Here is a 57671-nt window from a genome sequence, read left to right on the forward strand (position 1 = left end):
TCACACCCGTTCCCATACCGAACACGGAAGTTAAGCTCTTTAGCGCCGATGGTAGTTGGGGGCTTCCCCCTGTGAGAGTAGGACGTCGCTAGGCAATCTAAAGTCTGAGAATTTATTCTCAGACTTTTTTATTTTTTAGGCTGTCTTATACAACAAATGTATAGGACAGCCTTTTATTTTCAATCAACAAATGTTTTCTGTGCGAAAGCGAAGCGACAGCAACAAATGTTTTCTGTGCGAAAGCGAAGCGACAGCCACAACAACAATTACGCAAGGCAAAATCTAAAATTCAAGGGCGATTCGAAGATTATTTAAATAAGATTGGCTAACGGGTAATTCACTGCCATCCTTTAAAGTGACAATAAAATTAGAAGTAAGATCACGAGCCATTTTTTTTATGAAATGAATATTAACAATATAAGACCTGTGAATGCGAATAAAAGATGACGGTAGACGCATTTGAAGTTCTTTAAGAGTAATACTTGTTTTAAATTGTTCCCCCTCCACATAAAACCACGTTTTTTTCTGCAGGCTTTCAATATGAGAGATTTTTTCAATTGCAACAGGATTCCATTCCTCTTCTTGCTTTCCAGTTAAAAATTGAAAGGGCTCCAATTTCTTTTCGGTAAAGGTTGAAGGTAATACTACAACAAGTGCTGCAGGCACATCTAATATGTTTATAGGATAACCTATCCCATAATACGGTGTTTCGAATAAGGAATTATCTAAAACGGCATCTGTTCGTTTCCCCGTGCGTAGTACTTGCTCGGCAATGCTACCAGACTGTACTTGTTGACCAATTTCTAAGTTAATGTTTTGATGTCCAGAATGAAAATAGATATAGGAGTTTTCAGCAGCAATTGCAATGGATGAATTGGCTGGAACCCAGTCTTTTAACATTGAAATAAACTGTTGTGAAATATCTTTTGGCAAAGAATTAAGCTCATTGTTCATTGTGAATATCCCCCTTGTTTGTAAACAGTTTACCAAATTTCGTCGCCAAAAAAAGCGGTTTCATCATTAAAATTTGGTATTTTATCTAAAAATAATGAAAATTCAGATGTACTGTTATATATTAATTTATAACAAATAAACCTGTTATGGAACAGCGGATTAAAAGTTTTTTAACAGAGTATATTGTATACAAAGGGGAAGGTGGAATTTCAATATGTCAACACGTCAAGAAAAAATCCAAGCATTAGAAAAACAATGGGCAGAGAACCCTCGTTGGGCTGGTATTGAACGCGCATATTCAGCTGAAGAGGTTATTAAGCTACAGGGCTCTGTTGTACTTGAACAAACTTTAGCAACTAAAGGTGCGGCTCGACTTTGGAACTCTTTACACGAAGAACCATTCATTAATGCATTAGGTGCATTGACTGGTAATCAAGCTGTACAGCAAGTAAAAGCAGGATTAAAAGCAATCTACTTATCGGGCTGGCAAGTAGCTGCTGATGCTAACCTTTCTGGTCAAATGTACCCTGACCAATCCTTATATCCAGCAAACTCTGTTCCTGCAGTAGTTAAGCGTATTAACCAAGCTTTACAACGTGCAGACCAAATCGATCATGCTGAAGGACGTGTAGATCAATTTGATTGGTTCGCTCCAATCGTAGCAGATGCTGAGGCTGGTTTCGGGGGTCCTCTAAACGTATTTGAGCTTGTAAAAGGAATGATTGAAGCTGGAGCTGCTGGTGTTCACTTAGAAGACCAATTAGCTTCTGAGAAAAAGTGTGGTCACTTAGGTGGGAAAGTGTTACTTCCAACACAAAATGCTGTTCGTAACTTAATTGCTGCTCGTCTTGCAACAGATGTAATGGGTGTTGATACAATTTTAATCGCTCGTACAGATGCTGATGCTGCTGATATGGTAACATCTGATATCGATCCACGTGATGCTGAGTTTATTACTGGTGAACGTACTCCAGAAGGCTTCTTCCGTACAAAACCAGGCATTAAACAAGCGATTGCTCGTGGTTTAGCTTACGCGCCATATGCAGATTTGATTTGGTGTGAAACTTCTAAACCATCACTTGAGGAAGCTCGTGAATTTGCGGCAGCTATTCATGCTAAATTCCCAGGTAAATTGCTAGCATACAACTGCTCACCTTCTTTCAACTGGAAAGCAAATCTATCAGAAGAAGAAATCGCAGAATACCAACGCGAGCTAGGTAAATTAGGATATAAATTCCAATTCGTAACATTAGCTGGTTTCCACGCATTAAACCACTCTATGTTTGAGCTTGCACATGATTATAAAGATAATGGTATGGCCGCATACTCTAAGCTACAACAAGCAGAGTTTGCATCAGAATCAAAAGGCTACACAGCTACACGTCACCAACGTGAAGTAGGTACTGGTTACTTTGATGATGTATCTCAAGTTATCTCTGGTGGTACTTCTTCTACAACAGCAATGGCTGGTTCTACAGAAACAGAACAATTCGTTTAAGTTTCATAAAGTACGCGTATTCCTAAATTCATAATCATAGATTAGTCTCCTCCGCTCCTCCTAAAGCGGGGGGACTACTTAAATTCGCAAAGATGGGGGAATAACTGATGGAACAAGCAACAACAGGTAAGCTTAAAATTGTTGGGGAACAAAACGAGCAAACAAAAGAAATTTTAACACCAGAAGCCCTTGAGTTTGTTCTTGCCCTGCACGAGAAATTTGATGCTCGTCGAAAAGAGCTGTTAGAGGCCCGTCAAGAACGCCAAAAGCTTCTTGATGCAGGTGAGAAACTCGACTTCTTACCAGACACGAAGCATATCCGTGAGGGAGATTGGACAATTGCACCACTTCCAGCAGATTTGCAAGACCGTCGTGTAGAAATTACAGGACCTGTTGACCGTAAAATGGTTATTAATGCATTAAACTCTGGTGCAAGAATGTTTATGGCTTGCTTTGAGGATGCATCTGCTCCGACATGGGAAAACATGATTGGCGGTCAAATTAATATGCGTGATGCTATTAATAAGACAATTGAATTTACACAAGCATCAAATGGTAAAACGTATAAATTAAACGAAAACACAGCTGTGTTATTAGTTCGTCCACGTGGTCTTCATTTACTTGAAAAGCATGTACTAGTGGATGGCGAACCGATCTCTGGTAGTTTCTTTGATTTCGGTCTGTATTTATTCCACAATGCTAAAAATGCATTGGCACAAGGTACAGGACCTTATTTCTACTTACCGAAGCTTGAAAGCCATTTGGAGGCACGCTTATGGAATGATGTCTTTGTGTTTGCACAAGATTATATCGGAATTCCACAAGGGACAATTAAGGCTACTGTATTAATCGAAACAATTTTAGCAGCATTTGAAATGGATGAAATTTTATATGAATTACGTGAACATTCAGCTGGTCTGAATTGTGGACGCTGGGATTACATTTTCAGCTATATCAAACGTCTGCGCAATCAACCTGATGTAATTTTACCGGACCGTGGGCAAGTGACAATGACTGTACCATTCATGAAGGCATATACGTCTTTATGTATTCAAACATGTCATAAACGAAATGCTCCTGCGATGGGCGGTATGGCGGCACAAATCCCTGTTAAAGGGGATGACGACGCGAATGCTGTAGCTTTTGCAAAGGTTGCAGAAGATAAACGTCGCGAGGCAACAGATGGCCACGATGGTACTTGGGTAGCGCACCCGGGTATGGTTGCAACGGCTATGGAACAGTTTGATGCGATTATGACGACACCAAACCAAATCCATAAAAAGCGTGAGGATGTAAATGTTACAGCAGAAGATCTAGTAGCTGTTCCAAAAGGTACAATTACACTTGAAGGTCTTCGTATTAACTGTAGTGTAGGCGTTCAGTACATTGCTTCTTGGCTACGAGGCAACGGAGCTGCACCTATTAACAACTTAATGGAGGATGCTGCAACTGCAGAAATCTCTCGTACACAAGTATGGCAATGGATTCGCCATCCAAAAGGTGTCTTGGATGATGGCCGTGGTATTACATTGGCATTTGTACTAGTAACCTTGGAGGAAGAGCTTGTGAAAATTAAAGAGGCTGTTGGGGAACAAGCCTATAACAGTGGCCGCTATGAAGAAGCCGCTGAGCTGTTTAAATCTTTAATTGAACAAGACGAATTTGCGGAATTCTTGACGCTTCCAGGTTACGAGAAATTAGCTTAATCACGTAATTACGCCTCGGCATAATTGATTTGAGATACGAGTCTACTAAACGAACATATCCAAACTTTCCTAAATTGTTGTGGACTAAACTCGAATGGAGTCCACCTTATTCCACTAATGTAACGGGCGGGGTCTGTTCCCCCGTTCCTTACTGAAAAATGAACACGGTTACAAAAAGGGGTCTATTAATAAAAAGAGATTTAAATGGGGTGAAGGATGTCTTACGAGCTTAGATGGGGAGCTTGTAAGGCATTTTTTTATCTTCTAAAAAATGTTCCTGGGCCGACACCGGTAGTTGATGAAATTTATATTGCATAAGCAATAGTTACGAAATAGCTATAGTTGAAAGGGGATGTCTCAAATTAATGATGAGACATCTCCTTTTTTCGATTGTTCAATTGGTCTCCTTCATTATGCATAAAGAATGATTATTTGTTATATTAGCTATATAACAATTATGGAGATGATAGTAATGTTTATTCAAATAGAGCCACAATCTGATGTACCAATCTATGAACAGGTAACACGGCAAATTATTGAAGGTATTGCAAGAGGAGAAATGAAGCCAGGAGATACTCTACCATCTGTACGTAGTTTAGCGGCTGATTTGGGCGTAAATATGCATACGGTTAATAAAAGCTATCATGAACTAGAGGAAAAGGGGATCATTACTATTAGAGCTAAATCAGGTGCTATTATTCGTTCAACAGAAGAACGAGCGTTAACTCCTGAACAATTACAACAAATTGAAAAAAACTTAAAGCCTGTTGTGGTAGAAGGAATGGTGCTCGGGGCAACAGCTGAACAAATCGAGCACATGATGAAAAAGGTATTTTCTGATTTGCAAATACCTGCAGAAGGGGTGTAGTACATGCTACTTGGCGTTTTTTCAACCGTCTACATCATAACATTAGTTCTACAAGTATTTGTTCCATATATAGTACGTGAGACAATCATTTTTGGCGTTACTATACCTGAACAAAATGTAAAACATCCCGCATTACGTAATATGAAAAAGCATTATGCTCAATTCGTTGGAATATCTGGTGTCATGTTATTACTGATGATGATTGTTAGCTATTATTACTTTGCTCAATCTGAGTTCATGCAAAGTATTTTACTGCTAGGATGCTTATTTGCAATGCTTGCAATCAGTATGACATTATATTGGATAAACCATCAAAAAGTTTTAAAGCTTAAAAAGGAAGAGCAATGGGGCTTAAATATAAAACAAGTTCGTGCAGTTGACTTAACGGCACGTAGTCGTGATGAAATGCTTCCGTGGCCATTTTATGTAATCCCTTTTGGTGTTACGGTGTTTCTAATTATCTTTACATTCCGCCATTATGACCAAATACCAGATCGCATTGCTGTACACTGGGGGCCTAACGGTGAAGCGGATTCTTGGAGAAGCAAAACATATTTTACTGCGGTTTCACTACCGCTTGTTATGCTGATGATACAATGTATGATGTGGGGAACTGTAGATTCTATAAAGCGTTCAGCAATCAAGTTAGCTGTCAATCGTAAGGAAGAATCATTGGAAGATCAGTTAAAAAGCCGAAAGTTTATGAGTTGGAGCATTATGTTATTAAGCTATGCCTTTACAGTATTATTTACAGTATTACAGCTAAGCAACATCTATCCTTCAGTGACTACAGGAAGAAGTCTACTACCGGTATTTATTATGTTCTTATTGCTTGTTCTTGGCTCAGCCCTTGTTTACGCATGGAAAAAACGCCGGCTGAGGGTGAACTATGGAGACAATGTCGTTTCGGAAGTAATGGATGTTGATGAGGATCGCTATTGGAAGGGCGGATTAATTTATGTGAATCGTCAAGATCCTTCCGTTTTTGTAGAGAAACGCTTTGGGGTCGGTTGGACGATGAATTTTGCAAATCCACGTGGTTATATCGTAATTGGTTTGCCGTTACTTATACTGCTGTTGATTTCTTTCTTTTCGTTATAATATAAATGAAAGTTGTTATAGAAAAAATTCGCTACACTTCGGCATGGACAGCAAGGAACCCAAAGCTTGCAGATCGTCCGCGGAATGAAGCGGATTTTTTGTTACAGGAAACAAGTTGGATGGAGGTTGACCTGAATGAAAATTCTCGTTGTAGATGATGATGTACATATTTTACAGCTAGTGAATATTTATCTGACAAGAGAGGGCTATCAGGTGATACAGGCGGAAAACGGACAACAGGCTCTTAAACTACTTGAAGGAAACTTACCTGATTTGGCTGTTGTAGATGTTATGATGCCGGGAATGGATGGTTTTACATTAACCGAGATATTGAGCCAGGAGTACGATATCCCCGTATTGTTATTAACAGCAAAAGGCGAGCTAGAGGACAAGGAACGAGGGTTTTTGGCAGGCTCAGACGACTATGTTGTAAAGCCTTTTGAACCTAAAGAATTGCTGTTTCGCATAGCCGCGATATTGCGTAGACTCGATAAGAAAAATCAGGTAACCATCCAGGTGGGTAGACTCGTTATTGATCGTCGAAGTTTTGAGGTTGTCATCGGGGAAGATACACTTGTTCTACCTTTAAAGGAATTTGAACTTTTAGCATTACTAGCATCTCGTCCGAATCAGGTGTTTACACGTAGCTTTATTATGGAGCAGGTGTGGGGCTATGATTACGATGGAGATGAGCAGACTTTAAATACGCATGTGAAGCGGATTCGTGAGCGTCTTTATCGTTATAAATCAGGTGTTGAGATTACAACAGTGCGTGGTGTTGGATATAAGGTTGAGGTTATTGCATGATAAAAACGTTATATAGTAGATTTGTTGTCACGACGATGCTCGTTATGATCGGCAGCTTATGTATCGGCTTTTTAGCGACAAATACGTATTATCATCAAGTTGTGAAGGAAAAAAACGATGCTAAAAATGTGGAAATTGCGCAGGATATTGCGAAATATATTGAGTCTTCAAAGCCTAACGATTTAGATAATTATTTAACGACTCTTGGTAAAATAGGTTATCAAATTTATGTAACAACTGATGGCGAAGGGCATTTCTTCGGCGGTGAGTATCGTGATAAAACATTACCATCTAATACAGTCAAGCGTGTTTTAAACGGGGAAATTTATCATGGTATGCGTGACTTTCCAAAAGAGACTTTTGTGACAGGCTTTTTTGCGAATGAGTTAATTAATACGATAGGTGTGCCATTTACTTATGAAAATAAGCAGTATGCACTGTTCATTAGACCTGACATACGCTTGTTGTTCTCTGAAGTGCATACGATACTTGGTGGACTTATGCTTACGATGACAGTACTTAGTCTATTGGCAATGCTACTTTTTGCTAAGGCTCTAATCCGCCCAATTACACAACTAACAGAGGCAACATATCAGCTTGCACATGAAAAATTCGATACGCTACTGGAGATAGATCGAGCAGATGAGATTGGACAATTAGCAGTTAGCTTTAATGTTATGACCGAAAAATTACAGGAAAATGATCGAATACGTAAAGAGTTTATAAGTAATGTATCCCATGATTTTCAGTCGCCATTGTTGAATATTCAAGGCTATGTAGATTTACTAAAGAATCCTTTGCTGACCGACAAGGAAAGACAGGAATATACAACGATTATTGAGTTAGAAACGAAGCGTATGTCGACATTAACGAAGCAATTACTTTTACTTACATCACTCGATCAATCTACAAGGTTGTTAAAGCGTGAACCTTATCGTTTAGATGAGCAATTAAAGGAAACCGTAAGAAAATATCGCTGGCAGCTTGAAGACGCTAATGTACAATTATCGTATCAGCTTGAACCAGTAACATATGATGGCGATGCAGGGCTATTACAAAATGTGTGGGATAATTTATTGACGAATGCCATTAAATACAATGTTGAAGGTGGAGAAATTCATATTCACTTACAAGAATCCTCAACCTCAGTTGAAGTGCTTATTGAGGATAGCGGCATAGGAATGACTGCCGAGCAACTACAAAAGGTATTTGATCGCTTTTATCGAGTAGATGCGTCCAGAACAAAGCAAGGTACTGGTCTTGGACTAGCCATCGTGAAGCAAATTGCTGAGTTACATGGAGGAACGGTTCATATAGAAAGTGTTATGAATTCCGGCACAAAGGTACGTGTTCACTTACCAAAATTGTAATGAGGAGTTCATGTAAAGTTCATGTTCACGAGATAAACTGCTGACTAAGTTGAAAAAGCTTAGGAGGGGTTATCGTATGGAACAAAAATGGAGTATGCGCCTTATTCGTCTTGCTGCGATTTTTGCCTTATTGGGAACGTATCTAGGCTCACATATGTCTGGTTCAGGTAGTTATGAATATAGACCGATACATGCACATATTTTGCTCGTAGGTTGGTTAAGTATGTTTGCATGGGGGATTTTCTATCGTGCCTTTAAAGTGAAATCAAAAAAATTAGTAACAGCTCATGGTTGGACTGCAATTCTCGGTGTTTTTGGCTTAACACTAGGAATGTGGTTCTACAATTTGAATCCATTTAATTTTAGCAGAACGTTTACAATGATTTTCTTTATAGTAGGTGGAACAACACTATTAATTAGCTTTGCTTTATTCATCGTTGTAACATTTATGGTAAATCAAAAAGAAGAAATGAAAATCTAAAAAACATACCGTGTCACTGTCTTTAATGAGGTGACACGGTATTTTTTATGAAGAACAGTTTTGTGTGTGAATCTTTTTTTTACTCTTTGAAAGGTGAATTTCGATAAAATTCAGAAGTTGGTTGATAAAACATGAAAGTTTATCGATAAAACTAAAAGTTGGATGACATTCTGTTAAAACGTATGTCATGTGGATAGGTTGATTGGAGCGAGCCCATAGGGGAACGAAGGCTAAAACCATCACGTCCTGTGATAACGCCTTCGTGACCAACCTCGTGCTGCTGACGCTTCGTTAGCACTACGCTTTCGCGCAAAAAACACCCTGTTGCCCTACGCGGCTCATCTGACGCCTCGAAGAAAGCGCCTAACCCCACGTTATGCTTATAATCCCTTTATTTTATATTTTCAAGAGACTTCTTAAGCCATTTTGTTGCCTCAGTATAATCCTGTGCAACACCGTGTCCTTTTTTGTAAAGCATACCAAGCTGGAATTGTGCTTTTTGATGCCCTTGATTGGCAGCCAGTCGATACAGCTGGGCGGCCTTCGCAAAATCCTTTGGTACCCCTTGCCCATGACTGTGCATTTGAGCTAATTGATATTGTGCTTTGGCATGTCCCTTAATGGCAGCTTGTTCAATCCATTTTGCAGCCTCAGTATAATCCTGTTCGACACCTTTGCCCTTATCAAATAAATTACCAAGTTGATATTGAGCACCTGAATGTCCTTGGATGGCTGCTAGTCGATAGCAGCGTCGTGCCTCTTCTAAGTCCTGTTCGATCCCCAATCCATGCTCATATAATAACCCCAATTGATATTCAGACTGAATATGGGACTGATCAGTAGCGGCCCTCCACCATTTTACTGCTTCATCATAATTCAATTCAGCTTCATATAATAATCCGAGCTCGTACTGAGCATCAGCATAACCCTTTTCAGCAGCCACTTTGAAGTAAGAGAGAGCCTTCTCTGGTTGCTGGAGGTGGTATACATAAATACGTCCAAGCTCAAAGCCAGCACTTATATGTCCGTTGTTAGCGGCTAACTGCAACCATTTTTCAGCTAAAGTTATATCGTTTTCTTTAACATAGAGCACACCGAGACAGTATTGGGCATTCAAGTGTCCTTTATGTGCTGCGAGCTTAAACCATTTTATAGCCTCTAGATGATCTTGAGGAATACCTTGTCCAGTGTTATATAGCATAGCCAATTGAAATTCTGCATTTGTATGGTCTTGAAGTGCAGCTAAATGGAACCATTGCGCAGCTTCTTCAAAATTTTGCGAGATGCCTCGACCTTTAAGGTACATATAACCAAGATTATACTGAGCACTTGCATCACCAGCCAATGCAGCCATTTCAAAATAGGTTATAGCTTCCTCATAGCTTTGCTCGACACCAGTTCCATTGTGATAAAGGAACCCAAGATTATTTTGAGCGCTTGTATTCCCTTGATTGGCTGCTAGCATGTACCATTTTGCTGCCTCGGCAAAGTTTAGTGGCATACCGAGTCCTTGATTGTATAGGACCCCTAGATTGTACTGTGCATCTGCGTTTTCTAAATCTGCAGCAGCTTTATAATAATGAGCGGCTTCCTCATAATTTTGTACAACACCGTGACCTAAATGATAGAGCACGCCTAAGCTATAAAGCGCGTTTGCATCCTTTTGCGCAGCAGCGCGTTCATACCACATTTTTGCAACTGCATAATCCTTCTTAACGCCACGCCCTTGATTATAAAGAGCGCCTAAATTATATTGAGCACTTGCATTCCCTTGTTTTGCGGCAAGCTCAAACCAGTCTGCGGCGGTTTTATAGGCCTCGGATGATTGGTCATCTTGAAGTAGCGTATTAATATCAAAAGCTGAAGTTATATCTTCAAAGCTGGAGCCTTGGCGCATTAACTTTGCCTTTAAGGTACGGTCATAGCGATCGATAAACCATTCTACAATATCACTTATATAATCAAGAACAATTTTTGCTGCCTTAGCCTCCACAACTTCACTTCTATTACTAGAAGTCATTTTGCTTACAAGATTCATTAATAAATAAATGCGACGTGGATGGATTTTTGCAACAAAGCTACGATTATTGAGTAATGATCGAATATTTTTTAGCTTCGGTTCGGTATGCATTTCCAGCTTATAAAGTTCATATAGAATTTCCTCTAGTACAAGGAGTGATTTTTGAAGAGATATAGCTGGCTTTGCAATGGCGAGCGAGCTAGCATCCTGTAAATTATTAGCCAATTTAACCAAGTATAAAGCTTTTAATTTTGTACATTGATCTTGGAGAATTTCATATTGTATGACGATAGAACTCACCACTTTCATAACATTATTCTTTTTCTACTCATCACGAAATCTGGATGTTTAATTTGTTAAAACGTATACCGTGTATATTAGTTGATTGAAGTGGAGACTGGGCGCCCCCAGGAATCTTTGCTCTGTGCGAAAGCGAAGCGACAGCAATTGTTTTATCTGTGCGAAAGCGTAGCGACAGCAACAACAAATGTTTTCTGTAGCGAAAGCAACGCGTCAGCTACAAAGCGCCCAGTCGGAACGGAAATCAACCATACGCTACGAAGATATCCTCTTTTTTCATATATCGGGAAAATACCGTTATTGTTGAATTGTCCTCGATACATGATACTATTTGTTATAAGGAGATTCGTTGAAATTCAGTAACGATTACTAGCGAGTGCATATGTCAAAGTTTCATGTTATCCGGGGGATAGAAATGATGAAAAATATTGCAGTAATTATACCAGCCTATAATCCACAACAGTCACTTATAACCTATGTCCATCAATTATTAGCCACCACCATTAGCCAAGTTATTATTGTCAATGATGGCAGCGATCAAAAATATGCAGATGTATTTGAAGCGTTACAAAAGATTGACTGCTGTCGAGTACTAGAACATGGCAATAATATTGGTAAGGGAGGCGCACTGAAAACAGCCTTTATCTATGTAATGGAGCAAAGGGGGATGTTTCAAGGTGTTATTACAGTAGGTGCTCATGGCCAACATACGTTACAAGATGTAAAGCTAGTTTTAACAATGACAAAGGTATTTTCTGAAGGAATTGTGTTAGGAGTACGTAACTTCCATTCTTCGGACAGCACGTTTTTATCATATTGGGGTAATCGAACAACAAGTTTGTTTTTTGAAATCCTTTATCATAGAAAACTAATGGATACACAAACAGGTTTACGGTTTATTTCTATAAAGGAGCTACCATGGCTAATAAAAGTAAAAGGTGAACGATATGACTACGACACAAATATGTTAGTTGCTGCACTTAAAAGAAAATGTCCAATTTTTGAAGTAGAGATAGGTCAGCTACGAATAAAGAAAAATACAGTTATACAGTATGATGAAATAACAAATGCAGGATCAATTATTTCTAAAATGCTTATGAATTATTTAAAACCAAGGAAAAAATAGTTACAGTTAGGATAAAGAATAATAATTACTCAAGAACGTAGCGAGTATAGAAAGAAGGAGCTATGATGATGGAATATTCAGATCAAGTGAAAAATCGTGTGAAACGGATGGAAGGTCAGCTACGTGGAATTTTAAAAATGATGGAAGAAGAAAAGGACTGTAAGGCAGTCATTACTCAATTATCGGCAGTACGCTCAGCAGTAGATCGTACAGTTGGTGTTATTGTTAGTACGAATCTTTTAGAATGTGTACAAAATGCTGAAGGTGATGGCGAGAAAATGAATGAAGCTATTCAAGAAGCAGTCAATTTAGTAGTGAAAAGTCGTTAAATAAAGAGAAGCCTACCCTATAAAAAAAGATCATTAATATATAGAAAACTCACTTAAAAACAAGTGAGTTTTTATTTTTTTACAAAAATATAGTTTAATTCGATACTTATATTTTATTTTAGGGAATTTATACCTATGGTTCGTGTGTTATGTATACAGTTGAAAGTCACGGATAGTGAACTTGTCCGATAGATTTATAGTTCCTTTATCTGTTATTCTGATTACAAGAATATAACAAATGGAAGGTGATTTATTGTGAAGAAATGGTTGATAAGCGGAGCAGCATTACTGATGTTAAGTCCAACAGCAGCCTATGCTCAAAATGCAGACGCTCGCTCAGTAAATACTTCCTCTGTGTTTGCTTATAATGTAGTAGCTGATACAAAAGTAACAACTTGGGATCAATTCACAACAGAAATCGTAAAGCAATTAAATAATTTCGCTCCCGAAATTAAAATTACATATAGTGGATCAATGACTGATTTCAAAAAGAATTTTATGGAGTCCTTTGAAAAAGCACAGGAGCAAGCAGTCTATGCGAGTGGTCATATGGAAAGTACTGCTATTTCTGCAGACTCAACGGGCAATGTGACATTTAAAGTGAAGTATTTGACTAACCAAACACAAGAAGCGGCCGTACAAAAAAAGGTAGATCAAATATTAAAAACGATTATTAAGCCTTCAATGAAAACAGAATTCGAAAAAGTAAAAGCGATTAATGATTATATTGTGTCAAATACAGCATATGGTACTAAAACAAAGGCTAGTCCCCATAGTGCTTATGCATTGTTAATGGAAGGACAAGCTGTATGTCAGGGCTACGCGTTAACAACTTATAAAATGTTAGAACAAGCTGGGTTCGATGTAAAATATGTTGTGGGTACTGTTAATGGTAACGAGGCACATGCATGGAATTTAGTGAAGGTTGATGGTAAATGGTATCATTTAGATACAACATGGAATGATCCATTACCAAATCGTTTCGGTGCTTCTTCGTACGATTATTTTTTAGTAACGGATGCACAGCTTAAGAAAGATCATAAATGGATAGCATCAAATTATCCTGCTGCAACAAGTACAAATTATAGCTATATGCAAAATGTTCATTTTGCATATCAGGTTAATAATACACTGTACTTTAGCAATACGGCAGACAAAGATAAATTGTATACGCTTGATTTAGCAAGCGGTAAGAAAACAAAGGTCATTGATAGACGTGCCTTGTATATTACAGGAGCAGATAACTTTTTATATTTCAGTGATTACAGTAACAGTGGCTACTTAACAAAATTAAATCTTAAAACATTAAAAACTGAGGTGCTCGTGAAGCAAGCAGTTTCTGATTTAAGAATTAATGATAATTATTTAGTTTATAATGTTAATGGCAAAGAACAGAAGTTTAAAATAAAATAAACTTCAAATACTTATCTATTAATAAAATGAAAGCACAAAAGGACTTCCAAGTGAGTCCTTTGTGCTTTTTTTGTATATAATGAAAACAGGATAACGTTTGGAGGTGAGGATTTTGTGGAAAAAATTAGCCATTATCGTAATTTTAATTATTTTTATTGACCCTATTTATACGGCTGGTAAAGCAGTTGTGCAACAAGTAATGACTTGGTCAAATAATGATGAAATAGAAACGATGCTTCTTTCAACAAAGGACAAAATCATAGATGTTACTGCTAAACTTTCAGAGAATGCCTCCATTGAAACGGCCACACCTATAGAAGAAAAGCCAGAAGAAGGAGCCGTTACAGCGCCTGTAGCCAAAAAACCTGAAGCAAAGTTAGTTGTAACAAATGCAAAGGAAATGGCTGATGCGATGTATGCGTACTATAGTAGTTTTTCACCTACGTTTGAGATTCAATATAAAGGCGATACACAAAGAATTGAACAGCTAGTGGAAGAAGCCTATGAAAATGCTATAAAACGAGATGATTATGTATATGGACATATTAGTAAACATTCAATTCGTTTTGAATATGGAAGAAAAACAGCCAAAATCTTTGGAGAGCAAAGCTATTTAATGACACCAGAACAGGCAGCATTCGTTGAAATGAATGTGCAAGAGATTGTAGCCTCTATCAATGAGAAATCGTTAAGTGAAGTAGAGAAGGTTAGGGCGGTCAATGATTATATCGTCGCCAATACCGCCTATACGGATCAAACGAATTCAAGTCCACACAGCGCTTATACAGTGCTTGCAGAACATGGCGGCGTTTGTCAGGGCTATGCATTGCTCGCTCATTCGATGTTACAAAAGCTAGGTATAGAAACAAAATATATCGTAGGCTATGTCGGACAGGAGGGACATGCTTGGAATTTAGTAAAGCTGGATGGTCAATGGTATCACCTCGATACAACATGGAATGACCCGGTGCCTGATCGTAAAGGGGCGGTTCGCTATCAATACTTTTTAGTGGATGATCGAACGATGGCAAAGGATCATACGTGGATTGCTAACGACTACCCGAAAGCAACGAGTACGACGTATAACTACTTTCACAATGTAGATTTCGCTGCACAAGTAGGGCAACAAATATTTTATAGTAATGTTGCTGATGATAATAAATTGTATGTCCTTGATTTAAAAACAGGTAAATCGAAACGCGTCTCTAATTCGCGTGCACAGTACCTCGTTTATGCAGATGGCTGGCTATATTTTAGTAATTATTCACACGGAGCGTATTTAACGAAGATTCGTCCAGATGGAAGCGGAGAACAAATGTTAAATAGGGAAGAAACGAAAGATTTATTTGTGAAGGACAGCTATTTATATTTCACGACAAATGAACTGAAAAAAATGGCACTTTAATGTTAGAACGAAAAAGATGTGAATGACATGCCAGAAGTTACATTTTATGTGGAGTGGTTGATTGGAGTGGAGGTTGGGCGACTCCTTGGGGATCAGTAATAGAGGAACGAAGGCTAAAATCATCACGTCCTGTGATAACGCCTTCGTGACCAACATCGTGTTGGCTCAAGCGGCTCATCGGACGCCCCTAGGAAGCTTTGCTCTGTGCGAAAGCGAAGCGTCAGCAACAAATGTATTAACTGTGCGAAAGCGAAGCGTCAGCAACAAAGCGCCCAGTCGGAACGGAAATCAACCCCTCGTTTTACAGAAGAGTCATACTTTATTTAAATAGACACCTTAATTGAATAATAGTTTTTCAACAACATGAAGAGCCTATGACATTACAAACTGTCATAGGCCATTTTTGTTCGCTCTATAAGATAAAGGATAGGCTGATGCTGACATAGAGAAATCTCAATTTGTGGATACATCGATTTCATTTCATATGAAAAAGTTTTGAAAATTAATGGATTATGCTTAATGGCACCACCATTACAATAAAGGTTGAATGTATCGCCCTTATAGTCAATTTTTTTCAACACAGCGCATGCAAGGAGTACTAATTCTTGAGCACCACGCTTTGATATTTGAATGGCACATGAATCCTTTTTAGTCACGGCATCTGCCAAGAATGCACCCATTTTTGCAAGCTGCGCGTTCGTGTAGGATGGACGGAATAGCCAGGAAGCTAGCTCTGTAACATCTTGGATTCGTAAGTAATCATAGACAGGACTTTTTAATAGGGTCGGCTCACCACGCCCGTCTTCCATGCGGAAAATGGCGCGTATAACCTCTTGTCCTAACCAATAGCCACTGCCTTCATCTCCTGCACGATGCCCCCAACCACCTGCACGTACTATTTGTGTACCATCAAATGCGTACGCAATGGCTCCTGTTCCAGCAATGAGTAATGCGCCTGCCTGTCCAGCAGTAACACCAAGTAAAGTGGCTTGTGCATCATTTTCTATAATAAGCGTATCTATCTTTAACTGTAATGTAGATAGTGCACTATGAACGATTGCTGATACGGTTTCATGATCTTTGGGAGAATCAATCCCAGCCATTGCAAAGGTAGCAACAGCAATATTTGAATCATCATGCTGTTGTAAAAAGTCCTGCACATTTGCTAATAATGCTTGCAATATTTCTGTAGTAGATGCAGCACCGATTGCTTGATAATTCGTGCCACTTGTTGATGTTGTATATTTTATTTCACCAGACTCGGCATGTACGAGCGCACATGCCGTTTTTGTAGCACCACCGTCAATTATAAGTAGCCATTCCATCATTGATTCCATTCCTCGATTATTACTGTTAATTGTTTTTCTGCCTCAATAATCATAGACTCTTTCAAACTAACCCACTCTTTAAGGTTATGAGAATTTGCCTTGGAGCGTTCAAGAGATTCTTTCATCGTTACGGGCGCTGGACCACCAAATAATGTACGTACACCGACGAAAGTTTCTGGTTTTAATGTGCTATAAAAATCTTCCTCGGAAATTTTTAATGGTTTACCAGTAATTAATTTAGATTGTGTATTGGCAAGACCCCATGTAAGGCTTGCTAGAGATTCCTCCCCATGAGAGAGCAATACTTTAATACATTTACTAACAATACTATGTGCTTGGCGGAAGGAAATCCCTTCAGTGCGCACAAACGTATCGGCGAGCTCTGTCACATTGGCAAAGCTGTTTTCTGCTCGATTTCTTAGTTTTTTCTTGTTTACATCCATCGTGACAACAAGTGAACCAAATAGTTTGTAAATACCTATTAAACGGTCGATGGCGCGCCATAAATAAGGTTGCATATCATCCTCTGTGTCTACGATATCTCCAAAAGGTGTATTATGTACCATTTGTAATACTGTACTAGCATCACCAACAACTGCTGATAGCAATGAACGTGTATGCTCGATCGAAACAGGATTGCGCTTTTGTGGCATGATAGAGCTAACTTGCACGTACGGGCTTGCTAGCGTAAATGCATTGAATTCCTGTGTAGCCCATAGTAAGAAATCTTGGGATGTGCGGCCAAGATTAAGTGCCGCAAGTTGCACGATACTCGCTGCCTCTGCAATATAATCGGCACCAGCAACAGCATCCCACGCATTTTCGATAATATCATCGAATGCCAATAACTCACGCATGCGCTCTCGATTAATATTGAAGCCTGTTGTCGTTAATGCCGCAGCCCCCATGCTACTGCGGTTCACCGTTTTATAGACATGTTGTAAACGTTCAAAGTCTCGTTCAAGTTGATCGATGACAGCTTTCAAATAATGCGCAAAGGTTGTTGGCTGTGCCTGCTGCGTATGTGTATAGCCAATCATAATCGTATCAACGTGCTCCTCAGCAGCTGCGATTAAATCATCCCGTAATGTCAGTAATTCTTGCATAAGCAACAACAATTTTTTTCTTAAAGTCATGCGATAGATGGCAATGCCCATATCATTACGACTTCTACCAATGTGAAGATTCCCTGCAACATCACCAGCAAGCTCTATTAATTTATTTTCGATGCGGAAAAACAAATCCTCATATCGCGGGCTGTAATCCTCTATACGATAATAGTTCAAGTCTAGTTTTTTTAAAGCAGTACCAATTTCTTTAGCCTCTTCTTTTTTGACTAGACCCTGTTCTTCTAACATTTTTAAGTGTGCAATATTGATTTGCAACATAATTGTTAAAAAATTTTTCTTAGCTTCATCGTAAGCTGGTTGCAAGACAATTTTACGATAAATATTAGAAGGAAAGATCATCCCATCTTCTCGCTGGGTCTTGTTGCGGAAATCTTCAAACATAGTTATTGCCTCCTAGTAGATTGGCAGTTATATGGCCGAACCAGCACTGCCTTTAGATAACTTCTCGGAAATAATAAGTACAATTAAAATTAAACAAATTTGTAAGACACCATATGCACAAGCAGTTCCAAATTTAAAAGAATACAATTTTTGGAATATCGCCACTGATAATGGGATCGTTGACGTACTGTAAAGAAGAATAGACGCTACGAATTCGCCAAAGCTTTGAACAAGTGCTAGTAATGTACCTGCCAAAATGCCCGTAAATGTAAGTGGTAATACAATACGTCTAAATGAATACCACCATGTTGCACCTAAACTTCGGGATGCTTCTTCGATAGATTGATCTAATTGCACAAGTGATGCCGATGTTGATCGGAAAACAAGAGGTAAATGTCTAATAAAATAAGCTAACGGCAAAATCCAGAACGTCCCGATAAGAACCTGATTAAAGGAGAAGATATTTTCCGTACTAAAGGCTGCGATCAAATTGACAGCTACAACCGTACCTGGCAATGCCCAAGGAACCATGATTAAAATATCGAGTAATGTTTTACCTTTAAAATTTAACCGTACCATAGCATAGGCTGCCGCAACACCGAAAATGATATTGCCGATTGTGGCAACAATCCCCATTCGAACAGAATTCCAAATCGGTCGCCACGTCCGTTCATCTGTAAAAAGAGCGTGATAATGATCCAATGTATAGTCTGTTGGGAGAATTTGCGTTTTCCATGCACCATCAACGGAAAATGAAATTAATATAAGCACTAAAATCGGCAAAATTAAAATTAATGTACCTATGAAAGACGCAATAGTCGCCATAACTTTCATACGTCTTGAAGACACTTCAGATCGATGAACACTAATACCCTTGCTGAGATTTTGGTAATTTCGGCGGTTTTGATACCAGCGCATAATAATTAAAAAGGTAATGGACACAAAGGATAAAATCATAGATTGTGTCGCTGCCATATCTAAATTCCCATTCGTACGTGATAAATAGATTTGCATGGTCATCGTGCGTTCAACACCGAACATTAAAGGTGCAGTGTAGGATGCCATAGAAATCATAAATACGAGTAAGGATGAGGCAACAATCGAGGGTGTTAACATGGGCAGAATAACTTTTATCCATACTCGAACACGCCCGGCACCTAAGCTTGTTGCGGCTTCTTCTAAAGCTGGATCAAGACCTTTTATAGCTGCTGAGGCGGTTAAGTAGAAGTAAGTGTACATCGTGAATGCATGTACTATGATAACCCCCCATATGCCTTTTAATGAAAATGGAACTTGCTCTAAACCGAAAAGGTGCTGAAACGCACGTGGGAAAATACCACTCTCACCATACAAAAATGTAAAGGACAGCACACCTACTAACGGCGGAAGAGCCATGGGTACCAATACTAAAACAGAGAGTATTCGTCTGCCTGGGAAATCATAGCGTTCCAATAAAAATGCCATAGCTACACCGACGATTGCACAGCAAATAACACTGATAACGGATATATAAATACTAGTCCACAATGCCTCTATATTTGCTGGGCTAGCTATACTAAAGAAATTTTTATAATTAGATAGTGCATCATCACCAGAAAAGCTTTCTGTAAAAGTTTGATAGAACGGGTATACTACATAGGCAAACAACACTAAAAATAAAGGTGCAACTAAAATATAGACAAACCAATTTGACCTAGTTAGTCGTGTCCATGCATTTCCTTCAGAAGGATTGAGGTGTGTTTTTTCCATGTTGTTACCCTCCTATTCTCCCAAAAAATACAGTGAATCTTGGGCTATATTTAAGGTGATGTCTTCGCCAATCTTTTTTAAGTGACCGTTCATATTGATAATCATTACTTTTAGTGAAAAATCTAGACATTCTACAATATAGTTCACACTAATTCCTGTAAATTCAACAAAAGTGATTTTACCTGTTAATGTGTTTTCACCAGTACCTTGATTAATAGATTCAGGACGAATAGAAATAAACACTTTGTCTCCAATCATATGCGTTAAAGTGGGGGAGCTTTGTTGCTTTCGCCCAGTCAAAACAAGTCCACTTGCTGTTTTTACTTGTACATCGTCACCATTAACAGCATCAATTATCGCCTCAATTAAGTTTGTCTCACCAATAAAATCTGCGACGAAGCGGTTAGAAGGTCGATTATAAATTTCTTGCGGAGTACCGACTTGTCTGACGTTCCCATTTTCCATGACCATTATCCGATCTGACATGGACATAGCTTCCATTTGATCATGCGTAACATAGATGGTTGTAACACCGAGCTCGGATTGAATACGTTTTATTTCAACGCGCGTTTCTTCGCGTAATTTAGCATCTAAATTCGACAATGGCTCGTCTAACAATAAAATATCGGGCTCTATCACAAGTGCTCTTGCCAATGCAACCCGTTGCTGCTGCCCACCAGATAATTCATTAATTTTCCGATTACCATATTGCGATAAATGAACGAGCCCTCTAATACGGTCAACCTTTTGTTTGATCTCCGACTTCGAAAATTTTCGTACTTGTAAGCCAAAGGCAATATTTTCATCTACCGTCATATGTGGAAAGAGGGCATAATTTTGAAACACCATACCGATGTTCCGCTTATTAGGTTGAAGCCTTGTCACATCAAAATCATCAAAAAGAATTTTCCCTTCGCTTGGGTAATAAAAGCCGGCTATCATCCTTAATGTAGTCGTTTTTCCACAACCACTTGGGCCGAGGAAGGTGAAAAATTCACCAGCTTTAATATGAAGATCTAAATCTTTTACGCCATGAATGTGACCGAACTTCTTAGAGACATTTTTTATTTTGACACTTTTCAACTGAAATGCTCCTTTCCCGTTAGAAAATTAGTTACATGAAGCCTCGAGCAAAAATATACTCGAGGCTTAAAGATATGAACAATATTCATAGATGTCTTATGATATTAAAAGGCTCATCACCATAACGTGGGGTTGATTTCCGTTCCGATTGGGCGCTTTGTTGCTGACGCTTCGCTTTCGCACAGATAAAACATTTGCCGCTGACGCTTCGCTTTCGCGCAGAGCAGAGCTTCCTGGGGGCGTCCGATGAGCCGCTTCGCTTCGCTGCAGGGTCTCGGGCCAACACGATGTTGGTCACGAAGGCGTTATCACAGGATGTGATGGTTTTAGCCTTCGTTCCTCTATCGCTGATCCCCAAGGAGTCGCCCAGTCTCCACTCCAATCAACTTATATGCATGACATACGTTTTAACAAATATCATTCCTGATTTTTTGTGAGTAACCTGTTAGCAACATAGGACAGGTTCACAACTTTTTAATTCTCGATCACTTTTTTCCGCGCCCTTTAATATTATTATCCCAATGCTCCATCCATTCTGCTTCTTTATCAGTCATGAGTTTCCAGTCTATATCAAACGTTTTTAAGTCTAATTCTTTATACCACTCAGGCATTGCAGCTTTATCGATATCGGAGCGAGTAGGAATTTGATAGTAATCGTTTGCTAGCTGAGTGACCATTCCTTTTTCAAATAAGAACTCTACGAAGAGCTTTGCATTTTCTAAGTTTTTGGCATTATTGACAACAGCAACACCATCAACTAAAATCGGTGCACCACTTTTCGGATAAATATAATCAAACGGATAATCAGTCGTATATTTCTTTAATAAAATATCTTGTAAATTCCATAAAGAAATACTGCCTTCTTGTCGTGTCATCTTTAAATAAAGTGCATTTGGATCTTGTGTATATTCCTTCGTGTTGGCATCTAATTTTAATAACCAATCGTAGCCCTTCTCAGGCGAATCTGCACCTTGACGTAAAATCATAGATGAATAAATAGTACGCATCGTCCCAGATGCTAACACACCACGAATTAAAATTTTATCTTTCCACTTTGGATCTAATAAATCATCCCAATCTTGTGGACCCGTTTCTTTCGTTAATACATCCTTGTTAATCATAATGACTTCTGGCAGTAACATTTCACCAAACCAACGACCATCTTGATCTTTATAAGCCGCATCAATGGAGTCGTTAAAGCTAGGCTTCCAAGCTTGAAGCAAACCTTCATTGGCGCCTACAGTTAGTGCAGATTGCGTACCGCCCCACCAAAAATCAGCTTGAGGATTTGCTTTTTCACCACGTAGGCGTTCTAAAATTTGCTGTGCGCCCATCGTTAAAAATTCCACTTCAATGTCCGGATACTTTTCATTAAACTGATCGATTACCTTTTGCACCATCTCTTCATCGCGTCCTGTATAAATAACAAGCTTTCCAGATGGCGTAGCCGCTACATCGGTCTTTTCAGAACTGGACGTTTTGCCGCTATCTTTTGTAGCAGCCTTGTCACTACTACAAGCAGCTAAGACGATAACCATCAGCACAAGTAAAAAACCGAAGATACGTGTTCTCTGCATAATCTTCCTCCTCCCTATAGTGAAAAACTTACATACTATCAGTATAATACTAAAACCCAACATTAATGTTAGAATAATTAAAAAATTATAATTAGATTCATCATAACTATGTAAATACTAGATAGCAATAGTGCTTCACTAAAGTTGGAAACTCTTTAAAGTAGCGGAGAGTTTCAAGTTTAAGAGTTTTGAGGATAGATTATTACGAAAGTGAACAAATGTTGATTTTGGGGATTTTGAAAGGAATCCCTAAATCATGATTCTAGGCAAACAGATTAGTTCGGTTGTGGTCCGCTCTCTATCAAGTAGAGAATGGGAATTCTCAAAAATGTTTAAAGCAGCTTAAGCCCGGTATTTTAGTGGGTTTAAGCCGTTTAATCGTTCTTAAATAAATAGATTTTATCTGTCTATTGATCGTCAGATTGGATGTGAATTTGAAACTCTTATTACTACAAAATTGAAATTATCACGTTTTGTTTAAAAACCAACAAATATTGATTTTGTCTTGTAGTAGGTGGAGAAAAGTCCTTTCTTTATGAGGTAATTCCTAGTGAACATCACCTGATTCAATCTCAAAAATAAGGTTGAACATAATTATCATAATGATGCAAATAAGTAGTTTATCAAAATATGTTCAAAAGTAAGCAAAGATTGATTTGCATTTTTTTCAGTAGATTTTAATTTTAATGAGCAAAATCTTAAATCTTTAAGATTTAAGATAGAAGGATGTTTTTTTTGTTTTTAAAAATGGAATAATTTTTCAAAAAAAGTGTTGAAAAATGGTTCGTGATGATTCTACTGTTGCAAGAATCCAGGAGTGGTACCATCACTAACTCTGGGGTATGTCATTGCACAAGATTCAATTCGCACTAGGTAATTGCAAGCGACGAAAAGTAAAAAAATACTTAAAAGAGGGAAAATATGTTTAAAGAGGTTCGGTTAGAGGTATAGATTAAGTGTAAAAAGTAAATAATCTTGTATTTGTGATAATAGTATTGATGTTTCTAAGTATTTCTTTTTCATTCATCTAATACGAAAACGCAAGCTGATCAGAGCAAGAGGAAGTTAACTTTTTTGTATGTTGACCCTGATTTAGAAGTGATACCAGAGTTTAGTTTTGAAAGGAGATTACTAAATGAAAAAAGCCTTTTTAGTATTAGTTTCCACGCTTTTAGTGTTTTCTCAATTGTCATTGGGCAGCCTATCTGTTTATGCGATAAGCAATGCGGAGAATGATATTGTAACGCCGAATGATGAAGATGAAAGCGAAGCATTAAACAACGAAGATGAAACTGTAACATCAAATAATGAAGTCGATCATATAGCCCCAATTGAAAATGAAAAAGGGAACGGAGCACCAAGTGATAATGATGAAAATGAAACACTAGGTAATAATGAAGAAAATGGCAAAGCACCAAACAATGAAGATGAAGTCTCAGCAATAAATGAAAATGAAGATGAGTTCATAACGCGAAGTATGTTCAATGGTGTTGTCATTACGGGCTATAAGGGTTCTTCAAAGGATATCGTTATCCCTGATGAAATCAATGGTAAACCAGTTTTAGAAATAGGATACAGAGCATTTGCTAATAAACGACTCACAAATGTAGAAATGCCATCAAGTGTGACAACGATAGGAATCGGTGCATTTGCTGATAATCAATTAACAAGTGTAGAAATACCATCAAGCGTAGCAACGATAGGAGATCGTGCATTTGCTGATGATCAATTAACAAGTGTAGAAATACCATCAGGTGTGACAACGATAGGAGAGAGAGCATTTGCTGATAATCAATTAACAAGTGTAGAAATACCATCAAGCGTGACAACAATAGGAATCGGTGCATTTTCTGAAAATCAATTAACAAGTGTAGAAATACCATCAAGCGTGACAAAGATAGGAAGCAGTGCATTTTCTAAAAATCAATTAACAAGTATAGAAATCCCCTCAAGAGTGAAAAAGATAGAACCATTTGCATTTACTGATAATCAATTAACAAGTATAAAAATCCCCACAAGCGTGACAACGATAGAAATCGGTGCATTTTCTGAAAATCAATTAACAAAAATAGAACTACCCCCAAGTGTGACGACGATAGGAAACAGTGCATTTTCTGAAAATCGATTAACAAGTATAGAACTATCCTCAGGCTTAGAAACGATAGGAGAGCGAGCATTTTTTAGTAATCAATTAACAAATATAGAGATCCCCACAAGCGTAAAAACGATAGAAAACTATGCATTTGCTTATAATCAGATGACAAGTGTAGAAATCCCCGCAAGTGTGACCACAATAGAATCGGAAGCATTTAGTTATAATCAATTAGATTTTATAACCTTTCATGGAGTACATGAATTCCAATGGGCTACAACTCCTTTTAAATTTCAATTTAAGAGTGGGAAATCCTTTTTGGGATGGTTTGAAGATGAAGATTATACGATAAACTGGAGTGATACTGTATCCAAACCAATGACTGTTTACGCTAAGTGGAGTCCTCTTGCTGTCATGTTTGATACCGATGGAGGAAACGAAGTTCCATCCCAAACAGTAGAACATGGTGAATTAGTGAAAATACCATCCTCTCCAGTAAAAGCGGGATACACATTTGAAGGCTGGTATAAGGATAAAGGGCTGATAGAAGCATGGAATTTCGATCAGGATGTAGTGAAAAAAGATATCACGCTATACGCTAAATGGTCGAAAGAAAGCTTCATCGTTACTTTTGATGCCAATGGCGGAAGTGAAGTTCCATCCCAATCTGTAGAATATGGTGAATTTATAAAAGCACTATCTAATCCAGTAAAAGCAGGATACACATTTGCAGGTTGGTATAAAGATAAGGAACTGACAGAAGTATGGAATTTCGATCAAGATGTAGTGAAAAAAGATATCACACTACATGCTAAATGGTCGAAAGCAAGTTACATTGTTACATTTGATTCCAATGGAGGAAGCGAAGTTTCTTCACAAAAAGTGGGATATAACGAATTAGTGAAAGTACCAGCTGCTCAGAAGAAGAAAGGTTATACATTCGACGGCTGGCACAAAGATAAAGAATTGACAGTACCATGGGATATTGCAAAAGACGTAGTGACCCAAAATGTTACGTTATATGCGAAATGGATAAAGGATAACACAGCAGGTGGAGGATCTGGCTGGACGCATCTAAATACTGTCACTTTTGACTCCAATGGTGGGAGTGAAGTACAGCCACAAACAGTTGGATTTAATGACCTAGTGAAGGCCCCAACTACTCTAATGAAGGATGGCTATCAATTTACTGGCTGGTATAAGAATGCAGAGCTTAAAAATGTATGGGACTTTGCGAAAGATAAAGTAACATCAGACATAACGTTGTATGCGAAATGGACAAAGGATAATGTGTCAGAAGGTAGTTTTATCGTTACTTTTGATTCAAACGGAGGTAGTAAAATCCCGTCACAAACAGTGGTGTATAAAGCTTTAGTGAAGGCTGCTTCTAAACCAACGAAGGAAGGCCACATATTTATCGGCTGGTATAAAAATAAAGACTTCACAAAGGCATGGGATTTTGCGAAAGATGTAGTCACAGCAGACATAACGTTATATGCTCGATGGATGAAAGAGAGTAGTGGCTGTGATATTACTTTCAATGATATTTCCACGAACTGGGCACAAGATATGATTAAAGAAGTTGCCAAGCGATGCATTATTAAAGGTTATCCAGATGGCACTTTCCGACCAAACGATCTGGCTCAACGTCAGCATGTGGTGCTTATGATTGACCGTGCGTTACAACCAACACCAATTCGAGAGGCTGTATCATTTTCGGATGTACCTAAAAACCATGTATATTATGAACAAATTACACGACTGCAACGAGCAGGTATCGTGGATGGTACAAACGGAACTTTCCGCCCAGATGCATATATAACACGTGCCCAAATGGCAAAAATGATGGTGATTGCATTTGGCCTAACGCCAGAGGGCAATAGTACGTTCAAGGATGTCGATCCATCACACTGGGCGAGTGGATACATTGCTACACTAGCGGACCATAACATTGCACTAGGCGATGAGAACGGTAATTTTAGACCGGATGAAAACTTAACACGCGCACAATTTACAGCGTTTATGTACCGAGCGCTTGGTTTATAAAAGAAATAAGGGAGATGTATCAAAAAAATGATATATCTCCCTTTCTAATCAAAGTATTTACTTACTAATAGGCTCTAAAGATTTTTGCTTTTGTCGTCGTTGCGAAAGTATTGTCGGTAACATCATACCTAAAATAACCAAAATAATACCCGCTATTTGTAAAGAAGTTAATGGTTCATGGAGAACAATAACTGAAACGGTTACAGCAACAGGCAACTCCATAGCACTTAAAATAGAGGCAAGAGCTCCTCCCACTTTCGGAACAGCTATAGAGAATAAATAAATTGGCAAAATAATACCGAAGAGTCCCAGTGCTAGTCCGAATTTCCATAACCCCCCGGCAAATAATTTACCGTTCCAAAGTACTTCAGGGTTTAGGAAAATACTAATCATGATCAGAGCGACAAAGGAAACAATCAACACTCGTGATGTAGTTGTAATACCTTCCACGTGACGAGAGTTAAATTGGATAAAGCAAGCAAAAGTAAAGGCAGCAGCAAAACCTAGTAGCCAGCCTTGAATAGCAATACCGCTTAAATCTACATTTAGTACACCAGCAGCTAAAATAGTTCCGGCAAATAATACAATGATGGAAATCACTTCAGCCCGACTTGGTAAGCGTTTATGAAGTGCGCAATCTATTAATAAGCCGATCCATGTGAATTGGAAGAGCATTACTACTGCAAGAGAGGCTGGTAGATACTTTAATGATTCGCCGTATATAATTCCTGTAGTTCCGGTAAATATCCCGGCGCACACCAAAATAAGCAGTCCCTTTTTAGAAAGCTTCGGTAATTGTCTTTGTGTCACTATAAAAATAGTTGCAACAAGCATAAAGCCAATAATATATTGACTTGATACTGCCTCTCCTGTTGTAAAGCCATGCTGCATAGCTACTTTGACAATTGTCGATAGTACACCGTAGCTACTAGAAGCAATGACAATTAAAAGAGGATAAAATAAATTTTTCTTCATGTTTTTTTGTTTCACTTCCTAAAATTGCTTTACCATATGATGAAATGGCTCATCAATTATGGACCATGGCTCTGTAATGACAAAGCCCATGCGTTCATAAAGGCGACGAGCGTCTTCTTTTTCCGTTTCAACATTTAATGATAATTTTGTATAGCCTCGTTTTTGTGTTTCCTCTATGGAAAATTGTAGTAATGATGTTCCTATCCCTTTACCACGAGCTTCTGGTGCTACACAAATAGTATCAATATAATATTCATCTTCATGAGCTTCTTTATCGATGATGATGGATGGCGCATTTTTTTCTTCAAGCCATTTTACGAGATTTGCATCCATATGAATGGCTTCGACACCATTATAGTAAACAAGAGTTCCTAATACTTGCTCATTCTCAATAGCAACAAAAGTATTTAAATAGGAATGTCGATTGTCCTCACGCTTGAATAGTACAGTAAGTTCTTGTTCAACGGCTTTCGCTGTTTGTTCACCTGTTAAACGGTTGGCAATATCACCAATCGCATCAATAATTAATGGTACAACGGCATGGGCATCCTGTGGTTGCGCTTGTCGAATTGTAATACTCATTGTCAAAATCCCCACCTTTCTATAGGCAAGTATAACAAAGATAGAGCATGACTCAAGTTTTTGAGTAAATGGTGATATTCTGATACTATTTTTCCGAAAGTTTAAAACTTTATACGATATCAGATTTCGTGTTAATCTATAATGACTAGAGTTTCGGGAGGACAACAATGACAAAGGAAGATAAGGATTATATTTTAGTTTATGGAGATGCTTTTATTGACTATATCGCTGATGATGTAACAAACACATCATTTACTAAATATATGGGTGGCGCAACAGTAAATGTTGCTGCGGGAATTAGCCGTATCGGGGCTCCATCGTCATTGATTACGATCACAGGAGATGACGAAGGTTCTCAGTTTGTTCGAGATGGCCTTGCACAAGAAGGGGTAAGCCTAGATTATGCAGTATTTAACCCTACGAAGCGTGTTAGCGGTGTCTATGTACATTTAACAGAAGCATGTGAGCGAATTTTTAAAGATTATGTCGATGAGACGCCAGATTTACAAGTAGAAGCAACACACTTAAATGAAGCAGCATTTAAACATGCATCTGCTCTAACTGTGTGCTCAGGTACAATGTTCCATCCTACAGCCCTTGATACAACACGCGCTGCTGTAGAGATGGCAAAGGAAAAAGGGGCAATTATCGCAATGGATGCGAATATTCGTCCTCTACGCTGGAGCAGTGAGCAGGTTTGCCGCGAAACGATCACGTCATTTTTTGAGCACGTAGATATTTTAAAGGTAACTGATGAAGAATTATTTTTCCTGACAGAAACAACTAGCTTGGAAGAGGGAATTGAGCAATTAAACAGTTATTTAGTGCCTATTATTTTAGTAACAGTAGGGGAAAATGGCACATATGCGGTATTAAATGGTGAGGTTATCCATGTACCGACAGAAAAGGTTGTGCCAGTAGATACTACAGGTGCCGGAGATGCATTTATGGCTGGTGTATTACGCGATGTTCATTATAATGGTTTACCTACAACGGAAGAGGAACTTGTTCGTTGTGTAAGCTTTGGTAATAAGCTTGGTGCTTTAGCAGCTACTAAAGCAGGGGCATTAACGGCTCTTCCATTTTATGATGATATTAAGCATTTACTTAAATAGTCGTTTGGAGCGTGCATACAATGGAGAAAAATTACGATGTATTAGTGAAGGATCGATTATTCTTTGGCGGTGCGAAAGATGCAGATTTAGCTTTTGAACAAGAAACGGTTGATATCGTCATTGATGTTCGAGTAAATGGCTTATCTAATGAGGAGCAAGAAGCGGCTTCATATGCGTACAAGCATATGCCAATTGCTGATGAGGACATAGAAGTAGCGCCATCTATTCAAAAAGTTGCGAAAGAAATTGTTTCTGCCTATGAGAATGGGCAGAAAGTGTACTTCCATTGCGGAAGCGGGGGAGGTCGCGCTGGAGTGGCTGCCACTGCTGTATTAATGGAGCTTGGCATGGCCAATTCTCTAGAGGAAGCGGAAGTGGCCGTAAAGAACGCCCGCCCACAAGTAACAATTCGTCCAAAAATGGCAGATGCGTTGCAGAAGCTATACAAATAAATGAGAAGATGTACCAAAAGGTTATTTCAACTTTGGTACATCTTCTTTTTTAGTTAGTGAATTATACATTTTTGCGCTTTGAATAGTGGATGTCGATAAAAAATCAATTATGCCTCGGCATAATTGCGTCCGGAATCGCCTTTGTGCTCGCACAAAGAACTCCTTTCTGATTCCGTGACATCTGCCGCAGGCTTTAACTTCTTTCAGCGGACGTTTGGACACCCGCTGAAAGAAGTTAAAAGTTGGGTGATAAAACGTGAAAGTTCATCGATAAAACTAAAAAGTTGGGCGATAATTCCTGAAAGTGTTCCGATAAAACTAAAAAGTTGGATATACAACCCCACGTTATGGTGATCAGCACAAAAAATAATAAATTGGTTTATTTTTGGAAATATTTTTCACTTTAATGTTTGTAAGTTGAAAATACAAATTTAGGAGTGAATCAATTGACTACATTTACACCCTTACAAGAGGCTCAAGCCTTTACAGAAGCTTTTCTATTGTCTAACGAGCAGGAATCTTTAAACCATCCTTATAAGAAGGATAAAGGTCGATATCCACGAGTGCGGAAATTTTTCCAAAATCATTTATTAAATGGTACAGGTGATGCTTCCACATATCAACAAGGTGTTGGGCAATTAATGATGTTCTGCGCCCAGTTCGCTCAACAAAAGGCATTGGTTGGAGAGCGTGATGCAGTTTACAAGGAAATGGTTAATACGGTTATTCCTAAGCTTTTGGAAAGAACATATAATTTCCCGTCAATCAATCCATTAGCAGGCTTTCTTTATCTTGGTGTAGCAATGCTTAAGAAGTTGGATGAATCTCAAAGTGATGTATCACTTTTTAATGTAGATGAGTTGTTAGTGCGATACCGAGACTATTTTGCTAATGAAGTATTAAGTTCTATAGAATACCATGCTTTAATGTATCATCGGACTCCGTCTGCTTGGACATACAATGATTCAGAAAAAGCGTACCGTTTTGCTACTGGACCATATTCGGGTCAAATAGGATATTGGATAATTACCGCAGATTTATCCACCGATCCTCAAAAAAAATACTTAGAGATGCCAACAGTTCTTGACAGCTCAGGACAAGTTTCTTTTGCTGCTATTCAACCAGGAACAAGTGGTAGAGATTATATAGATCACCATTCCTATTTCAACACTAAAAACCAGCGATTTATTCTTAACGAATCGCTAAATACAATTGCTTTATGGATGGCGGCACATGTTTATGATGTAAAAGTGAATAAGACTGGAGCTTCATTAAATCCTGCCTATAACTTGAAAAATGCTATCAGAGATGTTCTTAGCTATACCCATTGGGGTTCAAATACGTCAGTTGCTAATGATTCTAAAGGGTGTTTTCAACAAGAGCCTTTTAACGATGCATTAACTGCTAAAAGAGTTCTTCCGGTTCATGGATATTCCGAAGTAAACTTAACGAATAATATGCTGCGATCTCGATTTGATTCTCCAGCATATAATACATTTGCAATGACATTCTTACAAATCTTTGCAAGCTTGATTGAAAATCCAACAGTTTCATCATGGTACAATCTTGTTCCAAATTCTGATTCGGATTCTGGAATTATGGTCGCTCAGATGATTAATACCTACCAAGATATTTTTACAAACTATTCAACTATCAAAAACACTTTAATTAATAATTTGTTTAGCAAAGCTAAATATTGGGGTATGTACATTCCGGAAAATGCTATGTTAGGTTCATCCGAGTTGATTAAAAATCCGTGGCAAATACCTAATAAGGGCGAGGGGATCAATCAAGCCATGGTCGGGTTGTTCAATGTTTATCCTGGATTCACAGGTCAAGGATTTGCAAGTATAAATAATAAAATCGGGGAAGCAGTTAAACTCCAACTTGAAGTTGGTCGAGCATTACATGGTCAAAGTACCTTCCCATCACACGGTCGTTCAGGTCTTTGGGATTTAGCTCGCTTAGATATATTAGCTGATGCTTCAAATACAGGTGGGACTGTTAGCTCGGCTACAGACCTAACAACTACTGATAAAGAATCTCCAAACTGTGCTGGAGCACGTCGCACATTCTACGCTTTAGCTATGGCGTTAGCAGTCGATGGTCCTAACGGTTTTGATTCGAATTAATGTATACCCAATTTAGGTGGAAGAAACATATGGATGATATTTGTTAAATTGATCAGAGTGAAGGCTGAGTGACTCCTTGGGAATCAGGATCATTGATGAGATCTTGTAGCGCAAGCGATGCGGCTCATCGGACGCCCCGGGAAAGTGCTCAGCCGGAATGTTTGTAACTGCAGATACATAAATTTGTGCTATACATATTAGAACAGATTTTGTTATAGTGATAATATAACAAAGATGAGGTGAATCTGTATGATGGAGGAGTTAGCGAAAGTTCCATGGGCAGTCATAGCACCACTAATAGTGGTTCAATTTATTTTAATGATTGTAGCTTTAGTTGATTTACGTAAAGTCCATGCAACAAATGGGCCTAAAATTTTATGGGTGTTTCTTATTGTTTTTACTAGTTATATTGGATCGATTGCATACTTTATAGTTGGGAGAAAGCAATCATGACGATATTATTTCAGGTAACAGGACTTACAAAGCAATTTGCAGAGAGAGTAGTTGTGGATGGAATCGAGTTCACACTAGAAAAAAACACATCGACAGCTTTAATTGGGCCTAATGGCGCTGGTAAAACTACGACATTATCGATGCTAACAGGTTTATTAAAACCAACCTCCGGAAGTGTAAAAATGCTGGATGGTGATGTAAGAGCTAATATTGGTTTCTTGCCACAATATCCGCAATTCCATCCTTGGTTAAGTGCGTTAGAGTTTACTGAAATGGCGGCAAAGTTAAATGGTGTGCCAGCAAAAAAAGCAAAAGCAGAAGCACAAAAAACACTTGAGTTTGTAGGTCTAGGTAATGATTTAAATAAGAAAATTTCCACGTTTTCTGGTGGCATGAAGCAACGGCTTGGAATTTCCCAGGCAATTGTTCATAAGCCTAAATTACTGTTATTGGATGAACCTGTGTCTGCATTGGATCCAGTAGGTCGTAGGGAAGTTCTTGATTTATTGAAGGGCTTACAGCAAGAAACAACTATTTTATATTCAACACATATTTTAAATGATGCCGAAGAGATGACAGATCAATTATTATTTTTACGTGATGGAAAGCTAGTAGAACAGGGGACATTACGTGAAGTTCGACAACGTTTCGATGAACCAAATTATGTTGTAGAATTTAGCACTGAAAATGAGGCGCAACTTTTTGCCAGTCAATCTGAACTTAGAGGAGAGATAAAGGGCAATCATGTATATATAGAAATTATTGATGAGCAACCGAGTATGCAGGATCTGCTTCAACATTTGAGTAGATATCCTTATAAAATACGAAAAGTGGAGCGACAAACAGCATCACTTGAAGAGATTTTCATGAAGGTGGCGAGAAAAATATGAGAGGATTTACTGTACTTCTGCAAAAGGAATTCAGAGAAGCTTGGCGAAGCTGGAAGTTTTTATGGATACCTCTTGTATTTGCTTTGCTCGGCATGAGCGATCCACTAACAAACTATTATATGATGGATATTTTAAATGCTGTTGGTAACGTACCAGAAGGCTTTGAAATGTTGATGCCTGAATTAATGCCGGTTGACCTAATACAAGCCTCCATTGGACAGTTTCAAACGATAGGTTTACTCGTATTAATGGCTACTTTCGTAGGAGCCATTAGTAAAGAAAGAACAAGTGGAATGGCTACTTTATTGTATGTCCGTCCTATATCGTTCAGCGCTTATTTTATGAGCAAATTTATCGTCATGAGTACTGTTGGCCTTGTTAGTATTTTAGCTGGTTTCGCTGCGAGCATATACTATACGGTCGTGCTTTATGGAACATTAGAGATAGGGCCACTCGTGGCAAGTTTTTTCACGTATTTTTCTTGGCTACTCTTAGTGATAGCGGTGACATTAATGATGAGTGCTGCCTTTAAAACAGTGGTAGCAACAACATGTGCATTCGCTGTCATATTTATTGGGCAAATATTAGATTCTTTAGTGGGAGCATTTTGGACAATATCACCGTGGAAATTACCGGTATATGGCGTTCAATTAATGAGAGGCACAATGGAGATGTCGGATTATTGGTGGAGTCTATCTCTAACATTAGTTATCTCAATAATTTGTGTGAGTATAGGAATTTTGACAATGAAGAAAAATGCATCGATGACGAAAATTTAAAGGAAATATACCTTGCTAATAGAAAACTATAGGGTACTTAGCTACATGGTTAAAGTAAGAATTTCATGTCTGTTGAAGTGCTATTCCGTTACACATAAGTAACTTTATTTTAATGGTTTAATCATATTTAAGAGCATCAACCTGGTAAATTCCTACCGAGTTGATGCTTTTTTATCTAAGAACTGTTCTTGGAATATCCATAACTTAGGAATATAATGTAGCTATAACCCGCGATTTGTCGAACAACTCGGAAAATACATATATAAATATAAGTAGGAGGATGTGGATAAATTGGCTACAGAAAATTCCGATCGCTTTCTTACGGCGTTTAATCGGATAGATCATAGGTTAAGAGATATTGTTGGTGCAAAGGACTTTATGCCCTTTTATCGTCTTATCGATCAAGCTAAGAAGAAGGATGTACTAGTTCGTAAATACGAAGACGACTTGCGCTCTTATGCAGATTTACGAAATGCCATTGTTCATCATCGCACGTCGTTAGAATTTGTCATTGCTGAACCACATATAGACGTGGTGGAAAGAATTGAATATATAGATGCAACACTTGCTAAGCCAACACTAGTTGGTCAAATGTTTCATAAAAAAGTACTAGTTTTTCAGGAAAGGGATTCACTGAAACATGCGTTAAAAGTTATACGTCATCGTAAATTTACACAGTTCCCTGTATATCATAAAGATCAATTTAAAGGGCTTGTGACGACAGTAGGAATTACAAACTGGTTAGCTACGATGATGGGAGGCGATCAAATACCTAAGAAGATTCCGACCTTACATGATATATTAATGCATGAAAAGAATAGAGTGAATTATAAATTTGTAAGTAGATACATAAACATTTACGAAGCTGAAGATATTTTTAAACAAGGCGTAGAGCGGGGACGCCGCTTTGAAGCTTTATTAATAACGGAGCATGGGAAACCCCATCAAAAACTAATCGGCATTGTTACACCATTAGATATTGTAAAAATAGATTAAGCAAGACGAGACAAGCTGTTAAGAGCTTGATCGTCTTGCTTTATCCTTTAAGCTTACATATAAGGAACCGTTTCCTTGAACTTGAGCAAAATAAACATCTTCTACGGATTGGACGTTTTGCTTTTTCAGCTTTTTCATAAGCCAATCTTCAGTTAATTGGAGTTCAACTAAGTTTTCATAAATAACTTTCCCATCTGAAGCTACTTCTGTTGGTATATAGGTTGGTGGTGTGACATCGGCCTTTACATCTTGTTTTGTAGCTGGTTGTTCAGCAGGCCTTGGTAGTACACTTAGTTTACCCGTAGTTTCAAGTAACGCATATTGTACATCTTGTACAGAGAATACGGCTTGTTCCCTTAGCATCATCGCTAATTCATCCATATGCAAACGATTCTTCTTTAAGGCAGACTCTAAAATAATTCCATTTTGAATAAGGATTGTTGGCTTGTCATCAACAATTACACGAGCTTTTTTAGATTTAATGGTAATGATGGTCATTAAATATGTTAAAACGCTCCACCAAATGAGGGCAATGAGTCCATCTAAAAAGGGTGTCTCAGCCTGTGCTGCTATTTCTGATGCAATGGAACCAAATGTGATACCTGTTGTATAGTGGAAGAATGTAAGTTGTCCAAGCTGTTTTTTTCCTAGTAGTCGGGTTACGATGAGTAACGCAAAGAAGGAAAGTGTGGACCTAAGTATCATTTCCCAAAAATCAGCTTTAAAAAATTCGTCTATATTCATACATAAATCAACTCCCTTAAAACTGCTATTTCAATGAATAGCTTGTGCAAAAAGGTTAAGAGTATGCGACGATCTCTTATAAATGGAAATTGAATAAAATTGGAAAGTAGGTGGCGACATGAATAAGAAAATAGAAAATTTAAATAATCCAGTTTATCCAATTATGATTGCAATAGCTGTTGCCCATCTTATCAATGATACGATGCAAGCAGTTATTCCAGCGATGTTCCCGATATTGAAGAGTGATTTAGGGCTAACTTTCACACAAATAGGTCTTATTTCGTTCGCATTAAATATGTTTGCTTCTGCATTACAGCCAATTGTTGGTTTTGCTAGCGATAAAAAGCCGATGCCTTACGCACTACCGATTGGTATGGCAAGCTCATTCATAGGCATTGCTATTATAGCGTTCACATCACAATATTGGATAATTATTATTGCAGTATTATTTTTAGGGTTTGGCTCAGCTATTTTCCATCCTGAGGGTTCACGTGTTTCATTTATGGCAGCAGGCTCAAAAAGAGGACTTGCTCAATCGATTTATCAAGTTGGAGGTAACTCTGGGCAAGCGCTCGCACCACTAATTAGTGCTTATATTTTTGCTATTTTTGGACAACGTGGTGCCGCAATTGTCTTAGTAGTAGCAGCAATTGGTATTCTACTATTAAGTAAAATTGCAAAGTGGTATAAAAAGCAGTTGGAGCAAGAACGTATAGCAAAGAAAAAGCGAGTATTAGTTTCTAATTTGCCCCCATTAACAAAGAAACAAGTAGGTATTGCGTTGACGTTACTATTTACTATTATTTTTGCGAGATCATTTTATACAACTAATATTACAAGTTTTTATGTATTTTATTTAATGGATCATTATGGTGTTAGTCTTCGCCTTGGACAAATTTTAATTTTCACCTTTATGGCCTTTGGCGTCGTGGGCACATTTTTCGGAGGTTCATTATCAGATCGAATTGGTAGAAAAAACGTTATTATACTGTCTGTTGTTGTACCGATGCCATTTTGTTTAGCATTGCCTTATGTACCGTTATGGGCAGCAATGATATTTTTAGTGATTATCGGTACACTTATTATGATTAGCTTCTCGGTAACAGTTGTCTATGCACAGGAGCTTGTCCCGACAAAAATTGGTACAATGGCTGGTTTAACAACTGGTTTTGCTTTCGGAATGGGTGCAATCGGTGCGATGGTCATTGGTGTATTAATGGATCATAGGGGTATTGATTTTACGATGATGGTTGTATCTTTGCTACCATTATTATTACTAGTAGCATTTTTCTTACCTAAAGATAAACCGGCTTCAGCGGTGTAACGGTCAGGTAAGAGTGAAAGATAAAAATGCTACTCCTAATTGCATAAAGCTGTATGGTGATTTTTGAGAGGAGCATCGAAAACAGTCTATTTTCCTCCAAGCCCGCGGAAAGCGCCAACTCGGAGTGAAAATCAACTTTTGATTAATGCTACACTTTAATTTATATTCATTATTTTATAGATAAGCTAAAACGCGTTCTCAAGGGAACGCGTTTTTATTATTGACGTAATGGTGATAAAAATTCAGATGGAAGTTTTTCCTTATCTAGTATATAGCCCTCTGATATGTGAACTTCATGCATTTTATCATTGTAAGTGAATTTAAAAATACCATTATCAAAGTCAGTACCAATCTCTTTGAAGAATATACCTTCAATGGATACATATTTAGGACATGTAAATGCTACTTTAAAGTCTTCATGATCTTGGATTAAATAAGCACGCACACCTTTTTCATATGTATCGTTCGCATCATCGTCAGTTGGACGTTGGACAGCTACGATATGAAAATCAACAAAAGGAACCTCTTTTAATAAAACGTTTAGGAAGGAACCCTTTGTAATCTCTTCCCAGCGACTTTGTGCACTTTGACCTACGATAATTTGAGAAATCCCATAATTTTTTGCCACTTCTGCAATAACTTTTTGTATGGGACGCTTTTCATTATCTTGTAATATGAACTCTTCAATTTCAAGCTCATCAGATAACTTTTTCCATTGCTCAATGTAGCTAGATTTCTCTGCATCAAATGCATCAAGGGGTTGCGAATCGACCGAAAGAATATAGAGCGGACAATCTAACATTGTAGCCATTTTATGACCACGTCGTATTAATCGCTCACCATTAAGCCCATAGTAGACACAAACTAATATACTTTCGTCTAAACGCCCTTTTACATGCTTCATAAAAATTAACACCTCTTAATCTTGTCGTTATTTTGTCATTTCTACAGTCGGTTTTGAGAAAATTAGTCTAAAACAGCAAAAATCGATACTGATACAGTGCATTATGCTCATTTATATTGTATACTAAAAAGCGTATAAAAGTTAATGATAATATATTGAGAAAACCTTGTGGAAACAGGGATATCTCTATTCTTTACAGTTATTTGAATTATGCATTTCGTGCATTTGAACCAATTGCTTCTATATGCCACACTATTATGCAGTTAGATAAATAGTTAGTCAAGTGACTTGGTACGCCATAGTGACATGGATAGTGTGTACATATAATCTTTCCAAAAGTCATGCCATTTTCTAAAACACTCTAAGGCAATACGCTATTGGCTATTCAGGCTTCTCAGTAAATAAAGCTCATAGCCTGAAAAAATCCCCTGGTTTTATGCAGTGTAATCACCAAAATCCTGCATAAAATATGTGCTGAATGTTGAATGAACTAGATCTTTTCATTAAATCATTGATGACACTTCAACACATACCACTTACTTTCCAATTCAAGGAGTACACACTTTATTACATGAATCAAATTTCAAGAGAATTTCTAATATGTTAGTTAGCTTTATTCATCTTCAGTGAGTTTTTCAAATGATCTCCAGCAATTGTTATAGATTTTTGTGTGTGAAGCACAGTATAAAACAGTAGTAACTTCAGTAGATTTGGGAATACTTTATTATCGGTTGTTTTCTCATATCCACAGCTTTTCGCACCATATCAAACAGTTGCTGAACGAAATTGTTAGTAGGAGGTTTTCACTTGGTTACAGTTCTCTTTGCGATTCTTTTACCAATTGTCTGTGCTGCACTTATTCCACTACTTTATAGGCGACTAAGGCGTGTTGCACATCTTGGCTGGTTTGTTTTATCCGTTCCATTCATTTTGTTTCTTTTACTCGCGCGCTACATTCCTCAAATTGCCGAGGGTAAAACGTTTATTCATACATATGAGTGGATTCCCTCTTTTAATATAAATTTCACAACTTATCTCGACGGACTCAGTATGATTTTTGGCTTGCTGATTACGGGTGTAGGTAGTTTAGTCATTTTATATTCTATTTTTTATTTATCAACGAAAGAATCTCTTCACCATTTTTACTGCTATTTATTACTATTCATGGGCGCTATGCTTGGCGTCGTCTTTTCAGATAATTTAATGGTTTTATACACATTTTGGGAGTTAACAAGTGTGTCATCTTTCCTGTTAATTGCATTTTGGCATCATCGAAAAGCATCTCGTGCTGGTGCAAGGAAAGCTATGACAATTACCGTTTTTGGTGGCCTTTCAATGTTAGCAGGCTTTTTGATGCTCTATGTAGCTTCGGATACATTTAGTATCCGTGAAATCGTAGCTAATGTAGGCGTTATACGAGATCATACACTGTTTATCCCAGCGTTAATCCTTATTCTAATCGGTGCATTTACAAAATCTGCGCAGTTTCCTTTCCATATTTGGTTACCAGATGCAATGGAGGCGCCAACACCTGTTAGTGCTTACTTACACTCAGCAACAATGGTAAAGGCCGGTATATATTTAGTCGCACGTTTTTCTCCAGTATTTGGGGGAGAGGCTGTTTGGTTCTGGCTAGTAAGTGTTATTGGCCTTATAACGATGTTCTGGGGTTCATTTAATGCCGTGCGTCAAACCGATTTAAAGGCATTGCTGGCCTTTTCAACGATTAGTCAGCTTGGATTGATTATGAGTTTATTTGGGCTAGGATCAGTAGGCCATTATTACGGTTATGCTGCAGATACTGTTCTTTATACGCAGGCAAGCTTTGCGGCATTGTTCCATCTTATTAATCACTCCACGTTTAAAGGTGCGCTATTCATGATGGTCGGTATTGTCGATCATGAGGCAGGCACACGTGATATTCGCCGTCTTGGGGGATTAATGGCCATAATGCCGGTAACTTTTACAATTGCAGTCATTGGCGGATTTTCTATGGCCGGTTTACCTCCATTTAATGGCTTCTTAAGTAAAGAAATGTTTTTCACAGCGGTACTAGCGATTCGCAATGTAGAGGCATTTACAATTGCTGATTTAGGACTGCTCTTTCCAATAGTGGCATGGGTAGCAAGTATCTTTACATTTGTTTACTGTATGATTTTGATCAGTCGAACGTTTTTCGGAAAATTACAGCTAGATAAGTTGGATAAAAAACCGCATGAAGCTCCGTTAGGTATGCTATTTTCGCCAATCATTCTGTGCGTCTTTGTAGTTGGGATTTTCTTTTTCCCAAACGTGCTAGGGCATTATATTTTAGAGCCTGCTATGGCAAGTATTTATCCAACATTCCCATCAACTAGTGAATTAACACCACATATTCATGCTTGGCATGGCATTAATACAGAATTGTTAATGACTTTTGGTGTCATTATTATGGGGATCATCTTATTTAAAACGTTAAAAAGCTGGAAGCCTTTGTATCGGATATTCCCGCAAAGATATACGTTTAATACGTATTACAATCGTATGATTGAGTTTAGTGAAAATAGTTCTGCGAAGCTTACTAATCGTTATATGACAGGTAATTTAACGCATTATTTTGTCTATATCTATGTATTTTTTGTTGCGCTAATTGCAGGATATTTTATTTGGTCTGATGCTATTGCATTTAATTTTGCGAAAGATTCCACAATTGAGACTTATGAGCTCATTTTAGTGTTTGTGATGATGTTCGCTGCAGTGTGGATGATTTTCGCTAAAGGCCGCGTAACAGCCATGTTGTTGAATGGCGTACTTGGCTATTCAATCGCATTTTTCTTTGTAATTTTCCGTGCTCCTGATTTAGCATTAACCCAATTAGTCGTTGAATCTGTGACAACTGCTTTATTCCTTCTATGCTTTAAATATTTACCTGATTTAATGCCTGAAGCCTCTCGCAAAAAAATGCAATGGTCTAAGGTGATTATCTCCATTTTCGTTGGCGCAACAGTTACATTAGTAGGCTTAGCAGTTGTCCATTTCGATCACTTTGAGCCAGTAGCTACTTACTTCAATGATTCCTACGAGCTGGCGGGTGGTTCAAATATCGTCAACACCATATTAGGCGATTTCCGTGCATTTGATACGATGCTAGAAGTTGTCGTTCTTCTGATTGCTGGCTTAGGGGTGTATACATTAACGAAGCTAAAGCCACGAAAGGAGGAAGCGGATCATGAAAATAAATGACGTTATTTTACGTACGGTCACAAAGACAGTCGTCTTCATTATTTTAACTCTTGGTATTTATCTATTCTTTGCAGGGCATCATGCGCCGGGTGGAGGTTTTATAGGTGGTCTCGTGCTAGCCTCTGGCATTGTTCTACTGTATTTAGCGTATGACATTGAAACAGTGCATAAAGGGATGCCATTTGATTTTAAAAAAGTTGCAGCGCTTGGCGTATTACTGGCGACCGGCACAGCAATCGGCTCATTATTTTTTGATGTTCCGTTTTTAACGCAGACACATAGTTATATAAATGTACCGATCTTCGGGAAGATGGGCTTTTCGACTGTAACCATTTTCGAGGCAGGTGTGGCTTTAACGGTAGTAGGTGTTGTAGTCACAATTATTCTAAGTATAAGTGAGGATGAGTAGCCAATGGAGTCTTTAATACTAGTGTTAGTTGGTGTATTAGTAGCTGTTGCGACGTACTTAATCCTCTCGAAACAGTTATTACGTGTGATTTTAGGAACGGCGGTCTTATCACATGCGGCACATTTACTGATTTTAACGATGGGTGGACTGAAGAAGGGGAATGTACCACTTTTAGAGGAATCTGAAGGCCCCTACACAGACGCTCTGCCGCAAGCATTAATTTTAACGGCAATCGTGATTAGCTTTGCGGTGACGGCGTTCGTGCTTGTTCTCGGTTACCGAGCTTATAAAACGAACGGTTCGGCGAATTTTGATGAATTGAGAGGTACGCCGGATGAGTAATATGATTGTTTTACCATTAATTGTGCCGGTTATTACGGCCATTTTACTTGTGTTTTTACGTGACAATGTTTTTTTACAGCGAATCATTAGTTTATTGACATTAAGCTTTGTTGTCCTTATTAGTGTCATTTTATTACAAGAGATTCAGAAACAAGGTGTAATGCGTATTGATTTTAGTGGCTGGGCACCACCATTCGGCATTTTATTTGTTGCTGATTCGTTCGCAATGCTTCTTGTATTAGTGGCGAATATTGTCGCAGCCATTTGTCTGTTATATGCCATTTTTACAATCGGTAAGAACTTTGAAAAGATGTATTTTTACCCGTTTGTCCTACTTATGGTAGCGGGTGTGAATGGCTCATTTCTAACAGGGGATATTTTTAACTTGTTTGTGTGCTTTGAGGTGATGTTACTTGCTTCTTATGCGCTCATTAGTTTAGGTGGAGAGAAAGTTCAGCTGCGAGAGGCATTAAAATATGTCCTTATTAATATTGTTGCCTCTTGGATTTTCCTAGTGGCACTAGCTTTTTTATATGGAACCGTTGGAACGTTGAATATGGCACATATTTCTGTCCGCGTGATGGAGCTAGGAGCTGACCCACTGATCACGACTGTGGCTCTGATTTTCTTAATTGTCTTTAGCTTGAAGGCTGGCCTATTATTATTCTTCTGGCTTCCAGGCTCATACAGTGTACCTCCAACAGCTATAGCAGCACTTTTTGCAGCATTATTAACAAAGGTTGGAATTTATGCACTCGTCCGCACTTTTACATTACTTTTCCCAAATAATACTGAAGTGACTCATATGGTGCTAGGAATTATGGCGGGAGTAACGATTATTGCTGGATGTATGGGAGCACTAGCAGGGCGAGATGTAAGAACAATTGCCGCTTATAACGTCCTTATTGGTGTTGGCTTTATAGTAGCTGGTCTAGCGATCGGTACGGAGTCTGCCTTACAGGGCGTAACATACTATTTGATGCACGATATGGTAGCTAAGGCCATGCTGTTTTTAGCAGTTGGCATGATGATGTATGTTACCGGTGAAACGGTTATTGATAAAATGAGTGGGCTTATTCGAAATTACCCTCTATTTGGCTGGTTATTCTTTATTGTCATGTGTTCCCTTGCTGGGATACCACCATTGAGCGGCTTTTTAGGTAAGGTTTTAATTGGACAAGGAGCTATTGAAGGAGGCAATTTTGTTCTACTAGGGCTAGGGTTTTTATCTAGTTTAATTGTTTTGTATTCACTATTACGAATATTTCTCTCCTCATTCTTTGGTGAAACGATTATTAGTCTAGAGGATGAAAAGCCGTTACCAAAGCGTATGGTCTTACCATTAACATTGTTGGTAGCTTGTACAATTGCTTTAGGAATTGGAGCTGAATGGATGGCTCCGTATGTAACAGATGCAGCAAAGACGCTCTATTCGCCATCGATCTATATTGATGCAGTGCTGGATGGCACAACATGGCAAGGTGAGGTGAATAAATAATGGCGATGCAATTTATCTTGAATTTATTTATCGCAACACTTTGGCTCTTGTTACAGGATGAAGTTATACCGCAGTTTTCGACATTTTTAATGGGGTTTATCGTCGGAATAGGGATTTTATATGCGATGCACCGCTTTTACGGCACACAATTTTATTTAAGACGTGTGTTCTCAATCATTAAATTATTATGGCTCTTTAATTGGGAGTTACTATTATCGAGTTACAGCGTATTAAGACAAATTACTACGCCGAAGCTCACTATTACTCCTGGAATATTTACGTATAAAACAGCGCTTAAAGGAGATTGGGAAATAACAGCTCTTGCGTTGTTGCTCACCCTGACTCCAGGTTCAGTCGTGATGGAAGTTTCTGAAGAAGGAGATCTGTTTTATATTCATGCAATGGATATTGAACAATCGAAAGAAGCTGTCATTCGTTCAATAGGGAAATTTGAACAAGCAATCATGGAGGTGACACGTTAATGATTGATAAAATTTTACTTTTGGCTCTTGCATTATTCAGTGTATCGATTGCGTTGTCGCTGTTTCGTGTGATTCGAGGTCCTTCGTTGCCCGACCGTGCCATAGCACTTGATACAATAGGTGTTAATTTACTTTCAGCAATCGCTATTGTCTCCATTATATTGAAAACAAAGGCGTATTTAGAAGCTATTTTAATATTGGGTATTTTAGCTTTTATCGGCACGATTGCGTTTACGAAATATATTGAAAGAGGTGTGATTGTTGAACGTAAATCAAATGATTGAATGGGCGGCAGTTATCCTTATATTGATTGGCTCCATTGTCAGTGTTATTAGCGCATTTGGGATGATTCGTTTACCCGACGTATACACGCGTTCACATGCTGCAACGAAAAGTTCGACATTATCGGTCTTAACATGTCTATTAGGCGCATTTATTTACTTTTGGGTGCATGATGGATATGTTAGTGTACGTTTAATTTTAGGAATTGGCTTTGTTTTTGTTACAGCTCCTGTAGCGGGGCATTTAATATGTCGTGCAGCGTATCGCTCTCGTGTACCTTTAGCGGAAGGGTCCGGGGAGGATGAGTTGAAGGAAAAGCTTTTTGCAGATGAAAAATAAAATAAGTGGCTGACCTCCATTTTGGGAGGTCTTTTGTTGAATAAAACTGCTTAAATATATTTATTACCAAAAGTTGGAGATTGTATTGGTACGCCATGCATAAGTTGATTGTAGTGGAGGCGCGGTGACTCCTTGGGGCTCGTCGGACGCCCCAAGGAAAGGGCCCAGCCGGAACGAAAATCAACCATACGTTATAATGATGAGCTTATTTTTTCTGAGGAATCTAAGTAGATTGATTTATCAGAAAATTAAGTGTATAATGTTTTATCGGAAAATTTTTAGTTTTGCTTGATTATTACTTCAAAAGGGTATATCTTATTAGCAGATAGATTTTTTATTCTCTAAAGTGAATAAATATCCATTTGATTATTTTCAAGAACTTAGATTTTCATAGATAATAAAACATAAAAAAGGGGATCGTGAATATGAAAAACAAAATTTTCATGCTAATGCTTGTTCTAGTAATTGGCGTATTAGCAGCATGTGGCGCAAAAGATGATAAGGCAAGCGATAAAAAATCAAATGCAAGCGAAGGCACAGAAGAAAAGCAAGTTTTAAAAGTAGGTACTTCATCTGATTATGCACCATTTGAGTATGTTGACGCTGCAAAGGGTGAAGATATTATTGGTTTTGATATTGATTTAATTAAATTAGTTGGTGACAAGATTGGTGCAGAAATGCAAGTTCAAGATATTGACTTTAATAGTCTAGTACCAGCTCTACAATCGGGTAAAGTGGATGTTGTTATTTCTGGTATGTCACCTGATGAAGAACGTGAGAAAGTTGTAGATTTCTCTGATAAATACAATCAAACAGAGCAAGTGTTTATCGTGAAAAAGGATAGTGGAATAAAAAAAGAAGCTGATTTAGCTGGTAAAAAAATCGGTGTTCAAAACGCTTCTATCCAAGAAAAATTAGGCAACAAAATTGCTAAAGAAGTAGATGCAACAGTTGAAGGACGTACACGAATTCCTGAAATTGTTCAAGACATGATGTCTAAGCGTTTAGATGCAGGGATTGTAGAAAGTGGTGTAGCAAAAGGTTACCTTGATACGAACGATAAACTAGAAGCGTTCCCGGTAAAAGAGCAACCTGAAGACTTTAAGGCAATTGCTGTTCAAAAAGGTAGCGATCTTAAAGATAAAATTAACAAAGCATTAAAAGAATTAGCTGATGAAGGTAAAATTAAAGAGCTAGAAGATAAATGGTTAAAAGTTAAATAAGCTAGTTGAACTGCGATAGCTCTATTCGAGCTATCGCTTATACTTTCATTTCTTAAAAAGAGCACAAGAAAGGAGGGGGCACTGTGAATTTAGATTTTACAGCAATCATTCCCTCTATCCCTTACATATTAAAAGGGATAGGTGTTACACTTCAAATTGCAATCGGTGCATCAATCATCGGTTTTATAGTTGGTATATTACTAGCGTTATGCAAAATTGGTAAAGTGAAAGTTTTGCGTTGGTTTGCAGATTTTTATACATCGATCTTCCGTGGCACACCGCTCGTACTACAATTAATGATTATTTACTACGCAGTGCCACAGTTATTAGATATTCAAATTGACCCAGTTCCAACGGCTATTATTGCATTTGGGTTAAACTCAGGTGCTTACATTTCTGAAATTATTCGCGCTGGTATTAATGCGGTAGATAAAGGACAGATGGAAGCGGCACAAGCACTTGGTATTCCATATGCAAAAATGATGAAGGATATTATTATCCCACAAGCAATAAAAAATATTTTACCATCTTTAGTGAATGAGTTTATTACATTGAATAAAGAAACAGCTGTTGTTACGGTTATTAGTGCACTTGATATTATGCGCCGTGCTTACATTGTAGGTGGAGCAACATATCGCTATCTTGAGCCTTTACTATTTGCAGGTATAATCTATTACATTATGACACTTGTATTAACGTTCCTTGGTAAACGAATCGAGAAAGGAATGAGAAAAAGTGATTAAAATTGAAGATTTACACAAATCATATGGAAAAAATGAAGTACTAAAAGGTATTTCAACAGAAATTAAAGAAAAAGAAGTAATTGCTATTATTGGACCATCAGGATCTGGTAAATCAACATTCCTGCGCTGCTTAAATTTATTAGAAGAACCAACGAGCGGAAAGATTACAATTGCTGGCGACATTCTAACGGACAAAGGGACGAACATTATGAAGATCCGTGAAGAAGTCGGCATGGTATTTCAGCATTTTCATCTTTTCCCTCATAAAACGGTACTTGAAAATTTAACATACGCACCGATTAATGTGAAGGGAATGGATAAGGCAGCTGCGATCAAAAAGGCTGAAGATTTACTAACGAAGGTAGGCCTATTTGAAAAGCGCAATGAATATCCAAGCCGTCTATCAGGAGGGCAGAAGCAACGTGTTGCCATTGCTCGAGCACTTGCAATGGATCCGAAAGTAATTTTATTTGATGAGCCTACTTCAGCTCTTGACCCTGAAATGGTAAAAGAGGTATTAGCTGTTATGAAAAATCTTGCTGATACTGGGATGACGATGTTAATCGTAACGCATGAGATGGGCTTTGCCCGTGAGGTAGCTGACCGTATAATATTCCTTGATGGCGGAAAGTTAATTGAGGATGCATCACCAGAAGAGTTTTTCACATCACCATCTACACAGCGTGCGAAAGATTTTTTAGAGAAAGTATTATAAACGATGAAACGCATTTAGACTTTCTGAAAGGAGTGTCTAAACGCGTTTTTTGTTTTTTGATGAGGTATTTATTTTGTTTTATCTCTTCGGGATCTCTATATCTTTCCACGGCTATGTTTGTTTATCAATTGGTAATTCTTTTGCCTGTATGACTGGTGTGTGGATATTTGCTGCTGTAGTCTCCTTATCGATCCTCTTCAAGTTTCGCTTGGTAGTATATCAAATAATTTTTTCGAATCTGCTATTGATAATTTAGTATATTTCGCATCATTCTCTACAAAAATGAATTGTTCATTTGAATATAAATAAATTAAATAGTAAGAAGACTTAACCTCTTTATTGGAATCTATAAAAGCAAAAGACATTCTATACTTTAATAACCCAAATGATGCCTCAGTTTCTTCTTTCCATTTAGCGTTATTAAGAATTTTATTTACGATTGAAACTTGGTCTTTATCTAGGATTTCTATACGTTCTTTATAATTTCCTTTGTCATCGGCTATATCCAATATAATTTTTTGGGCATTATTAGAACATCTGGTACAAAAAAAGAGGAGTACTAAAGCAAAAGATACTATAGTTGTATTTTTTAACAAATAAAGCACCACCTATTCATAATTTTTAATGAATTTTATCACTTATGACTTTTATTCTCTATTTAGAGGGACCCCTTTAAATGTAACGTTTTTGGGATACTCTTTATATGTAATCTAATGATTTTATGTGTATGTGCTTACAATTACTTTGTTTTATGCTTATAATAGGAGGGTCAGATTTTATCTTCATTCAGGATTGATTTGATGAATAAGTAGCCTAGGGTGAGCGATTGCGATTGAAAAAATTATTATATTTAGCTTTTTTTCTTGTTTTTATAGTCATTTTTTTGTACGTAAACAATCACTGGCTGGTTGTAAGCAAGTATGAATTCGAGTCAGAAAAAGTGCCTGCCAGCTTTGATGGGCTACGCATTACGCAAATATCAGATTTACAAGATGCTCTCTTCGGCGAACATCAAGAGAAACTCATAGCAAAGGTGAAGACAACAAATCCTGACCTGATTTTTATTACAGGTGATTTAGTTGATAGTAATCGCTATGAATTGGAGCGAAGCTTACAGGCTGTTAGAGGATTAGTTAAATTAGCGGATGTCTATTATGTACTAGGAAACCATGAAGTAGCGACGAATAAAGTGAATGTAATTTATGAGGAGCTATCATCGTTAGGAGTACATATATTGTCCAATGAATCGACCGTCATTGAGCGCGACGGGGAGCGCTTGGCGATTGTTGGCATAGAAGATCCGTTATCGGGTAGAACAACGAAAGAAATGCTAAAGATAGCGACAAAAAATGTTCAACCGAATGTTCTAACGATTTTACTAGCACATCGACCAGAAGTGTTTAATACGTATGTGGAATTTGGAATTGATTTAGTATTTGCAGGACATGCACATGGCGGACAGGTTCGTATTCCTGGTATTGGCGGTCTTTACGCCCGAGGACAGGGAATATTTCCGAAATATACGGCTGGTCTTTATGAAGAAGGAACAACAACGATGGCCGTTAGTCGAGGATTAGGTAATAGTTCAGTACCTATGCGAATTTTTAATCCACCAGAAATTGTTGTCATGGAATTAAAGAAAAAATAAGCACTGCGTCATTGCTACGCAGTGCTTTCTATTTGTTTACGCTCTATACGCTTAACAAGATAGATGCTTATTTCATATAAAATAATCATTGGAATTAAGATGAGTAGCTGACTAATAAAATCTGGTGGGGTAATCAAAGCAGAACCAACGCCCATCCCGATATAAGACCAGCCTCGTATTTTTTTCATGGATTCAGCCGTTAATATACCAATGGACGACAAAAAGAGGGCTACGATTGGTAATTCAAAGAGTAGTCCAAGTGGTACGGTTGTCATCACTAAAAAATGCATGTATTCATTTGCGGATACCATAACATCAAAATTAGTTGCTCCTACACTTACTAAAAATGAGTAGCTGAGTGGATTAACAATAAAATAACCGAAAGCTACGCCTGATAAAAAGAGTATAAGCATGACAGGTGCATAAAGACCGAGGAAGCGGCTTTCTTCTTCTTTTAAACCTGGCTTTACGAAGCTCCACAAAAAATGAACTAAAAATGGCATAGATAGCCCGAATGCTAGTGTTGTGGAAATCGTCATATAAAATTTGACAACCTCTAATGGCCCTAAAATAATTAGTGAATGTCCTCGTGTTACATAAGGAAACCAAATATTAATGGTAGAGAATACAATAATAAAAAATAAAATAAATACGAAAAGCCCTTTAATAATTTGTTTTCGTAGTTCAGTAAGATGTTCAAGTAATGATGCAATTGGGAAAAGTGGTTCATCAGCTACCACATTCTGTTCAATTGTCTCTACTGGAACTTCAACAAAAGCCTCCATAGGGGTGAGAGGCTCAGCTTCTTTCTTATCAAGTGGACTTAAATATTTCCTTTTTCCTTCTTCATATGGATCCATAGGACAACCTCCTACGAAACGTCAGATTTTTTTTCTTCTTTTTTCGCTGGATCATCCTCATCATCAATAAGCCCCTTCGTGGACTTTTTAAACTCTGCAAATGTTTTACCGACTGCGCCTCCGATTTCAGGCAATTTTTTCGGACCAAACACGATTAAAACAATGACTAAAATGATGATTAACCCAGGTAATCCAATTGCTCCAATACCTCCCATAGTCTTGCCTCCTTTTAATAAAATGTTTATTATGTCAATCGTGCCGCGGCATAATTGTTGCTGTCGCTTCGCTTTCGCACAGATAAATTGCCACAGGACGTGGTGTTCTTAGACTGAGTTCTTCTATTTTAGCGGGTGTCCAAACACCCGCTAAAAGAAGTTATACTAAGGAACCACCTGATTTGCTATATTTCACAACACCCTCTGCACAGCGGTAGGCTAGCGCCCCTAAAGTACCTGTTGGGTTATAGCCACTATTGTGTGCGAAGTTTCCGGCACTCACAGCAAAAAGATTTTCTACATTCCAATGCTGCATGTAGTTATTCACAACGCCATCCTCTGGCTTTAAGCTCATAACTGTTCCGCCTGTATTATGGGTTGTTTGATACGGTACAATATTGTAATCAGTGATTTCAGCGTTGGGGACAACAATTTTAGCGCCCATTTCTTTCATAATGTCAGCTGCACGTGCTGAAATATATTTATGAAGTGCACGATCCTGATCCGTAAAGTTGTACGTTAACTGCATTAGAGGTAAGCCGTAAGCATCCTTATAAGTAGAATCAAGAGACAAATAATTTTCTTTATGTGGCATCGAAGCACCTTGTGCACCAATCCCGAATGAACGCGTATAGTAATGAATAGATTGCTTTTTAAATTCTGATCCCCATGTTGGCGTATCAGGAGGTGTTGGGTTCGAGCCGATAGGGCGTGCACCTGTTTGTGTTAAAGCTATATTTCCACCGTGAATAAAATCTAAGTCACTATGGTCGAAATTATCACCATTATAGTCATCTAAACTCACACCGAGTGAACCTGCACCCATAAAGGTGTTATACTGCTCATCGAAGAAACCTGCTGCTCCAGGTAGTATTTGATAGCAATAGTTTCTTCCAAGTGTCCCTTTTCCAGTAGCCGGATCATATCGTTCTCCAATGTTAGAGACCATCAATAGTTTGGCATTATTAAAGACATAACTAGTAAGTACAACAGCGTTTGCTGGTTGAATAAATTCTTCACCAGATATCGTATCGATGTATCGGACACCAGTTACTTTATTGCCCTTCTTTAAGATTTCAACAACATTGGAATTATAGCGTAAGTCAAAATTACCTGTTTTTAATGCAGTAGGAACAACAGTAATCTCTGCAGATGATTTGGCGCCATATTCACAGCCGAAGCGCTCGCAGAAGCCGCAATATTGACAAGCGTTTATCGTTTCACCGTCAGGATTCTTATAAACTTCTGATACGTTTGCAGAAGGTACCATGTAAGGTGATAATTTTAATTTTTTTGCAGCTGTTTCAAATTGCGTAAGCATTGGTGTCATTTTCATAGGCCCAGTCGGATAAGGATTTGAACGTTTTCCGCTAAATGGATTTTTATCATCTCCGGAAATACCTGCCGTTTTTTCGAATTTATCGAAATAGGGCTCAAGTTCATCGTATGTTAATCCCCAATCCTGTAATAAATATTCAGGTCCAAGTTTATTCGCACCATAACGTTTATCTGTCAATGTTTTAATTTGAAAATCATATGGTAAAAAGCGATACGTCATACCGTTCCAATGTGTCCCAGAGCCACCAAGCCCTTCTCCAAGTAAAAAGGAACCAAGCTGACGCATAGGCAATGCTTTCATATTGCGATTATTACGGAAGCTTACTGTTTCCTTAGAAAGGTTTTGCATTATATCGTAACGAATTGCATAACGATACTCGTCGTGGATCGTCATATAATCTTCTGTGCCGCGCTTTTGTCCGCGCTCTAAACCAACGACCTTTAAGCCTGCCTTCGAGCATTCTGCAGCGACAATGCCGCCGGTCCAACCTACCCCGACTGTTACAACGTCTACACCAGGTAATGTTTTTGCCATTTTCTAACCCCCTATTAGTGGCTACCTAATGAATTAGGCTCAATTTTTTGGAATTTCGGTTCTTCGATTTGCGTAATATACGCCATTTGATGACCAGGGAAGCCTTTCATGCGCCAGCCATCCATATTACGGTTTCCACCATATATTGGGTCAGAATAAGCACCTTCTAATGTAGCTGCACGTAATAAAGTAAAGAAGAAAGCAGATGTGACGCCACTCATTTGTACGTCGCCTTTCTGGAAGGTAGTTAAAATTTCATCCATTTGCTTAGCATCTATATCATTGAAGCTCTTTTTATAGCGATTCTGTGCTTCCGACTCTAACCTTTGAACACCTTGCTTAAAAATTTCTGCACGCGTTAAACGACTCTGATAACCTTGTGTTGGAGCACCCTCACCGAATGGTCCATGCATATATTCTTTAGAATTACTGCCATATTGCCCTGCTAACTGATGGTCGATAAAGTAAGGTACATCTAAGCCCTTTGCCCCTGGACCTAAATCGTCCTCAGGGAAAATACGTTCAGTAGCATTTGCTAAAATATTAAAATCTCTTTGATTCATAAAAAACATTTTGGCTTTTGGCGAGCCAGTCTCTTCAGTAGCAGTTCCATGCTGACCATGCTCTAGCGTGGCAGTTCCTTTACCAGGCATGTTATAGCCTACAAGACCACCTATTAATCCACCGCTGACTAATGTACCTGCCGCGATCCCTGTTGTTTTTAAAAAATTACGACGTGAAATATCTTTTTCAGGACTCATAGAAATCCTCCCCTCAAAATGTATAGAAACTATTCTTTTTTTTATAATCAGCAAAAAAAGTAAATTATAATCAGGTATACCTGGAAAAATTTTTAATTTAATCCAACTGGGGAATCGATTTGATGTAATCGAGATAGATTGTGGATAAGTTGTGCGTTAATTGTGGGTAACGTGTGGATAAACGAAAGCTACTAAGAGATCGATTACTACAGCTGAGCAAATGTCTGTGGATAATCATCGATGGGGGAGACAGCGGCAATAGAATGTTCAGCAAGTGATGATGTGCATAAATGAATAAAGGAGCTTCCCAAGTAATGGGGAGCTCCTATCATCGAAAAGGTTAGTTATTTAAGTACTTCTTGCATGGCTTCAAATAGTTGCTCAGCAGAAATAATACGCTCGCCACCGCCTTGTACCATCTGATCACTGCCACCGCCTTTCCCGTTAACGAGTGGCAATGCTTTTGCAGCAATGTCCTTCATACTTTTCTCAACTTTTGCACCACGTGCTGCGACAAACTGAAGCTTGTCTTCATTTTCTGAAACGAGTAAAACGATCGCTTCTGTCTGCTCAGCGACAGTAGTTCTTGCTAATTTTTGAAGCTCTTGCATAGTACGCTTAGTAAAGGCTGCAGTAATAATACGTTCTTTACTAGAAACTAGCGCTTTTGCTTCATAATTTAGTAGCTCCTCTTTTGCTACCACGAGTGCTTTTTCTGTATTTTTCTGTGTTGTTAAGACTTTTGTAAGTGCTGTAGCTGCTTCCACTTCAGGTACACTCAATTGTCTTGCAACGTCAGCTAATACTTTCTTTCGCATGGCAAGCTCCGCTAAAATTCGATGACCACAGACAAAAGAGACACGAATATTGCCTTTCATTTTTTCAGTGCCAAGGATTTTTATCGCACATACTTGTCCTGTGGATGTTGGGTGGGTACCGCCACAACCGTTGTAATCAAAATCAGGAATAATAACAAGTCGAATATCTCCTGTGACGGCTACCTCTTTACGAAGGCTATAGTTCTCAAGTTCTTTTTCTGTAATCCATTGCGTTTCAATTGGAAGATTCTCTAGAATAATTTCATTGGCACGGGCTTCCGCGGCCACAAGCTGTTCTTCCGTTAGGGCATCTACGGCAATATCAATTGTGACCTGCTCACTACCTAAATGGAAGCTAACAGTTGGTGCATCAAAAAGCTCGACAAAAGCCGCTGTTAAAATATGCTGACCTGCATGCTGCTGCATATGATCGAAGCGTCGTTGCCAATTCAATTTACCATGCACTTCTCCAGCTAAATTTGAAAAGTCGCCTTGAATATAATGACGAATTTCATCATTAATTTTCTCAACATCGATGACCTCGATATCATTTAAAGTACCTGTATCATGAGGTTGTCCGCCTCCTGTTGGATAAAATGCAGTATTTGATAGCACCACGTAGTTACGGCCATCTATATCGGTTCCTTTATTGACAACTGTTGCATTAAATTCACGTAGCATAACGTCTTGATAATATAGTAGTTCTTTCAAGAATTAGCCTCCTCCTTTATGTAAAGTATCCTTAAGAGAATCACATCTCTCAATTATTTTATTTTCATTTTGGCATAATTACTTTCAAGTGTATACGAGTTTTCTAGTTGACCCATGCTGAATTTGATTTAATATATAAAAGAACAGGTTAACTAAAAGGAGATCATACAATGGAAATTACACAATTCTCAATGGAAGAAATTTTAGATCCAACAAACATTATTGAAGGTAAGCGTTATGAATTTATTTTAGATGTAGATATTGATGAAGAAGATGAGCTTTATCATGAAGCAGGAATTGAGCTTCGTGTACTAATTGCTGAAAAAGGTGAAGAGCCATTTATTTTAAATTACTTCATCCTAGAAAAAGCTAAAGGTGAGTATTTAGATTTTGCATTAGAGGATGAAGAGCTAGAAGAGATTTTAGCATTTTGCAAAGAGGAAATTGCAAAAGCATAGTATGCTCGTGTAAAAGCCTTTCCAACAAAAATTAATATTTTTTCCTTTGATAAAATTCCGCTTTTCTTTCCGTAGTCAGGCACGAGGTACATTGGTGTACTCTTGTTTGTCTCCTGGGAGTCTATGCGGAATTTTACTTTACATCAATAATAGCTAATTAAGAATTATTTAAGATTGGTGAAATATTCGTGTTGTGTTCAAGTGCTAAACTAAGTTTAAGATTATTTTTAAGTTTATCACTAACGCGGCTCATCGGACACACCGCGCCTAGGAAAGCGCCCAGCCGGAACGGAAATCAACCCTATGGTGAAGAGCCGATTTTTAAACGAAGAGGTGTTCTATGTCAGTTTATACACATTCAATAATGGTAGCTTTTTTAATAACAATTTTCGCATCCTTTGTGCTATTTGTACCTTGGCTAATTTATACGTATCGGAAATATGGCTACTTATCTGTATCCAAAACGATTATTACGTTCTCATTTATTTTTTACTTCTTATCGGCTTTATGTTTAGTCTTATTGCCTTTCCCAGAAACACGAGATACTTGCTCTCTACAAGCTGCAGATACAGTCCATTATAATTTACATCCTTTTCAATTTGTCACTGATATTTTAAAGGATAGTGGGATTGTTCTGACGAATCCATCAACGTGGGTGTATATACCGAAGCAACCTGCTTTTTACCAGGCATTCTATAATTTCTTACTGCTCATGCCTTTTGGTGTATATTTGCGTTATTTTCTTAAAAAAAGAGAGTACTGGAAGCGTGCATTTTTATATAGCTTTTTGCTAACATTGTTTTATGAGGTAACCCAATTTACGGGAATTTATGGCATCTTTAATTGTGCGTATCGAATCTTTGATGTGGATGATTTAATGCTTAACAGTGTTGGTGCACTATTAGGATTCTTTTTAGCTCCTGTTGTGTGGGCGCTGTTTCCTTCGCATGAAGAGGTAGCGGCTAAGGCAGCAGAAATGGTCGAAAAAGATATCGTCAAGCCATTATCTATTTTGTTAGCACTAGCAATGGATTTGATTATCGCACAGTTCATTTTGTTCTTCGTGGGTGTCGTAACAGGTTATAGTGATATGTTCGAATTTTTAGTAAAAATTGCTTTGTATATGTTGCTATTTGGTGTTGTTCCAAGCTTTACAAATGGGGCAACATTAGGGATGAAGTTTATGCGTTTTACAATGGTCAGTGAAAACGGCAAAAGTATCATAAGTCAATCTTGGCGCCGTTGTGTTGCTATTCTCGTAGTAGTATGTACTTCGCAAATGATAACAACTTTTGGCCATGTTCAATTAGATATGGATTCACCATTTTATGTACTGCAAATTGTCATTACATTGCTAGCCTTTATTGCGAATTTTGTTCTAACGATGGTCATTGCTATTCATGTAATACGTGTCATTGTAAGTGGAGGTAAACGCCGTTTTTATATGGACTATTATGCAGGCTTACTAGCAACGAGAAAAAAATAGGGGGATTGTTGGATGAAATACGTAATTATCGGAGGAGATGCTGCCGGAATGTCAGCAGCAATGGAAATTTATCGAAATGTACCAGGAGCAGAGATTACATCTGTAGAACGTGGATTTATTTATTCATATGGGCAGTGTGGCTTGCCCTATGTTGTAGATGGGCGTATTTCATCGACAAAGCGTCTTATAGCAAGAGATGTAGAAACGTTTCGTGATAAGTACGGTATTGATGCTCGTGTTGGTCATGAGGTTAACGGAATTGATGTAGACAAGAAGCTTGTTTTTGGAACACAGTCGTCTGGGGAATCATTTGAAATTCCTTATGATAAGCTACTGATTGCAACAGGCGCGGATCCTATTATGCCAGTGGAAAAGGGCTCAGATTTAACTGGGATACACACGGTGAAAACAATACCTCAGCTAGATGATTTACTAGCCGATTTAACGCCAGATATAGAAAATGTAACAATTATAGGTGCAGGCTATATTGGACTAGAGATGGCTGAGACGATTCATGCTTGCGGCAAAAAAGTGAGATTAATTCAACGAGGTAGCTATGTAGCTAGGATTCTAGATGAAGAACTTGCACAACATGTTCATGAGGAAGCGAAAAAGAATGATATCGAACTTGTGCTAAATACAAAAGTAGAGGCGTTTGAGGGGAATCACCGTGTTGAGCGTGTGATGACGGACAATGGCACATATGATACGGATTTAGTCATTATGGCTGTGGGAATTAAACCGAATACACAATTTTTAGAGGGAACAGGCATAGCACTAGCTAAAAATGGTGCAGTCATCGTCAATCGACATTTAGAGACATCTGTTGAAAATATTTATGCTGCGGGCGATTGTGCAACGCATTTTAATATTGTGAAAGAACGTTTAGATTATATACCTCTTGGAACGACAGCTAATAAGCAAGGTCGTTTAGCGGGACTCAATATGTCGGGCAAGTTTGCGCCGTTTCGTGGGATTGTAGGTACTTCGATCTTAAAGTTTTTCAATTTAACGATTGCCACGACTGGTATTAATGAGCGCAATGCTAAAGAGCTAGGTTTTGAATATGAGGCATTTAAATTGTCTGCGCGTCATATTGCAGGATATTATCCAGGTGCCCAACGGATGTTTATTAAAATTGTTGTTCGTAAACGAGATCAACAGCTTTTAGGTGTACAAATTATTGGTCCGGCAGGTGTTGATAAACGGATCGATGTGTTTGCGACAGCCTTATACAATAAAATGACGTTACCAGATTTACTAGATTTAGATTTAGCCTACGCGCCTCCATTCAATGGTGTTTGGGATCCTCTGCAGCAGATTGCCAGAAAAAATGCGCGATTATAACATAGGGGGTAATTAGAAATGAACATTTACGACATTCAAGTTGCTCTAGAAGATGGTGCTGAATATAGCTTAGATCGTTATAAGGGTAAGGCAATGTTAATTGTTAATACGGCTTCCAAATGTGGTTTT

General features: G+C 38.1%; 52 protein-coding genes and 1 rRNA gene (1 of these 53 running past the window's edge). 36 read left to right on the top strand and 17 right to left on the bottom strand.

What is annotated here, in order from left to right; translation table 11 throughout:
- Positions 1 to 94: ribosomal RNA gene (rrf, locus tag ACMZ42_RS15620) — 5S ribosomal RNA — on the top strand; the annotation flags it as partial.
- A gap of 188 nt (positions 95 to 282) precedes the next feature.
- On the opposite strand, the gene ACMZ42_RS15625 is transcribed toward rrf, so the two are convergent.
- Positions 283 to 954, bottom strand: a complete 672-nt coding sequence (locus ACMZ42_RS15625) for a LytTR family DNA-binding domain-containing protein (protein WP_370079527.1) — start codon at positions 952 to 954, stop codon at positions 283 to 285.
- Positions 955 to 1168: 214 nt separating this feature from the next.
- Between ACMZ42_RS15625 and aceA the strand changes: the two genes are divergently transcribed.
- From aceA to ACMZ42_RS15660, 7 genes are all read left to right on the top strand, one after another.
- Positions 1169 to 2452 (top strand): isocitrate lyase, encoded by a 1284-nt coding sequence (gene aceA / locus ACMZ42_RS15630; RefSeq protein WP_370079529.1) that lies wholly within the window; start codon positions 1169 to 1171, stop codon positions 2450 to 2452.
- Positions 2453 to 2559: 107 nt separating this feature from the next.
- Positions 2560 to 4158, top strand: coding sequence for a malate synthase A (gene aceB, locus ACMZ42_RS15635; RefSeq protein ID WP_402874478.1), 1599 nt, complete (start codon positions 2560 to 2562; stop codon positions 4156 to 4158).
- A 472-nt stretch (positions 4159 to 4630) separates the two neighbouring features.
- Entirely contained in the window at positions 4631 to 5026 is a 396-nt protein-coding gene (locus ACMZ42_RS15640) for a GntR family transcriptional regulator (RefSeq protein ID WP_370079533.1), read from the top strand.
- Positions 5027 to 5029: 3 nt separating this feature from the next.
- Positions 5030 to 6127, top strand: a complete 1098-nt coding sequence (locus tag ACMZ42_RS15645; RefSeq protein WP_415731966.1) for a DUF1648 domain-containing protein — start codon at positions 5030 to 5032, stop codon at positions 6125 to 6127.
- A gap of 135 nt (positions 6128 to 6262) precedes the next feature.
- Positions 6263 to 6934, top strand: coding sequence for a response regulator transcription factor (locus ACMZ42_RS15650; RefSeq protein ID WP_415731967.1), 672 nt, complete (start codon positions 6263 to 6265; stop codon positions 6932 to 6934).
- Entirely contained in the window at positions 6934 to 8304 is a 1371-nt protein-coding gene (locus tag ACMZ42_RS15655; protein WP_415732006.1) for an ATP-binding protein, read from the top strand. Before ACMZ42_RS15650 ends, ACMZ42_RS15655 begins: the two co-directional genes overlap by 1 nt.
- A gap of 76 nt (positions 8305 to 8380) precedes the next feature.
- The gene (locus ACMZ42_RS15660; protein WP_370079538.1) at positions 8381 to 8785 is read left to right on the top strand and encodes a hypothetical protein; all 405 of its coding nucleotides are present in this window, start codon (positions 8381 to 8383) and stop codon (positions 8783 to 8785) included.
- Positions 8786 to 9176: 391 nt separating this feature from the next.
- On the opposite strand, the gene ACMZ42_RS15665 is transcribed toward ACMZ42_RS15660, so the two are convergent.
- Entirely contained in the window at positions 9177 to 11114 is a 1938-nt protein-coding gene (locus tag ACMZ42_RS15665; RefSeq protein WP_415731968.1) for a tetratricopeptide repeat protein, read from the bottom strand.
- 406 nt (positions 11115 to 11520) lie between these two features.
- Here ACMZ42_RS15665 and ACMZ42_RS15670 point away from each other — a divergent pair, with 406 nt between their 5' ends.
- From ACMZ42_RS15670 to ACMZ42_RS15685, 4 genes are all read left to right on the top strand, one after another.
- A complete protein-coding gene (locus ACMZ42_RS15670; protein WP_402874493.1) occupies positions 11521 to 12231 on the top strand; it encodes a glycosyltransferase family 2 protein in 711 nt (236 codons plus the stop codon).
- 68 nt (positions 12232 to 12299) lie between these two features.
- Positions 12300 to 12560 (top strand): metal-sensitive transcriptional regulator, encoded by a 261-nt coding sequence (locus tag ACMZ42_RS15675; protein WP_004233098.1) that lies wholly within the window; start codon positions 12300 to 12302, stop codon positions 12558 to 12560.
- A gap of 255 nt (positions 12561 to 12815) precedes the next feature.
- On the top strand, positions 12816 to 13973 hold the full coding sequence (locus tag ACMZ42_RS15680; protein WP_402874496.1) for a transglutaminase domain-containing protein: 1158 nt from the start codon (positions 12816 to 12818) through the stop codon (positions 13971 to 13973).
- A 103-nt stretch (positions 13974 to 14076) separates the two neighbouring features.
- Positions 14077 to 15378 carry a transglutaminase domain-containing protein gene (locus ACMZ42_RS15685; protein ID WP_415731969.1) on the top strand — a complete coding sequence of 434 codons (1302 nt, stop codon included), beginning with the start codon at positions 14077 to 14079 and terminating at the stop codon, positions 15376 to 15378.
- A 380-nt stretch (positions 15379 to 15758) separates the two neighbouring features.
- Here the strand turns inward: ACMZ42_RS15685 and ACMZ42_RS15690 are convergent, their stop codons facing one another.
- The 5 genes from ACMZ42_RS15690 to ACMZ42_RS15710 all read right to left on the bottom strand — a co-directional run bounded on the left by ACMZ42_RS15690 (position 15759) and on the right by ACMZ42_RS15710 (position 22626).
- The gene (locus ACMZ42_RS15690; protein WP_415731970.1) at positions 15759 to 16706 is read right to left on the bottom strand and encodes an N-acetylglucosamine kinase; all 948 of its coding nucleotides are present in this window, start codon (positions 16704 to 16706) and stop codon (positions 15759 to 15761) included.
- Positions 16703 to 18217, bottom strand: a complete 1515-nt coding sequence (gene argH, locus ACMZ42_RS15695; protein WP_370079552.1) for an argininosuccinate lyase — start codon at positions 18215 to 18217, stop codon at positions 16703 to 16705. Before argH ends, ACMZ42_RS15690 begins: the two co-directional genes overlap by 4 nt.
- A gap of 27 nt (positions 18218 to 18244) precedes the next feature.
- Positions 18245 to 19966: an ABC transporter permease gene (locus tag ACMZ42_RS15700; protein WP_415731971.1), complete on the bottom strand. Its 1722-nt coding sequence runs from the start codon at positions 19964 to 19966 to the stop codon at positions 18245 to 18247.
- A 12-nt stretch (positions 19967 to 19978) separates the two neighbouring features.
- Positions 19979 to 21049 carry an ABC transporter ATP-binding protein gene (locus ACMZ42_RS15705; protein WP_370079556.1) on the bottom strand — a complete coding sequence of 357 codons (1071 nt, stop codon included), beginning with the start codon at positions 21047 to 21049 and terminating at the stop codon, positions 19979 to 19981.
- A gap of 485 nt (positions 21050 to 21534) precedes the next feature.
- The gene (locus tag ACMZ42_RS15710; protein ID WP_402874514.1) at positions 21535 to 22626 is read right to left on the bottom strand and encodes an extracellular solute-binding protein; all 1092 of its coding nucleotides are present in this window, start codon (positions 22624 to 22626) and stop codon (positions 21535 to 21537) included.
- 1135 nt (positions 22627 to 23761) lie between these two features.
- Here ACMZ42_RS15710 and ACMZ42_RS15715 point away from each other — a divergent pair.
- Positions 23762 to 26764 carry an InlB B-repeat-containing protein gene (locus ACMZ42_RS15715; protein WP_415731972.1) on the top strand — a complete coding sequence of 1001 codons (3003 nt, stop codon included), beginning with the start codon at positions 23762 to 23764 and terminating at the stop codon, positions 26762 to 26764.
- A 57-nt stretch (positions 26765 to 26821) separates the two neighbouring features.
- Here ACMZ42_RS15715 and ACMZ42_RS15720 read toward each other — a convergent pair whose 3' ends face one another.
- Complete coding sequence (locus ACMZ42_RS15720; RefSeq protein WP_370079562.1) at positions 26822 to 27739, bottom strand: EamA family transporter; 918 nt, start codon at positions 27737 to 27739, stop codon at positions 26822 to 26824.
- A gap of 18 nt (positions 27740 to 27757) precedes the next feature.
- On the bottom strand, positions 27758 to 28321 hold the full coding sequence (locus ACMZ42_RS15725; RefSeq protein WP_370079564.1) for a GNAT family N-acetyltransferase: 564 nt from the start codon (positions 28319 to 28321) through the stop codon (positions 27758 to 27760).
- Positions 28322 to 28488: 167 nt separating this feature from the next.
- Between ACMZ42_RS15725 and ACMZ42_RS15730 the strand changes: the two genes are divergently transcribed.
- From ACMZ42_RS15730 to ACMZ42_RS15760, 7 genes are all read left to right on the top strand, one after another.
- Entirely contained in the window at positions 28489 to 29436 is a 948-nt protein-coding gene (locus ACMZ42_RS15730; protein WP_370079566.1) for a carbohydrate kinase family protein, read from the top strand.
- A gap of 20 nt (positions 29437 to 29456) precedes the next feature.
- Positions 29457 to 29888 carry a dual specificity protein phosphatase family protein gene (locus tag ACMZ42_RS15735; RefSeq protein WP_370079568.1) on the top strand — a complete coding sequence of 144 codons (432 nt, stop codon included), beginning with the start codon at positions 29457 to 29459 and terminating at the stop codon, positions 29886 to 29888.
- A 446-nt stretch (positions 29889 to 30334) separates the two neighbouring features.
- Positions 30335 to 32020, top strand: coding sequence for a hypothetical protein (locus ACMZ42_RS15740; protein WP_415731973.1), 1686 nt, complete (start codon positions 30335 to 30337; stop codon positions 32018 to 32020).
- Between the two features lie 249 nt (positions 32021 to 32269).
- Complete coding sequence (locus ACMZ42_RS15745) at positions 32270 to 32473, top strand: PLDc N-terminal domain-containing protein (protein ID WP_370079572.1); 204 nt, start codon at positions 32270 to 32272, stop codon at positions 32471 to 32473.
- The gene (locus ACMZ42_RS15750; protein WP_370079574.1) at positions 32470 to 33363 is read left to right on the top strand and encodes an ATP-binding cassette domain-containing protein; all 894 of its coding nucleotides are present in this window, start codon (positions 32470 to 32472) and stop codon (positions 33361 to 33363) included. The genes ACMZ42_RS15745 and ACMZ42_RS15750 overlap by 4 nt, the downstream gene beginning before the upstream one ends.
- The gene (locus ACMZ42_RS15755) at positions 33360 to 34142 is read left to right on the top strand and encodes an ABC transporter permease (RefSeq protein WP_370079576.1); all 783 of its coding nucleotides are present in this window, start codon (positions 33360 to 33362) and stop codon (positions 34140 to 34142) included. The genes ACMZ42_RS15750 and ACMZ42_RS15755 overlap by 4 nt, the downstream gene beginning before the upstream one ends.
- Positions 34143 to 34424: 282 nt before the next feature.
- Positions 34425 to 35138, top strand: coding sequence for a CBS domain-containing protein (locus ACMZ42_RS15760; RefSeq protein ID WP_370079577.1), 714 nt, complete (start codon positions 34425 to 34427; stop codon positions 35136 to 35138).
- Positions 35139 to 35156: 18 nt separating this feature from the next.
- Here ACMZ42_RS15760 and ACMZ42_RS15765 read toward each other — a convergent pair whose 3' ends face one another.
- Positions 35157 to 35882 carry a DUF421 domain-containing protein gene (locus ACMZ42_RS15765; protein WP_370079579.1) on the bottom strand — a complete coding sequence of 242 codons (726 nt, stop codon included), beginning with the start codon at positions 35880 to 35882 and terminating at the stop codon, positions 35157 to 35159.
- Between the two features lie 118 nt (positions 35883 to 36000).
- On the opposite strand from ACMZ42_RS15765, the gene ACMZ42_RS15770 reads away from it, so the two are divergent.
- Entirely contained in the window at positions 36001 to 37206 is a 1206-nt protein-coding gene (locus ACMZ42_RS15770) for an MFS transporter (RefSeq protein ID WP_402874540.1), read from the top strand.
- A 217-nt stretch (positions 37207 to 37423) separates the two neighbouring features.
- Here the strand turns inward: ACMZ42_RS15770 and ACMZ42_RS15775 are convergent, their stop codons facing one another.
- A complete protein-coding gene (locus tag ACMZ42_RS15775) occupies positions 37424 to 38110 on the bottom strand; it encodes a histidine kinase (RefSeq protein ID WP_402874543.1) in 687 nt (228 codons plus the stop codon).
- A gap of 807 nt (positions 38111 to 38917) precedes the next feature.
- Between ACMZ42_RS15775 and ACMZ42_RS15780 the strand changes: the two genes are divergently transcribed.
- The 10 genes from ACMZ42_RS15780 (at position 38918) to ACMZ42_RS15825 (ending at position 47365) form a co-directional block, all read left to right on the top strand.
- Positions 38918 to 41332, top strand: coding sequence for a Na+/H+ antiporter subunit A (locus tag ACMZ42_RS15780; protein WP_415731974.1), 2415 nt, complete (start codon positions 38918 to 38920; stop codon positions 41330 to 41332).
- Positions 41319 to 41741: a Na(+)/H(+) antiporter subunit B gene (locus ACMZ42_RS15785; RefSeq protein WP_349661496.1), complete on the top strand. Its 423-nt coding sequence runs from the start codon at positions 41319 to 41321 to the stop codon at positions 41739 to 41741. Before ACMZ42_RS15780 ends, ACMZ42_RS15785 begins: the two co-directional genes overlap by 14 nt.
- A 3-nt stretch (positions 41742 to 41744) precedes the next feature.
- Positions 41745 to 42083 carry a Na(+)/H(+) antiporter subunit C gene (locus ACMZ42_RS15790; protein WP_079562761.1) on the top strand — a complete coding sequence of 113 codons (339 nt, stop codon included), beginning with the start codon at positions 41745 to 41747 and terminating at the stop codon, positions 42081 to 42083.
- Entirely contained in the window at positions 42076 to 43581 is a 1506-nt protein-coding gene (locus tag ACMZ42_RS15795; protein WP_415731975.1) for a Na+/H+ antiporter subunit D, read from the top strand. The genes ACMZ42_RS15790 and ACMZ42_RS15795 overlap by 8 nt, the downstream gene beginning before the upstream one ends.
- Positions 43581 to 44063 (top strand): Na+/H+ antiporter subunit E, encoded by a 483-nt coding sequence (locus ACMZ42_RS15800; protein ID WP_386844898.1) that lies wholly within the window; start codon positions 43581 to 43583, stop codon positions 44061 to 44063. The genes ACMZ42_RS15795 and ACMZ42_RS15800 overlap by 1 nt, the downstream gene beginning before the upstream one ends.
- Positions 44063 to 44347 carry a Na(+)/H(+) antiporter subunit F1 gene (locus ACMZ42_RS15805; protein ID WP_079562764.1) on the top strand — a complete coding sequence of 95 codons (285 nt, stop codon included), beginning with the start codon at positions 44063 to 44065 and terminating at the stop codon, positions 44345 to 44347. Before ACMZ42_RS15800 ends, ACMZ42_RS15805 begins: the two co-directional genes overlap by 1 nt.
- Positions 44325 to 44684, top strand: coding sequence for a Na+/H+ antiporter subunit G (locus ACMZ42_RS15810; protein ID WP_079562765.1), 360 nt, complete (start codon positions 44325 to 44327; stop codon positions 44682 to 44684). Before ACMZ42_RS15805 ends, ACMZ42_RS15810 begins: the two co-directional genes overlap by 23 nt.
- Positions 44685 to 45109: 425 nt before the next feature.
- Positions 45110 to 45907 (top strand): transporter substrate-binding domain-containing protein, encoded by a 798-nt coding sequence (locus ACMZ42_RS15815; protein WP_415731976.1) that lies wholly within the window; start codon positions 45110 to 45112, stop codon positions 45905 to 45907.
- An 83-nt stretch (positions 45908 to 45990) separates the two neighbouring features.
- The gene (locus tag ACMZ42_RS15820; protein ID WP_370079594.1) at positions 45991 to 46650 is read left to right on the top strand and encodes an amino acid ABC transporter permease; all 660 of its coding nucleotides are present in this window, start codon (positions 45991 to 45993) and stop codon (positions 46648 to 46650) included.
- Positions 46643 to 47365 carry an amino acid ABC transporter ATP-binding protein gene (locus ACMZ42_RS15825; RefSeq protein WP_415731977.1) on the top strand — a complete coding sequence of 241 codons (723 nt, stop codon included), beginning with the start codon at positions 46643 to 46645 and terminating at the stop codon, positions 47363 to 47365. The genes ACMZ42_RS15820 and ACMZ42_RS15825 overlap by 8 nt, the downstream gene beginning before the upstream one ends.
- A gap of 197 nt (positions 47366 to 47562) precedes the next feature.
- Here ACMZ42_RS15825 and ACMZ42_RS15830 read toward each other — a convergent pair whose 3' ends face one another.
- Positions 47563 to 47961, bottom strand: a complete 399-nt coding sequence (locus ACMZ42_RS15830; RefSeq protein WP_415731978.1) for a hypothetical protein — start codon at positions 47959 to 47961, stop codon at positions 47563 to 47565.
- A gap of 236 nt (positions 47962 to 48197) precedes the next feature.
- On the opposite strand from ACMZ42_RS15830, the gene ACMZ42_RS15835 reads away from it, so the two are divergent.
- Positions 48198 to 49013, top strand: a complete 816-nt coding sequence (locus tag ACMZ42_RS15835) for a metallophosphoesterase (protein WP_402873947.1) — start codon at positions 48198 to 48200, stop codon at positions 49011 to 49013.
- A 14-nt stretch (positions 49014 to 49027) separates the two neighbouring features.
- On the opposite strand, the gene tatC is transcribed toward ACMZ42_RS15835, so the two are convergent.
- The 5 genes from tatC to ACMZ42_RS15860 all read right to left on the bottom strand — a co-directional run bounded on the left by tatC (position 49028) and on the right by ACMZ42_RS15860 (position 54251).
- Positions 49028 to 49873: a twin-arginine translocase subunit TatC gene (gene tatC, locus ACMZ42_RS15840; RefSeq protein ID WP_415731979.1), complete on the bottom strand. Its 846-nt coding sequence runs from the start codon at positions 49871 to 49873 to the stop codon at positions 49028 to 49030.
- A gap of 11 nt (positions 49874 to 49884) precedes the next feature.
- A complete protein-coding gene (tatA, locus tag ACMZ42_RS15845; protein ID WP_415731980.1) occupies positions 49885 to 50088 on the bottom strand; it encodes a twin-arginine translocase TatA/TatE family subunit in 204 nt (67 codons plus the stop codon).
- A gap of 160 nt (positions 50089 to 50248) precedes the next feature.
- Entirely contained in the window at positions 50249 to 51961 is a 1713-nt protein-coding gene (locus tag ACMZ42_RS15850; RefSeq protein ID WP_415731981.1) for a GMC family oxidoreductase, read from the bottom strand.
- 14 nt (positions 51962 to 51975) lie between these two features.
- Positions 51976 to 52722 (bottom strand): gluconate 2-dehydrogenase subunit 3 family protein, encoded by a 747-nt coding sequence (locus ACMZ42_RS15855; protein WP_415731982.1) that lies wholly within the window; start codon positions 52720 to 52722, stop codon positions 51976 to 51978.
- Positions 52723 to 53066: 344 nt separating this feature from the next.
- Complete coding sequence (locus ACMZ42_RS15860; RefSeq protein ID WP_370079610.1) at positions 53067 to 54251, bottom strand: alanyl-tRNA editing protein; 1185 nt, start codon at positions 54249 to 54251, stop codon at positions 53067 to 53069.
- A 170-nt stretch (positions 54252 to 54421) separates the two neighbouring features.
- Between ACMZ42_RS15860 and ACMZ42_RS15865 the strand changes: the two genes are divergently transcribed.
- The 4 genes from ACMZ42_RS15865 to ACMZ42_RS15880 form a co-directional block, all read left to right on the top strand.
- Complete coding sequence (locus tag ACMZ42_RS15865; RefSeq protein ID WP_370045435.1) at positions 54422 to 54709, top strand: DUF6509 family protein; 288 nt, start codon at positions 54422 to 54424, stop codon at positions 54707 to 54709.
- 340 nt (positions 54710 to 55049) lie between these two features.
- Positions 55050 to 56195, top strand: coding sequence for a VanZ family protein (locus tag ACMZ42_RS15870; protein ID WP_370079612.1), 1146 nt, complete (start codon positions 55050 to 55052; stop codon positions 56193 to 56195).
- A 12-nt stretch (positions 56196 to 56207) separates the two neighbouring features.
- Complete coding sequence (locus tag ACMZ42_RS15875) at positions 56208 to 57542, top strand: FAD-dependent oxidoreductase (protein WP_370079614.1); 1335 nt, start codon at positions 56208 to 56210, stop codon at positions 57540 to 57542.
- An 18-nt stretch (positions 57543 to 57560) separates the two neighbouring features.
- Positions 57561 to 57671 carry the 5' end (the start) of a glutathione peroxidase gene (locus ACMZ42_RS15880; protein WP_415731983.1) on the top strand. It continues 363 nt past the right edge of the window, so only the first 111 of its 474 coding nucleotides appear in the window; it begins with the start codon at positions 57561 to 57563; its stop codon lies off the right edge, out of view.

It is taken from the genome of Lysinibacillus sp. NPDC056185 (genome assembly GCF_047737915.1).
Classification (GTDB): Bacteria; Bacillota; Bacilli; order Bacillales_A; family Planococcaceae; genus Lysinibacillus.

Excerpts from the sequence above, each read along its gene's own strand:
- tatA (WP_415731980.1), bottom strand. The coding sequence starts at position 50,088 with ATGGGAGGTATTGGAGCAATTGGATTACCTGGGTTAATCATCATTTTA.
- ACMZ42_RS15770 (WP_402874540.1), top strand. The coding sequence starts at position 36,001 with ATGAATAAGAAAATAGAAAATTTAAATAATCCAGTTTATCCAATTATG.
- ACMZ42_RS15700 (WP_415731971.1), bottom strand. The coding sequence starts at position 19,966 with ATGGAAAAAACACACCTCAATCCTTCTGAAGGAAATGCATGGACACGA.
- ACMZ42_RS15660 (WP_370079538.1), top strand. The coding sequence starts at position 8,381 with ATGGAACAAAAATGGAGTATGCGCCTTATTCGTCTTGCTGCGATTTTT.
- ACMZ42_RS15750 (WP_370079574.1), top strand. The coding sequence starts at position 32,470 with ATGACGATATTATTTCAGGTAACAGGACTTACAAAGCAATTTGCAGAG.
- ACMZ42_RS15875 (WP_370079614.1), top strand. The coding sequence starts at position 56,208 with ATGAAATACGTAATTATCGGAGGAGATGCTGCCGGAATGTCAGCAGCA.
- ACMZ42_RS15720 (WP_370079562.1), bottom strand. The coding sequence starts at position 27,739 with ATGAAGAAAAATTTATTTTATCCTCTTTTAATTGTCATTGCTTCTAGT.
- ACMZ42_RS15690 (WP_415731970.1), bottom strand. The coding sequence starts at position 16,706 with ATGATGGAATGGCTACTTATAATTGACGGTGGTGCTACAAAAACGGCA.
- aceA (WP_370079529.1), top strand. The coding sequence starts at position 1,169 with ATGTCAACACGTCAAGAAAAAATCCAAGCATTAGAAAAACAATGGGCA.
- ACMZ42_RS15785 (WP_349661496.1), top strand. The coding sequence starts at position 41,319 with ATGAAAATAAATGACGTTATTTTACGTACGGTCACAAAGACAGTCGTC.
- ACMZ42_RS15800 (WP_386844898.1), top strand. The coding sequence starts at position 43,581 with ATGGCGATGCAATTTATCTTGAATTTATTTATCGCAACACTTTGGCTC.
- ACMZ42_RS15715 (WP_415731972.1), top strand. The coding sequence starts at position 23,762 with ATGAAAAAAGCCTTTTTAGTATTAGTTTCCACGCTTTTAGTGTTTTCT.
- ACMZ42_RS15645 (WP_415731966.1), top strand. The coding sequence starts at position 5,030 with ATGCTACTTGGCGTTTTTTCAACCGTCTACATCATAACATTAGTTCTA.
- ACMZ42_RS15790 (WP_079562761.1), top strand. The coding sequence starts at position 41,745 with ATGGAGTCTTTAATACTAGTGTTAGTTGGTGTATTAGTAGCTGTTGCG.
- ACMZ42_RS15765 (WP_370079579.1), bottom strand. The coding sequence starts at position 35,882 with ATGAATATAGACGAATTTTTTAAAGCTGATTTTTGGGAAATGATACTT.
- aceB (WP_402874478.1), top strand. The coding sequence starts at position 2,560 with ATGGAACAAGCAACAACAGGTAAGCTTAAAATTGTTGGGGAACAAAAC.
- tatC (WP_415731979.1), bottom strand. The coding sequence starts at position 49,873 with ATGGATCCATATGAAGAAGGAAAAAGGAAATATTTAAGTCCACTTGAT.
- ACMZ42_RS15675 (WP_004233098.1), top strand. The coding sequence starts at position 12,300 with ATGGAATATTCAGATCAAGTGAAAAATCGTGTGAAACGGATGGAAGGT.
- ACMZ42_RS15625 (WP_370079527.1), bottom strand. The coding sequence starts at position 954 with ATGAACAATGAGCTTAATTCTTTGCCAAAAGATATTTCACAACAGTTT.
- ACMZ42_RS15640 (WP_370079533.1), top strand. The coding sequence starts at position 4,631 with ATGTTTATTCAAATAGAGCCACAATCTGATGTACCAATCTATGAACAG.
- ACMZ42_RS15870 (WP_370079612.1), top strand. The coding sequence starts at position 55,050 with ATGTCAGTTTATACACATTCAATAATGGTAGCTTTTTTAATAACAATT.
- argH (WP_370079552.1), bottom strand. The coding sequence starts at position 18,217 with ATGTTTGAAGATTTCCGCAACAAGACCCAGCGAGAAGATGGGATGATC.
- ACMZ42_RS15665 (WP_415731968.1), bottom strand. The coding sequence starts at position 11,114 with ATGAAAGTGGTGAGTTCTATCGTCATACAATATGAAATTCTCCAAGAT.
- ACMZ42_RS15795 (WP_415731975.1), top strand. The coding sequence starts at position 42,076 with ATGAGTAATATGATTGTTTTACCATTAATTGTGCCGGTTATTACGGCC.
- ACMZ42_RS15865 (WP_370045435.1), top strand. The coding sequence starts at position 54,422 with ATGGAAATTACACAATTCTCAATGGAAGAAATTTTAGATCCAACAAAC.
- ACMZ42_RS15850 (WP_415731981.1), bottom strand. The coding sequence starts at position 51,961 with ATGGCAAAAACATTACCTGGTGTAGACGTTGTAACAGTCGGGGTAGGT.
- ACMZ42_RS15710 (WP_402874514.1), bottom strand. The coding sequence starts at position 22,626 with ATGCAGAGAACACGTATCTTCGGTTTTTTACTTGTGCTGATGGTTATC.
- ACMZ42_RS15755 (WP_370079576.1), top strand. The coding sequence starts at position 33,360 with ATGAGAGGATTTACTGTACTTCTGCAAAAGGAATTCAGAGAAGCTTGG.
- ACMZ42_RS15725 (WP_370079564.1), bottom strand. The coding sequence starts at position 28,321 with ATGAGTATTACAATTCGACAAGCGCAACCACAGGATGCCCATGCCGTT.
- ACMZ42_RS15745 (WP_370079572.1), top strand. The coding sequence starts at position 32,270 with ATGATGGAGGAGTTAGCGAAAGTTCCATGGGCAGTCATAGCACCACTA.
- ACMZ42_RS15670 (WP_402874493.1), top strand. The coding sequence starts at position 11,521 with ATGATGAAAAATATTGCAGTAATTATACCAGCCTATAATCCACAACAG.
- ACMZ42_RS15815 (WP_415731976.1), top strand. The coding sequence starts at position 45,110 with ATGAAAAACAAAATTTTCATGCTAATGCTTGTTCTAGTAATTGGCGTA.
- ACMZ42_RS15805 (WP_079562764.1), top strand. The coding sequence starts at position 44,063 with ATGATTGATAAAATTTTACTTTTGGCTCTTGCATTATTCAGTGTATCG.
- ACMZ42_RS15775 (WP_402874543.1), bottom strand. The coding sequence starts at position 38,110 with ATGAAGCATGTAAAAGGGCGTTTAGACGAAAGTATATTAGTTTGTGTC.
- ACMZ42_RS15650 (WP_415731967.1), top strand. The coding sequence starts at position 6,263 with ATGAAAATTCTCGTTGTAGATGATGATGTACATATTTTACAGCTAGTG.
- ACMZ42_RS15735 (WP_370079568.1), top strand. The coding sequence starts at position 29,457 with ATGGAGAAAAATTACGATGTATTAGTGAAGGATCGATTATTCTTTGGC.
- ACMZ42_RS15855 (WP_415731982.1), bottom strand. The coding sequence starts at position 52,722 with ATGAGTCCTGAAAAAGATATTTCACGTCGTAATTTTTTAAAAACAACA.
- ACMZ42_RS15730 (WP_370079566.1), top strand. The coding sequence starts at position 28,489 with ATGACAAAGGAAGATAAGGATTATATTTTAGTTTATGGAGATGCTTTT.